Annotated in this window: 58 protein-coding genes, 2 pseudogenes and 2 other annotated features (1 of these 62 running past the window's edge); of the genes and pseudogenes, 19 read left to right on the top strand and 41 right to left on the bottom strand. The window is 34.6% G+C overall.

Going from position 1 to position 57,671, the window contains the following annotated elements; genetic code table 11:
- Positions 1-53: 53 nt before the first annotated feature.
- Positions 54-1,565: a M36 family metallopeptidase gene (locus tag ACW0JX_RS10515; RefSeq protein WP_000482274.1), complete on the bottom strand. Its 1,512-nt coding sequence runs from the start codon at positions 1,563-1,565 to the stop codon at positions 54-56.
- 330 nt (positions 1,566-1,895) lie between these two features.
- Here ACW0JX_RS10515 and ACW0JX_RS10510 point away from each other — a divergent pair, with 330 nt between their 5' ends.
- Together ACW0JX_RS10510 and ACW0JX_RS10505 are read left to right on the top strand one after the other, a co-directional pair.
- On the top strand, positions 1,896-2,480 hold the full coding sequence (locus ACW0JX_RS10510; protein ID WP_459245657.1) for a TetR/AcrR family transcriptional regulator: 585 nt from the start codon (positions 1,896-1,898) through the stop codon (positions 2,478-2,480).
- Between the two features lies 1 nt (position 2,481).
- Positions 2,482-3,567 carry a DUF418 domain-containing protein gene (locus ACW0JX_RS10505; RefSeq protein WP_459245656.1) on the top strand — a complete coding sequence of 362 codons (1,086 nt, stop codon included), beginning with the start codon at positions 2,482-2,484 and terminating at the stop codon, positions 3,565-3,567.
- A gap of 52 nt (positions 3,568-3,619) precedes the next feature.
- Here the strand turns inward: ACW0JX_RS10505 and ileS are convergent, their stop codons facing one another.
- The 9 genes and pseudogenes from ileS to ACW0JX_RS10460 all read right to left on the bottom strand — a co-directional run.
- Positions 3,620-6,721 carry an isoleucine--tRNA ligase gene (gene ileS / locus ACW0JX_RS10500; protein WP_459245655.1) on the bottom strand — a complete coding sequence of 1,034 codons (3,102 nt, stop codon included), beginning with the start codon at positions 6,719-6,721 and terminating at the stop codon, positions 3,620-3,622.
- A gap of 54 nt (positions 6,722-6,775) precedes the next feature.
- Positions 6,776-7,015, bottom strand: a binding site (T-box leader).
- 92 nt (positions 7,016-7,107) lie between these two features.
- On the bottom strand, positions 7,108-11,310 hold the full coding sequence (locus ACW0JX_RS10495; RefSeq protein ID WP_459245654.1) for a tetratricopeptide repeat protein: 4,203 nt from the start codon (positions 11,308-11,310) through the stop codon (positions 7,108-7,110).
- 307 nt (positions 11,311-11,617) lie between these two features.
- A complete protein-coding gene (locus ACW0JX_RS10490) occupies positions 11,618-12,496 on the bottom strand; it encodes a class I SAM-dependent methyltransferase (RefSeq protein WP_142397205.1) in 879 nt (292 codons plus the stop codon).
- Between the two features lie 175 nt (positions 12,497-12,671).
- A complete protein-coding gene (gene argS / locus ACW0JX_RS10485; protein WP_098640547.1) occupies positions 12,672-14,360 on the bottom strand; it encodes an arginine--tRNA ligase in 1,689 nt (562 codons plus the stop codon).
- Between the two features lie 45 nt (positions 14,361-14,405).
- Positions 14,406-14,620, bottom strand: a binding site (T-box leader).
- Between the two features lie 40 nt (positions 14,621-14,660).
- Positions 14,661-15,437 carry a class I SAM-dependent methyltransferase gene (locus tag ACW0JX_RS10480; protein WP_000637461.1) on the bottom strand — a complete coding sequence of 259 codons (777 nt, stop codon included), beginning with the start codon at positions 15,435-15,437 and terminating at the stop codon, positions 14,661-14,663.
- Positions 15,438-15,487: 50 nt separating this feature from the next.
- Positions 15,488-15,922, bottom strand: a complete 435-nt coding sequence (locus ACW0JX_RS10475) for a BrxA/BrxB family bacilliredoxin (RefSeq protein ID WP_000063706.1) — start codon at positions 15,920-15,922, stop codon at positions 15,488-15,490.
- Positions 15,923-16,005: 83 nt separating this feature from the next.
- Positions 16,006-16,389 (bottom strand): thiol-disulfide oxidoreductase DCC family protein, encoded by a 384-nt coding sequence (locus ACW0JX_RS10470; RefSeq protein WP_459245653.1) that lies wholly within the window; start codon positions 16,387-16,389, stop codon positions 16,006-16,008.
- A gap of 3 nt (positions 16,390-16,392) precedes the next feature.
- Positions 16,393-17,520: a conserved virulence factor C family protein gene (locus tag ACW0JX_RS10465; protein ID WP_069355503.1), complete on the bottom strand. Its 1,128-nt coding sequence runs from the start codon at positions 17,518-17,520 to the stop codon at positions 16,393-16,395.
- A gap of 280 nt (positions 17,521-17,800) precedes the next feature.
- Positions 17,801-17,875, bottom strand: a pseudogene (locus tag ACW0JX_RS10460) (transposase); the annotation flags it as partial.
- A 139-nt stretch (positions 17,876-18,014) separates the two neighbouring features.
- Between ACW0JX_RS10460 and ACW0JX_RS10455 the strand changes: the two are divergent.
- Positions 18,015-18,344 carry a hypothetical protein gene (locus ACW0JX_RS10455; RefSeq protein WP_000566285.1) on the top strand — a complete coding sequence of 110 codons (330 nt, stop codon included), beginning with the start codon at positions 18,015-18,017 and terminating at the stop codon, positions 18,342-18,344.
- A gap of 271 nt (positions 18,345-18,615) precedes the next feature.
- Here the strand turns inward: ACW0JX_RS10455 and ACW0JX_RS10450 are convergent, their stop codons facing one another.
- The 5 genes from ACW0JX_RS10450 to ACW0JX_RS10430 form a co-directional block, all read right to left on the bottom strand.
- Entirely contained in the window at positions 18,616-18,951 is a 336-nt protein-coding gene (locus ACW0JX_RS10450; protein ID WP_000982013.1) for a single-stranded DNA-binding protein, read from the bottom strand.
- A gap of 161 nt (positions 18,952-19,112) precedes the next feature.
- Positions 19,113-19,367, bottom strand: coding sequence for a DUF4318 domain-containing protein (locus ACW0JX_RS10445; protein ID WP_000975133.1), 255 nt, complete (start codon positions 19,365-19,367; stop codon positions 19,113-19,115).
- A 105-nt stretch (positions 19,368-19,472) separates the two neighbouring features.
- Positions 19,473-20,204 (bottom strand): Bax inhibitor-1/YccA family protein, encoded by a 732-nt coding sequence (locus ACW0JX_RS10440; protein ID WP_001260655.1) that lies wholly within the window; start codon positions 20,202-20,204, stop codon positions 19,473-19,475.
- A 75-nt stretch (positions 20,205-20,279) separates the two neighbouring features.
- On the bottom strand, positions 20,280-22,175 hold the full coding sequence (locus tag ACW0JX_RS10435) for an ABC-F family ATP-binding cassette domain-containing protein (protein WP_000783191.1): 1,896 nt from the start codon (positions 22,173-22,175) through the stop codon (positions 20,280-20,282).
- Complete coding sequence (locus ACW0JX_RS10430) at positions 22,172-22,819, bottom strand: HD domain-containing protein (protein ID WP_069355499.1); 648 nt, start codon at positions 22,817-22,819, stop codon at positions 22,172-22,174. The genes ACW0JX_RS10435 and ACW0JX_RS10430 overlap by 4 nt, the downstream gene beginning before the upstream one ends.
- A gap of 109 nt (positions 22,820-22,928) precedes the next feature.
- Here ACW0JX_RS10430 and ACW0JX_RS10425 point away from each other — a divergent pair, with 109 nt between their 5' ends.
- Positions 22,929-23,666: a hypothetical protein gene (locus tag ACW0JX_RS10425; RefSeq protein WP_459245652.1), complete on the top strand. Its 738-nt coding sequence runs from the start codon at positions 22,929-22,931 to the stop codon at positions 23,664-23,666.
- A gap of 219 nt (positions 23,667-23,885) precedes the next feature.
- Here ACW0JX_RS10425 and ACW0JX_RS10420 read toward each other — a convergent pair whose 3' ends face one another.
- Positions 23,886-24,161 carry a stage V sporulation protein S gene (locus ACW0JX_RS10420; RefSeq protein WP_000427801.1) on the bottom strand — a complete coding sequence of 92 codons (276 nt, stop codon included), beginning with the start codon at positions 24,159-24,161 and terminating at the stop codon, positions 23,886-23,888.
- 615 nt (positions 24,162-24,776) lie between these two features.
- Between ACW0JX_RS10420 and ACW0JX_RS10415 the strand changes: the two genes are divergently transcribed.
- A complete protein-coding gene (locus ACW0JX_RS10415) occupies positions 24,777-25,325 on the top strand; it encodes a hypothetical protein (protein ID WP_053564648.1) in 549 nt (182 codons plus the stop codon).
- A gap of 155 nt (positions 25,326-25,480) precedes the next feature.
- Here ACW0JX_RS10415 and ACW0JX_RS10410 read toward each other — a convergent pair whose 3' ends face one another.
- On the bottom strand, positions 25,481-27,082 hold the full coding sequence (locus ACW0JX_RS10410; RefSeq protein WP_001238730.1) for an esterase/lipase family protein: 1,602 nt from the start codon (positions 27,080-27,082) through the stop codon (positions 25,481-25,483).
- Positions 27,083-27,635: 553 nt separating this feature from the next.
- On the opposite strand from ACW0JX_RS10410, the gene ACW0JX_RS10405 reads away from it, so the two are divergent.
- Positions 27,636-28,475 carry an arylamine N-acetyltransferase family protein gene (locus ACW0JX_RS10405; RefSeq protein ID WP_053564650.1) on the top strand — a complete coding sequence of 280 codons (840 nt, stop codon included), beginning with the start codon at positions 27,636-27,638 and terminating at the stop codon, positions 28,473-28,475.
- A gap of 96 nt (positions 28,476-28,571) precedes the next feature.
- Here the strand turns inward: ACW0JX_RS10405 and ACW0JX_RS10400 are convergent, their stop codons facing one another.
- Positions 28,572-28,781 carry a hypothetical protein gene (locus tag ACW0JX_RS10400; protein WP_000824206.1) on the bottom strand — a complete coding sequence of 70 codons (210 nt, stop codon included), beginning with the start codon at positions 28,779-28,781 and terminating at the stop codon, positions 28,572-28,574.
- 218 nt (positions 28,782-28,999) lie between these two features.
- Entirely contained in the window at positions 29,000-29,152 is a 153-nt protein-coding gene (gene exsG, locus ACW0JX_RS10395; protein WP_000395679.1) for an exosporium protein ExsG, read from the bottom strand.
- 208 nt (positions 29,153-29,360) lie between these two features.
- On the opposite strand from exsG, the gene ACW0JX_RS10390 reads away from it, so the two are divergent.
- Positions 29,361-30,266: an excalibur calcium-binding domain-containing protein gene (locus ACW0JX_RS10390; RefSeq protein WP_144465441.1), complete on the top strand. Its 906-nt coding sequence runs from the start codon at positions 29,361-29,363 to the stop codon at positions 30,264-30,266.
- Between the two features lie 218 nt (positions 30,267-30,484).
- Here the strand turns inward: ACW0JX_RS10390 and ACW0JX_RS10385 are convergent.
- Positions 30,485-30,906, bottom strand: a pseudogene (locus ACW0JX_RS10385) (SpoIIAA family protein).
- A 226-nt stretch (positions 30,907-31,132) separates the two neighbouring features.
- Here ACW0JX_RS10385 and ACW0JX_RS10380 point away from each other — a divergent pair.
- From ACW0JX_RS10380 to ACW0JX_RS10370, 3 genes are read left to right on the top strand one after another with little or no spacing between them, the layout of a single operon-like run.
- Positions 31,133-32,095 (top strand): AAA family ATPase, encoded by a 963-nt coding sequence (locus ACW0JX_RS10380; RefSeq protein ID WP_144465439.1) that lies wholly within the window; start codon positions 31,133-31,135, stop codon positions 32,093-32,095.
- Positions 32,095-33,309, top strand: a complete 1,215-nt coding sequence (locus ACW0JX_RS10375; protein ID WP_144465438.1) for a DUF58 domain-containing protein — start codon at positions 32,095-32,097, stop codon at positions 33,307-33,309. The genes ACW0JX_RS10380 and ACW0JX_RS10375 overlap by 1 nt, the downstream gene beginning before the upstream one ends.
- Positions 33,306-35,534: a transglutaminase TgpA family protein gene (locus tag ACW0JX_RS10370; RefSeq protein WP_459245651.1), complete on the top strand. Its 2,229-nt coding sequence runs from the start codon at positions 33,306-33,308 to the stop codon at positions 35,532-35,534. The genes ACW0JX_RS10375 and ACW0JX_RS10370 overlap by 4 nt, the downstream gene beginning before the upstream one ends.
- A gap of 83 nt (positions 35,535-35,617) precedes the next feature.
- On the opposite strand, the gene bsaA is transcribed toward ACW0JX_RS10370, so the two are convergent.
- A complete protein-coding gene (gene bsaA, locus ACW0JX_RS10365; protein WP_000219434.1) occupies positions 35,618-36,100 on the bottom strand; it encodes a glutathione peroxidase in 483 nt (160 codons plus the stop codon).
- Positions 36,101-36,324: 224 nt separating this feature from the next.
- Between bsaA and ACW0JX_RS10360 the strand changes: the two genes are divergently transcribed.
- The 3 genes from ACW0JX_RS10360 to ACW0JX_RS10350 all read left to right on the top strand — a co-directional run bounded on the left by ACW0JX_RS10360 (position 36,325) and on the right by ACW0JX_RS10350 (position 38,121).
- Positions 36,325-36,534 (top strand): DUF3925 domain-containing protein, encoded by a 210-nt coding sequence (locus tag ACW0JX_RS10360; protein ID WP_043938462.1) that lies wholly within the window; start codon positions 36,325-36,327, stop codon positions 36,532-36,534.
- Positions 36,535-36,629: 95 nt separating this feature from the next.
- Positions 36,630-37,601, top strand: a complete 972-nt coding sequence (locus ACW0JX_RS10355; RefSeq protein WP_459245650.1) for an MBL fold metallo-hydrolase — start codon at positions 36,630-36,632, stop codon at positions 37,599-37,601.
- An 85-nt stretch (positions 37,602-37,686) separates the two neighbouring features.
- Positions 37,687-38,121 (top strand): hypothetical protein, encoded by a 435-nt coding sequence (locus ACW0JX_RS10350; RefSeq protein ID WP_001174535.1) that lies wholly within the window; start codon positions 37,687-37,689, stop codon positions 38,119-38,121.
- A 57-nt stretch (positions 38,122-38,178) separates the two neighbouring features.
- Here ACW0JX_RS10350 and ACW0JX_RS10345 read toward each other — a convergent pair whose 3' ends face one another.
- Positions 38,179-38,859 carry a DUF3600 domain-containing protein gene (locus ACW0JX_RS10345; protein WP_075717269.1) on the bottom strand — a complete coding sequence of 227 codons (681 nt, stop codon included), beginning with the start codon at positions 38,857-38,859 and terminating at the stop codon, positions 38,179-38,181.
- Entirely contained in the window at positions 38,856-39,434 is a 579-nt protein-coding gene (locus tag ACW0JX_RS10340; protein WP_144465436.1) for a sigma-70 family RNA polymerase sigma factor, read from the bottom strand. The genes ACW0JX_RS10345 and ACW0JX_RS10340 overlap by 4 nt, the downstream gene beginning before the upstream one ends.
- A 208-nt stretch (positions 39,435-39,642) precedes the next feature.
- On the opposite strand from ACW0JX_RS10340, the gene ACW0JX_RS10335 reads away from it, so the two are divergent.
- Together ACW0JX_RS10335 and ACW0JX_RS10330 are read left to right on the top strand one after the other, a co-directional pair.
- A complete protein-coding gene (locus tag ACW0JX_RS10335; RefSeq protein WP_459245649.1) occupies positions 39,643-40,629 on the top strand; it encodes a quinone oxidoreductase family protein in 987 nt (328 codons plus the stop codon).
- A gap of 29 nt (positions 40,630-40,658) precedes the next feature.
- Positions 40,659-41,297, top strand: a complete 639-nt coding sequence (locus ACW0JX_RS10330) for a hypothetical protein (RefSeq protein ID WP_053564665.1) — start codon at positions 40,659-40,661, stop codon at positions 41,295-41,297.
- 44 nt (positions 41,298-41,341) lie between these two features.
- Here ACW0JX_RS10330 and ACW0JX_RS10325 read toward each other — a convergent pair whose 3' ends face one another.
- From ACW0JX_RS10325 to ACW0JX_RS10300, 6 genes are all read right to left on the bottom strand, one after another.
- Positions 41,342-41,725, bottom strand: coding sequence for a VOC family protein (locus tag ACW0JX_RS10325; protein WP_098852613.1), 384 nt, complete (start codon positions 41,723-41,725; stop codon positions 41,342-41,344).
- 56 nt (positions 41,726-41,781) lie between these two features.
- On the bottom strand, positions 41,782-42,591 hold the full coding sequence (locus ACW0JX_RS10320) for a sugar phosphate isomerase/epimerase family protein (RefSeq protein ID WP_069355476.1): 810 nt from the start codon (positions 42,589-42,591) through the stop codon (positions 41,782-41,784).
- A gap of 188 nt (positions 42,592-42,779) precedes the next feature.
- Complete coding sequence (locus tag ACW0JX_RS10315; RefSeq protein WP_000588597.1) at positions 42,780-43,949, bottom strand: DEAD/DEAH box helicase; 1,170 nt, start codon at positions 43,947-43,949, stop codon at positions 42,780-42,782.
- Positions 43,950-43,968: 19 nt separating this feature from the next.
- The gene (locus ACW0JX_RS10310; RefSeq protein ID WP_000460216.1) at positions 43,969-44,496 is read right to left on the bottom strand and encodes a hypothetical protein; all 528 of its coding nucleotides are present in this window, start codon (positions 44,494-44,496) and stop codon (positions 43,969-43,971) included.
- 90 nt (positions 44,497-44,586) lie between these two features.
- Positions 44,587-46,275 (bottom strand): formate--tetrahydrofolate ligase, encoded by a 1,689-nt coding sequence (locus ACW0JX_RS10305; protein ID WP_014482011.1) that lies wholly within the window; start codon positions 46,273-46,275, stop codon positions 44,587-44,589.
- A 94-nt stretch (positions 46,276-46,369) separates the two neighbouring features.
- Entirely contained in the window at positions 46,370-47,050 is a 681-nt protein-coding gene (locus tag ACW0JX_RS10300; protein WP_459245648.1) for a class I SAM-dependent methyltransferase, read from the bottom strand.
- 205 nt (positions 47,051-47,255) lie between these two features.
- On the opposite strand from ACW0JX_RS10300, the gene ACW0JX_RS10295 reads away from it, so the two are divergent.
- Positions 47,256-47,594 carry a hypothetical protein gene (locus ACW0JX_RS10295; RefSeq protein ID WP_001253201.1) on the top strand — a complete coding sequence of 113 codons (339 nt, stop codon included), beginning with the start codon at positions 47,256-47,258 and terminating at the stop codon, positions 47,592-47,594.
- Positions 47,595-47,623: 29 nt separating this feature from the next.
- Here the strand turns inward: ACW0JX_RS10295 and ACW0JX_RS10290 are convergent, their stop codons facing one another.
- From ACW0JX_RS10290 to ytfJ, 4 genes are all read right to left on the bottom strand, one after another.
- Positions 47,624-47,836, bottom strand: coding sequence for a hypothetical protein (locus tag ACW0JX_RS10290; protein ID WP_000798747.1), 213 nt, complete (start codon positions 47,834-47,836; stop codon positions 47,624-47,626).
- Between the two features lie 69 nt (positions 47,837-47,905).
- Positions 47,906-48,226 (bottom strand): hypothetical protein, encoded by a 321-nt coding sequence (locus ACW0JX_RS10285; protein ID WP_000761184.1) that lies wholly within the window; start codon positions 48,224-48,226, stop codon positions 47,906-47,908.
- A 51-nt stretch (positions 48,227-48,277) separates the two neighbouring features.
- Positions 48,278-49,054 (bottom strand): oxalate:formate antiporter, encoded by a 777-nt coding sequence (locus tag ACW0JX_RS10280; RefSeq protein ID WP_459245647.1) that lies wholly within the window; start codon positions 49,052-49,054, stop codon positions 48,278-48,280.
- A gap of 160 nt (positions 49,055-49,214) precedes the next feature.
- On the bottom strand, positions 49,215-49,640 hold the full coding sequence (gene ytfJ, locus ACW0JX_RS10275; protein WP_000349991.1) for a GerW family sporulation protein: 426 nt from the start codon (positions 49,638-49,640) through the stop codon (positions 49,215-49,217).
- Positions 49,641-49,771: 131 nt separating this feature from the next.
- On the opposite strand from ytfJ, the gene ACW0JX_RS10270 reads away from it, so the two are divergent.
- Positions 49,772-50,557, top strand: coding sequence for a GNAT family N-acetyltransferase (locus tag ACW0JX_RS10270; protein ID WP_459245646.1), 786 nt, complete (start codon positions 49,772-49,774; stop codon positions 50,555-50,557).
- Positions 50,558-50,582: 25 nt separating this feature from the next.
- On the opposite strand, the gene ACW0JX_RS10265 is transcribed toward ACW0JX_RS10270, so the two are convergent.
- The 6 genes from ACW0JX_RS10265 to ACW0JX_RS10240 are packed head-to-tail and all read right to left on the bottom strand — an operon-like array spanning position 50,583 to position 53,923.
- Complete coding sequence (locus ACW0JX_RS10265) at positions 50,583-51,464, bottom strand: phosphotransferase family protein (RefSeq protein WP_459245645.1); 882 nt, start codon at positions 51,462-51,464, stop codon at positions 50,583-50,585.
- A 33-nt stretch (positions 51,465-51,497) separates the two neighbouring features.
- Positions 51,498-51,926, bottom strand: a complete 429-nt coding sequence (locus tag ACW0JX_RS10260; RefSeq protein ID WP_459245644.1) for a GNAT family N-acetyltransferase — start codon at positions 51,924-51,926, stop codon at positions 51,498-51,500.
- A 3-nt stretch (positions 51,927-51,929) separates the two neighbouring features.
- Positions 51,930-52,295 carry a cupin gene (locus ACW0JX_RS10255; protein ID WP_459245643.1) on the bottom strand — a complete coding sequence of 122 codons (366 nt, stop codon included), beginning with the start codon at positions 52,293-52,295 and terminating at the stop codon, positions 51,930-51,932.
- 12 nt (positions 52,296-52,307) lie between these two features.
- Entirely contained in the window at positions 52,308-52,793 is a 486-nt protein-coding gene (locus ACW0JX_RS10250; protein ID WP_088114941.1) for a GNAT family N-acetyltransferase, read from the bottom strand.
- A complete protein-coding gene (locus ACW0JX_RS10245; protein WP_459245642.1) occupies positions 52,790-53,350 on the bottom strand; it encodes a 2'-5' RNA ligase family protein in 561 nt (186 codons plus the stop codon). Before ACW0JX_RS10245 ends, ACW0JX_RS10250 begins: the two co-directional genes overlap by 4 nt.
- Before the next feature lie 6 nt (positions 53,351-53,356).
- On the bottom strand, positions 53,357-53,923 hold the full coding sequence (locus ACW0JX_RS10240) for a GNAT family N-acetyltransferase (protein WP_001181853.1): 567 nt from the start codon (positions 53,921-53,923) through the stop codon (positions 53,357-53,359).
- A 134-nt stretch (positions 53,924-54,057) separates the two neighbouring features.
- Here ACW0JX_RS10240 and ACW0JX_RS10235 point away from each other — a divergent pair, with 134 nt between their 5' ends.
- Positions 54,058-54,684 carry a DUF1648 domain-containing protein gene (locus ACW0JX_RS10235; RefSeq protein ID WP_016081920.1) on the top strand — a complete coding sequence of 209 codons (627 nt, stop codon included), beginning with the start codon at positions 54,058-54,060 and terminating at the stop codon, positions 54,682-54,684.
- A gap of 53 nt (positions 54,685-54,737) precedes the next feature.
- On the opposite strand, the gene ACW0JX_RS10230 is transcribed toward ACW0JX_RS10235, so the two are convergent.
- Positions 54,738-55,841: a metallophosphoesterase gene (locus ACW0JX_RS10230; protein ID WP_000721391.1), complete on the bottom strand. Its 1,104-nt coding sequence runs from the start codon at positions 55,839-55,841 to the stop codon at positions 54,738-54,740.
- A 173-nt stretch (positions 55,842-56,014) separates the two neighbouring features.
- Positions 56,015-56,437: a GNAT family N-acetyltransferase gene (locus ACW0JX_RS10225; protein ID WP_001101119.1), complete on the bottom strand. Its 423-nt coding sequence runs from the start codon at positions 56,435-56,437 to the stop codon at positions 56,015-56,017.
- A 129-nt stretch (positions 56,438-56,566) separates the two neighbouring features.
- Here ACW0JX_RS10225 and pdxR point away from each other — a divergent pair, with 129 nt between their 5' ends.
- Positions 56,567-57,671, top strand: the 5' portion of a protein-coding gene (gene pdxR / locus ACW0JX_RS10220) for a MocR-like pyridoxine biosynthesis transcription factor PdxR (protein ID WP_459245641.1). It continues 311 nt past the right edge of the window; 1,105 of the gene's 1,416 nt are visible here — the first part of the coding sequence; its start codon is at positions 56,567-56,569; its stop codon lies beyond the right edge, outside the window.

Genomic DNA, 57,671 nt, shown 5'->3' with positions numbered 1-57,671 from the left:
AGTTCGTAAGCAAATTAAAAAGTCGTGGCTTATAAATGCCACGACTTTTTATATTAATTCGTACTAATGCCTCTCGCTGCCCAAATGCGATCGATATCAGCAGCATGTTGTCCGCCATATAAAAGAGCATCCGCTTGCTTAATCGCTTTCGCTCCATCACTGAATTTAGAGTTTGGTGTTAATGACCAGTGTGATTGTAAAATGATTTTTGTTGCTACATCACGGCCAAAAGCTTGTGCCATTTCGTATTGACCTTGAGCCCAAATTTCACCATCATCATGCACTTCATTCGTTATATCTTTCGGATATACTTTATTCGTATCTAATCGGCGTAAGCATGTTGGATCTGAACTAGAATAAGCTGTCGCATCCCATTCTCCAACACATGCTTTACCATATCCAGTAGTCGATACTGCATCTTCATATGTAGCACCTAAGAAGTCGCCAAATCCTTCTCCCATCGCTCCACCTTCTGCTGAACTACCAAAGCCAGGAACTTGGTTATCTTGAATCGAATGCCCATATTCATGTGCGATAATACCAGCATCTTCTGCATCATCAACACCACCAGTACCGAAAGTTAAAGCTTTTGTTGATGGAGAATAGAATGAGTTATCATCAGTTGTACCATTAACATTCACTTTTATCGAACGGTTATTAATATTTTTAAAACCTAGACTTTGAATGTACCGTTGCAATGTGTCGATATGATAGTACGACATAACATCTTCAAAGCTATCATTTGCGCGTGTATAGTTAAATTGTAAATTCGTAGATTTTGTTTTCGCTTTTGAAGAAATCGTTACATATTCTCCAATTAAAAATCCTGTTCCATCTAAACCTTTTAACGTAACAGTTTTCAGTTGATTCGTTAGAGCTGTTGAATCTGCATCGTTATTATCTTTTAAGCCTACTTTACTACCGCTAGATACGACTGGGTTAGGTAAAAATACTTTTCCTGACCCTTCAGCTTTTCGGTTTATATCAACCTTTTTAATTAACTTTCCATTTTCTGCATCAATAAATGTTTCCCATGCACCAAATGGATTATTAGAATGGACTACAACTTTATATACTGGACGAGCAATTCCTTCTTCAACAATATATCCGAACTCTTTATCTGTAGGAGCCCATAAATTTTGCTCACTTGCTTCTCCAACATACGCCATTGATTTTTGTATTGCATCTTTTTCACTAATTTTTGTCGTTACTTCCTTCACACCTGTAACAGGCTGATAATCAGAAACAGCGAGTACTCCCTTTCCCTCTCCGTTAAGAGTAACTGTAATTTGTTTTGAGAATACAGGCGCACCGTTAACAACTTGTTGGAACCTAACATATGAAGCTACTGACGTTTCTGTTGTAGAAATATATTGCAAGTCTGAAAGGTCTGTTTTCAATCCATACTGCGCAGCATTTTCTTTTAAATATTCAGTTGCTTTTTTCTGTGGCGAATAAGCTTCTAACTTTACTTGCTGTTGTTTTTCCAATGCCGAAACCGTAGAAATCGTCCCCATTACTAACGGTACAGTCATTGCCATTGCCACCATTTTTTTATTAAACATAGAACCACTCCCCCTAATAAAGTAGCTCAACCTTATCCCATTACCACTCGGCAATCATTCCTCGCAAAACGGATGGATAAAAATTGAATCTACGAGTAATTCTCTATAAACACTTCTATTACCTTTTCATTTAGGGTAAGTGAAATTTTCTCAATATTTATGTGTAAAGTGAACACAATACTTTAGAAATATATTTCTAAAGCAATTCCTTAACTCTTAAACTTTTTAAATGACTTTGTAAAAAATAGGCTACTTTTTACCTAACGATAGGTTGAAAAAAATATTAATGAATGATACGATTTATATAACCTTTTTTTAGGAGGCTTTATTATGAGCAAAAGTGCAGAAACACTCTCTTCAATTATGGAAGCAAGCTATCGACTGTTTGCCGGACATGGTATTACCAAAACGACTTATTCAATGATTGCTGAAGAAGTCGGAATTGCTAAACCGTCCATTTATTATTACTTTAAATCTAAAGATGCATTAATCGAATGTATTTTCACAGAATTATGTGCTGCGATGCAGTTTTCTTCCTTCTTCCATACAGAAGAGTTTACGAAAGAAAATTTTATTGAGAAATGCATTGAAATTGGATTCAAAATAATTGATGAACAGCAGAACGATCCTTATTTTAATCGTGTGTTGCAAGAATATGTATTACTATCTTCAAGAAATGATATGTACAAAGATCGATTACTAACTGTGCAAACAGAATATTTACAAGGGTTTGAATCACTCCTTACAAAAGCAAATGAGCTGCAATTGATTGAAAATAAAAATCTAGTTTCAAAAGCTCATATGTTAGCAATAGTGCTTGATAATGTTGGGGATTTTATGATGTTACATGTGGATATAGATTATAGACAAATATGGATGGAAGCTGTAAACAGTATTTTTGAAAGAAGGGATTGAATTGAATACTAAAAAACGAATTATCGGCTTAGACTTTGCTAGGGCCTTGGCGATGTTTGGTATGCTGCTTGTTAATTTTATGGTGATAACAGGTGCAGAAGGAAATGGTCCCCCATTTTTAATAACCTTCATGTCACTTTTTGAAGGTAGAGCTTCTGCCTTGTTTGTTATACTTGCTGGAATTGGCATATCTTTAATGACTAGATCCTCTGTTGCTAGCAATGAAAAAATAAAAATTTCTAATAGCCGAAAGATCATATGGAAACGGGCACTATTCTTATTTATTTTAGGATTACTTTTATACGTAATGGAGTGGACTGGGGATATATTACACTACTATGGTGTTTACCTTTTCGTTGCTACCTTACTCATTACAGTCCGAAAAAAAGCATTACTCTTCTTATCTATTATTATCCTACTCTTGGCACAATCTCTTCAGCTTACTTTCAATGCTTTCGAAGGTTGGGGAGGCCCTACTCCATTTATAAAATATGTAGACTTCTGGACAGTTAACGGTTTTCTTCGCAATTTATTCTTTAATGGTTATCACCCTTTTTTCCCATGGTTTTTATTCTTCTTAATCGGTATGATAATTGGCAGATTAGATCTTCATAATAAAAAGATTAGAGATAGGTTGCTCTTGCTCGGTATTACATTCACCATACTGATAGAACTTTTATCAAAAGGGCTCACGTACTACTTCATTCCACACATTGGCAAAGCAGCTGCTACATTTTTGTTTAATACAGGACCCATTTTACCAAATGTATTGTACATTTTATCTGCAACAGGATCTGCTATTGCTATATTAATACTTTGCCTCTATATCACTGAAAAATATGAAAATAATTGGTTTGTTACTTCCATTATACAAACAGGTCAATTAACATTAACTCATTATGTAAGTCATGTATTTATCGGGATTGGGACATTAATTCTATTCAATAGAATGGAACATCAAACACTACTTTTCGTTTTATTATTTGCTACTGTATTTTTCATTTTCAGTATTTTGTTTAGCGTATTATGGAGAAAGAAATTTTCTAGAGGACCTATCGAATGGATTATGAGGAAATTAGCTAGTTAATTTACCTCCATACGAAAAAGGAAGTTGGAATCATTCCAACTTCCTTTTTTCTTTAATTAGCTGCACTTAATTTAATTCTAAGTTTTGTTTCACCTAAAGAAAGTTCATCGTCTTCGTTCGTTAAGTGACCAAATGTAAATTGTTTTACGAGTAAGTTTTCTTCCAATAAATCTTTATGATTCGTTAACGTTCGTTGTAGTTCTTCTTCTGTATCGAGAATAACATCGACTCGTAAATTAACTGGTAAATTCAACTGTTTACGATATTCTTGAACCGCACGAATGAATTCACGCGCTACTCCTTCTTGTAACAATTCTTCCGTTACATTCGTATCTAACATAACCGTATATTGTCCGTTAGTCGTATTAGAGAATCCTGATTTTGCAACTTTCTCAACTAACACATCTTCAGCAGTTACAACTACTTCTTCTCCTGGTGTTGCTTCGTAAACTGCTCTTTCTGTTGATACAAAGTTTTGTACTTCTTCTTGTGATAATTGTTTTAGCCAACCATTCACTGCATTCACATTTTTACCGAATTTCGGCCCCGCTGTTTTAAAATTAAGCTTCAATTGATATGATGTGTATTTTGTTTCATCGAGTTCAACATGGAACGCTTTTACATTTAACTCATCCATAACGATATCACGATAAGATTCCCAATCCATATCATTCTCGTTATGCTCAAGTAATACAAGTTCTGCTAGCGGCTGTTTTACTTTTAAAGAATGCTGATTACGGTTACTTCTTCCAAGTTCAACAACTTGTAAAACAGCATCCATTTCCGCTTCTAATTTCGGCTGAAGTAGTGATTCATTTACAACTGGATAATCAGCTAAATGAACGCTACTTCCTTCTAAATTAAGATGAATGTCTTCCGCGACAAACGGTGTGAATGGTGCAATTAATTTACTAATTGTTACAAGTACTTCATGAAGTGTCTCATACGCAGCAGCTTTTTCAGCGTTCATACCAGATTCCCAGAAACGATTACGTGAGCGTCTTACATACCAGTTACTCACTTCATCTACAAGTACTGCAATTTCACGAGCTGCATTCGTAAATTGATAATCATCAAGTGCTGTTCTCACTTTTTTCGTTGTACTATGCAATCTTGATAATACCCATTCGTCTAATTTCGTACGCTTTACATCATACGTTTCTTTCGGGTTATACTCATCTAAATTTGCATATAAAACGTAGAAGCTATACACATTGACTAATGTATCTACAAATTTAGATTTCGCTTCCAGTACGGTTCTTTCAGAAAAACGCTTCGCATTCCACGGAGCACTATCAACAAGTAAAGCCCATCTTAGCGCATCTGCACCAAACTTATCTACTAAATCAACTGGATCTAGTGCATTCCCTTTACTTTTAGACATTTTCTGACCTTCTTCATCTAAAACATGCCCTAGTGATAACACTCGTTTATACGGTACTTTTCCTGTATACAGTGCTGAGACTGCTAATAAACTATAAAACCAGCCGCGTGTTTGATCAATTCCTTCTGCAATAACATCAGCTGGAAACTGCTCTTCAAATAACTCTTTATTTTCAAATGGGTAATGATATTGTGCAAATGGCATGGAACCACTATCAAACCAAACATCAATTACTTCTGGTGTACGATTCATTGTGCCTCCGCATTTTTCGCAGCGGACTTGAACTTCATCTACATAAGGCTTATGCAATTCTAAATCTTCCGGTGTTTCTTTCGTACTATGCTTTCTTAATTCGGCAATGCTTTTCGGCGCAAACTGATGATCACAACTTTCACATTCCCACACGTTTAATGGCGTTCCCCAATATCTATTTCGGCTAATATTCCAGTCCACCATATTTTCTAAAAACTTACCAAATCGTCCATGTTTCATATGATCCGGATACCAAGTAACTGAATCATTATTTTGTAAAAATGTATCTTTAATTGCAGTTGTTCGGATTAACCAACTTTCTCCTGCATAATAAAGTAGTGGTGAATCACAACGCCAGCAATGTGGGTAGCTATGTTCATATTTTTCTTTATGATATAGCAAACCTTCTTTCGCTAAATAACGAACAATGTCAACGTCACAATCTTTTACAAATTTACCTTTCAAAAATGGTACCGCTTCTGTATACTCACCTTTTTCATCTACAACGTGCAAGAATGACAATCCTTCACTTTGAACAACTCTATAATCGTCCTCTCCATATGCTGGAGCAATATGAACAAGTCCTGTACCACTATCTGCCGTTACAAAATCTGCTGCGATAACGCGGTAACCATTTGTAACTTCTTTCATCGGAAATGGCGCTGTATAAGATGTGTTTAATAATTCTTCGCCTTTATGAACAGATAATACTTCATAGTTTTCTTTTAATACTTCTTGTACACGTTCTTTCGCAACAATGTATACATGACTTTCTTGTTTTGCTTTAACATATTCCATATTTGGATGTACAGCAAGCGCTACGTTTGCTGGAAGTGTCCAAGGCGTTGTTGTCCAACCTAAGAAATACTCATTTTCACTATCTTTCACTTTAAACTTCACAGTTGCACTTAAATCTTTTACTGTTTTATACCCTTGTGCAACCTCATGTGAGCTCAATGAGGTTTGGCAGCTTGGACAGTATGGTGAAACTCTATGTCCTTTATATAACAATCCTTTTTCATGGATTGTCCCCAAAATATGCCATACACTTTCAATATATGGATTCTTTAAAGTTACATATGGATCATCCATATCTACCCAATAACCAATACTTTCAGTGAATTCACGCCACTGCTTTTCATATGTGAAAACACTCTCTTTACACTTTTGAATAAATGGTTCAATGCCATATTCTTCGATCTCATGTTTACCAGAAATACCAAGTTGCTTCTCAACACCTAGTTCTACAGGTAAACCATGTGTATCCCATCCTGCTTTTCTTACTACTTTATAACCAGCCATCGTTTTATATCTTGCTACTAAATCTTTAATTGCCCGACCAAGTGCATGGCCGACATGTGGTAAACCGTTCGCCGTTGGTGGTCCTTCATAAAACACAAACGATTGTGCGCCTTCTCGATTCTGAATTGATTGTTCAAAAATGCTTTGTTCGTTCCACTGCTTACGAATACGTGTTTCTCTCCCTACAGCTGACTCTTTTACATCTACTTTCTTCATCTACAATCACTCCTTTGAATGTTTTAAAAGCACACAAAAAACCCGCCCCTATGAAGTAGGGACGGGTTTACCCGCGTTACCACCCTAATTCTATTAGCTTTTCACTAATAGCGCTTAGCAACGTACTATCATACGTGTTCTTTGTAACGGTAGACATCCGTCCGGGCTTACTCACTTTCAGCCTCGGCTCCTCGGAGATGATTTTCAAATAACGTCTGCCCACCGGCTTTCAGCAATATACCGGCTCTCTGGAGAACAGTTCACTATTTTACTCTTTCTCGTCTTCAGATTTGTATACTTTATTAAAAGTTATTTTATGCCATTTGACAACTAATTGTCAACTAATTCAAAATATATTCTTATCCTTATCCCCTATTCTTATACAATTACTTTTCAAATTCTCTCAATGCTGCTAAATTTTCATCATCCTCAATAAGTTCAGCAAAGAATCCCGATTCATCCTCACGAAGGACAATTTCAAGCTCTTCCTTCGCCTCTTCATTTCTATTTAACTGTGCTAAATAACAAGCACGATCATATCTTGCTAACAAATCATTTGCATCCATTGTTAATACTTCATTTGCTATTTTTTCTGCCTTTACTGTTTGGCCGGCACCATGATATGAAGACGCTAAAGAAAGGAGAATTGCTGTTTCATTTGGATGATGTATAGAAGCATTTTCTAATACATGAATTGCCTCTTCAAACCTTTCTTGACTTTGATACATTTCTCCTAAAGCAAGAAATGCTCTACTTACGAACGGTGTTTGCTCCGTTAATTGTAAGGTAATCTTTTCTGTTTTTCTTTCTTCCCCTGCTTTAAAGAATACTTGTGCTTGCAGAAGAAGAGTATCATAATCATCTGGTAGTTCTCGAACCATTTGCTTCGTTAATTCCAAAGCATCTCTTAACATATCTTCTTCCTCGCACTCAACGAAAAGATTTACAAGTTGCTTCGCTACTTCATAATCCCATCTATTTTCTAGTGACGTGTGCAAAATCTCTATTGCTTCTCTATTCATCTCTACATTCTCATAAAATAGCGCAAATCGCTGTGCTGCCATACTATTTTTCGGATTTAACTTTAAAGAGATTTCATATAAATCGATTATCATAGTAACCATTGAAATTTCTTTCGCACGATTTTTCATACGATAAAAAGCCCTCGTAATGATAGATCGTTTCGGCTGTTCATGCAGCTGGCGTTCAATCCATATTTCCGTAACCGCAGCTGCAGCATACATGAATGCTGTACTTCTTTCTGCTTTTTTCACCTTTAATGTATGAAGAAAATCTCGTATGTTAGACAATTTTTTATGTTGCTCTACTGCTTTTACATAAACATCAAATATACGTTCATTATCAAAATCTTTTTGTATTACTTTCATTGCAACTTCAATTGCTTTTACATTTCTTTTTTTCACTAATACTTTTGCATAATGATATAGTACTTCTATATGCTCACCATCTAATTGTAGCGCGTATTCAATCTGTGCTTGTTCTTTATCTATTTCATTCATCGCTCCGTACACATATGCAATCGCATCTAAACGCCATATTTCAGGTACTTCGTCCGCTAATTGTTCTAGTTCAATCAGCAATTCTTCCTGAAGGTTCATTTCTACTGAAAGCTGTGCCAAATATTCCATATTAATATGCAACGGCTCTTCTTTCATCGCCTGAACCATATGACTTTGTTCTTTAGAACGGTTTTCTTCTTTTTCGTATATTTCCGCAAGCTGTAAATGTACACCTACGAAATTCCCATCAAGCTCTAAACATGTTTCATACGCTTGTTTTGCTTCCGTCAATTGCCCTAATGCCATAAGTGTTTCACCAATTCGGTAATACGGTAATGCCGTTTCCTTTTGTTCTATCGCCTTATTATATCTTTTCATCGCTTGGCCGTACTGTCCAATAGATTCATATAAAATACCTGCATAACAACCGTACTCACTTACTTCATTACTTTCTTTGTGTAACGTTCTTAAAAACGCTATACCTCGTTGTACAAATTCCGTTCCTTTAATTCGATTCACATATTCATCTAACGCACTTGCTACATTATAATCGCTTTTCTTTATACCATTTTCTAACTTAGATAGCGCTACTTTAAACCCTTCTTCATTTCCACCAAGTTCAAGTTCAGCATCCCATAAAACCATTCCTGCATTCATGAGGAAATCTTGGCTCTTTTCAATTTGCTTCTCAAGACCAAGAATGTATTCTTTTGCTTCCTTGTATTGTTCTCTTGCCATATACACTTGTGTAAGTCCGAAGTGAGAATAAACATCCTCATCGTTTTCTTCTAAAGCACGCTTATACAATACTTCTGCTTCTTCCAAGCTATCATTTTGAAAATGATAGTCCCCTAATTTTACGTAAAGAGGTGCTTTATCATCACAATTCTCAATACCGTTTAATAAAATTTCTTTCGTACTTTCCTCATCCTTCAAATCAGATTCGTATATTTCTGAAAGTTTCGTATAAATGTAAGATGCATTACTATCCAAATGAATCGCTACTTTAAGCCCTTTTATTGCTAAATATAATTTTCCTAGTTGATGTGCACATCTCGCTCGTTCATACCATACATGTGCTTCATATTTATACTCTTTTAACAAGTCATTAAAGATTTCATATGCTTCTTCATATCTTTCTAAATCTATTAATATTAAACCGTGATTCGTTAAAGTGAATCTTTCAGGACTGCGCTCTAACGCAACTTGAGAGTATTGCAATGCTTTTTCAGATTGATCAATATACATATAGGATAAAGCGAGAAAACTCCAAGCAATAGGCTGATCTGCGTCTAATTGTAACGATGAACGAAAGCTTGAAATCGCTTCTATATAACTTTCCTGCTCAAAAGCATATCTTCCATTTATCAAATGATATAATGCACGATTATTTTTCTTCTCAACGCTTGTCAGCATTTGCTCCGCTTTCTCTACTTCCTGAAGACGAATAAAACACTGTGCACCATGCAATTTAACAAAGTCCGAGTTCGGAAACTTTTCCATTAACTTATCGATACAATATAAAATAAATTCTTTATCTACTTCAACATCTAAGTGCTTTATCGTATATAGCCACGTATTTGGATTATCGCTCGTTTCTTTTAAAAATTGTACTAAGTTACTAATTCCCTCTTTGTCATGTTCATCTAAATGATCCGTAAGAGAAAAAATAGATTTAAAATAACGATTTTCTTCCTCACTTAGAAACGCTAGTTGCGCCTTCTTTTCTTTCGGAACAAACGTGATTGCTAAACAGCCTGTATAACGATATTTTTCTTGTAATTTACTATATTCTACAAGAACTGGTTCTATAAAGTTTGGATCTTGAACATAGAAAGCTTGCAATGTATCATCATATCCAGATAGAACTTGTACGTGTGAAGCATGCTCAATATCTATACTTAATAAAACAGGAATTCCTTCATCAATCAGTCTCTTATAATTCTCTTCATTCCCTTTAAAATAACGATATTCATAACCTAATTCTTCTAAATAAGAAACAGTATCTGAAAACTTCGATCCTGTCATATCAAAAATAAACTCTGCTATTTCATCTTGTGTACGTGTCTCTCCCCATATACGCAACATCATCTCTAAACTTGTCGGAACACAATAATTATCCTTTTGTACAATAGGAACTATCGGCAAGTGAACCTTTTTTCCATCCGGATTTTTTTCTAAATTATGATATAACGATTCTTTTAAACTCTTTTCTTCTTTTAATAGCTTTTGTAAATCTGCAAATTTATTCATTTTGTACAGCGCTTCTGCACGTAAATGTACAAAGTAAGTGTTATAAGCATGATATGGCAGCTGAGTATTTATGTTATCTATTACCGCTAACATCTCTTCATATTGCTCTAAATCTAATAAATACTTTACCTTCTCAAAATGAAAATATGGTACTTGTGGGAACTTTACAATCGCATCATTAATTAACTGTATCGCACGTTTTTGTTCTCCTTTATTTGCATACAATTGTGATAATAAATAGGTAGATAACTCTTCACAATCTTCATGCTGTATGCCAGCAATAAATTGTTCTTCCGCTTTCTCCCATTCGCCTGTATGCATATAAACGTAGCCCCATTTATCAAACACTACGCGCGTACTGTACTCCTCTGCTTTTTGCATATACATTAGCGCTTCTTCATTTCTTTTCATTTCTAAAAGACATCGTACTAATGTAAAATATGTTTTCGCTAAAAAATCTGCATCTATTTCTTCTTTACTTAACTCTTCTAAAGAAGATTTTAACAACTGCTCTGCTTCAAGAATTTTCCGCTCATCAATTAACTCATCACAATATAAAGAGAGCGTTCTCATATTTGGGAATTTTTTATAAGCGTAACGAATGAGGAATGAACTGTATTGGTGCATAAGCCCTTCATCAGTAAGGCGAATTAATATATCGAACTCCTTATGCGAAGTAATATTGGCAAGCCAATTCTTCACATAGGATAAAGTATTCGTTTCTTTTATATATGCAATTTCATTATTTATTTCCTGTAATCCATCTACAAATCTCTTGTCTTTTAAACAAGTTTCTAACTGCTTAAAATCTAGCATGCATTCACCTCGAATTTATATTTATACTGCCACTTGCTTAGATTTTACACACCATATAGTATGTATTCAACTAAAATCTCTTATAATGGATGGTATTAATTAATATTATTCAAATTTATAACAAAATATAGTAAAAATGATTGTTTTTCTCCGTATTTTGTTTAATTATATGGAATAACGTAACATGCGGTTTTAATCTTGTAGAAGCTGAAATTAGTACATAAAATTATATCAGCGATAATTCAAATATATCGGCGATTTTCAAATTATATCGACATTAAACGACAATCCTTATATATCATGACTTTTAACATACTATGTCACCAAATGTAATTTTCATATTCGGAGCGTATACTAAAGAAGAATGCACATGAAATATTTTAAAAAATCGTAGTTCAGCTTCATATTGAGCTAGCGCATCATCATATGTTAATCCTTTAGCCATTAAACGTTCTACAAATTGTTGCTTATCACCCGGATCACCTGCAATCCCCTCTTCTTTTAATGATTGATACAAATCGTTTTTATCATTGTGATGCATATTTGAATCTAAAAAGTTCACTTTATCGCTTACTCTACATTCAATATTTTTCACACCTAATTCACTTAAATATATCGGTATTTTCATGCCTATATTGCCATCTTTACCATTTCTTTGCGTATCATTTTCAAATAATTTCTGCAAAACACCTAGCTGAATAAATTCCGATTGTTTCTCCCCATCTAGTAAATAAGAAGCCATATTAGAAATCCAATGTGGTTCAAAACAGATTATTTTTCCGCCCTTTTTAACTGAATGTATCATTTTTTGTAGCATCGTTTTTGGTGAACTCATATGTAATAAGAAGGCATGACAAATTGCTATATCGTATGTATCGTTCAATTCAATTTCTATAGCATCTCCCTCCAGAAATTCTGACTCGTACGGAAGTAAACGAAACAACTCTCTCGCTTCAGCTAATAATGTTTCTCCACTATCAATGCCTGTATACTTTGATCCTTCTGGAAGTAAAGGCATTAATAATAAGCCTAAATAACCATATCCACAACCATAATCAACAATATGTACGGGCTTAGTAATCTTCCAAACCATATTTACTAAAAAGCGGACATAATCGTCGTTGTAATATAAATCTCTTGTGTTTTTTAAATACGTTAGTTTACTGTTCCAATCGTACGTTTCCAAGTTCAACGCCTCCTTTTTATATATGACATTACAATTCTCCATTTAATACGGACATTCCTACACCTGAAACAACTCTATAAAAGTTTAGATTTAATAAAATAAAACTTCTGCTTTCACATTTTCTATGAAAATAAATAGGCATACATATCTACTACGATACGTATACCTATTTGTTTTACATCTCCTCAGGAGCATCCACCCCAAGTAGACGTAATCCTTCTTTTAATACAACTGTCACAGCATACACTAATGCCAGTCTACTGTCTTTCTCTCCGTTCTCTTCTAATATACGAACATTACCGTAATATTTATTGAACGATTGTGCTACATCTAATACATATTTCGAAATAATCGATGGCTCATTTTTATTGAAAGCTGCTTCAATTACTTGTGGGAATTTGTTTAGTAATTTTACGACACTCCAGCTATGATCGTCTTTTAAAGCAAATGTACATGTTTCAAATTCTACACTTTCTTTTCTTAAAATAGAACAAGCACGTGCATGTGTGTACTGTACGTACGGGCCTGTTTCTCCTTCAAATTTCAGCATGTTTTCTAATGAGAATTCAATATTGTGCATACGCTCATTTTTTAAATCGTGGAAGATGATTGCACCAACACCGACTTGCTTTGCTACTACTTCTTTTTGTTTTAAGTTTGGATTTTTCTCTTCAATATTTTGTTTTGCAAGTTCGATTGCTTCTTCGAGTACTTCTTCAAGTAAAATAACTCTTCCTTTACGTGTCGACATTTTCTTACCATCTTTTAAAATGAAGCCAAACGGTACGTGTTCCATACCATCAACCCAAGTATAGCCAAGTTTTTTTAATACGGTGAAAAATTGATTGAAATGTAAGCTTTGTTCTGGACCAACAACATATAGCGCTTTATCAAACCCATAAGTGTTTTGACGATATAAAGCTGCCGTTAAGTCACGCGTTGCATAAATCGTCGCACCATCTGATTTTCTAATTAAGCAAGGCGGCATTCCTTCTTCTTCTAAATTAACGACTAATGCACCTTCTGATTCTTCAAGCAACTCATGTTCTTCTAAAATCCCAATAAAATCTTCCATTAAATTATTATAAAATGCTTCTCCCTGAAAATTAGTAAATTCTACGCCGAGAAGTTCATAAATGCGCGAAAATTCTTTAAGGGACTCATGACGGAACCAATTCCAAAGCTCTACCGCTTCTTCATCACCTTCTTCTAATTTCTTAAACCAAGCACGTCCTTCTTCTTCTAGTTCTTCGTCGTCTTTTACCTCTTCATGGAATTGGACATATAACTTAAATAGCTCACGTATTGGATCTTCTTTAACTACTGCTTCATTTCCCCATTTTTTATAAGCCGTAATTAACTTTCCAAACTGTGTTCCCCAATCTCCTATATAATTAATCCCTACAACTTCATAGCCACATTTTTCAGCGATATGTTTCAGCGAATTTCCTATCATTGTAGAACGTAAATGCCCCATCGAAAAAGGTTTCGCGATATTAGGAGAGGAATAATCAATTACTACTGTTTTTTCACAGCCAAAGTGGTTTTGACCGAACTCTTCTTTCTCCGCTAAAACTGTTTTTAATACTGCATCACTTACAGTTTCACGATTGAAAAATACATTTACATACGGACCAACGGCTTCTACTTTCGTAAAAAACGGATCATTTAATTTCTCAGCAACTTCCTTTGCGATAAGAGCTGGTGCTTTTTTATATTGCTTCGCTAATGAAAAACATGGGAACGCTGCATCTCCAAATTCATCTTGTTTCGGTGTTTCAATTAAATCTAAAATTTGTTTTTGCGTTAATTCATTCGTGAAAATATTAGATAAACTTTCCGCAAACTGCATTTTATAATCCATGATACAACCTCCTTATTTTTTAAAACACAAAAAACTCGTCTCTAAAAAAGAGACGAGTTTTAACCCGTGGTACCACCCTTGTTGTTCGTTACGAACCACTTTCCCGTTTATAACGAGGACAGGGGGCCTCGGCTTTCTCTACTATTCGTTCAAGAAGCATCTCCGAAGTGCGCTTCATCTTTTTCTTCCGTACTAGGCTCACACCATCCCTAGCTCGCTTTCCTTCTAAAAAAGACTACTCTCTTCATCACAGACAGTATATTTAATTAATTATTGCTTATTATACATCTTTTCAAACAATTAGCAAGGGTCAATTACACCAAAGTGAAACTTAGCACTTTTTCTTTTGTATACATGAAAATTGTGTTTTTCAAATCTAGAACTACGAAAATGATCTTTTAAAACAACACGTTTTCTCGCCACTCGTTTTGCCTCCGCAATTGTTTCGTCAGTAATATCATGATACAAAGCGAAGTGTTTTAATCCTTTAATTCCATCGGATTCTATGACAGTTTCTTCAAACATCGGATCAAGGTAAACGACATCATAACTATTGTCTTCACATTGCGCTAAAAATGAAAAATGCTCCGTTTGCTTTACTTGGATTCTTTGCATTGCTTCATCGATTTCAGAAACAGATGAAGACCATGTTTTCAAACCATTTTCCATAATATAAGCCATATATTCATTGCCTTCAAGTCCTGTTACTGTTCCACTTTCACCAACAACATAACTAGCTACAACACTATCTGATGCCATACCAAGCGTACAATCTAACACTCTCATTCCGCTCTCTAATTTAGCAGCTTGTACAAACGGATCGTGCTCTCCACGCATTAACCTTTTCACACGAAACATCGCTGAGTTCGGATGAAAGAAAAATGATTCTTCCGTACCTTTCGGATAAATAGCTAATCGGTTCTTTCCTACGACAAGTACATCTTGTTCATACTGTTCATGCAGCTTATGTACTGGTATGTCATTACGTTTAACGAAAGAAGCATTTAATTCTGCTGCTACCTTGTTTGCATAATCTGTCATTTCTTTGTTCGTTCTTCCTGCTGTTGTTACTATCATTCTTTCACCTCTATATAAAGAAAAGAGGGAGATTTACTCTCCCCCTTCTTTTAGCAATTCTTTTCGAAAGCTTGCTCTAAGTTCGTAATAATTTCGTCCATAGTTGCACCTTCAATTTCATGACGGTGAATGAAGTGAACAACTTCTTTTCCTTTTAATAATGCCATAGATGGTGAAGATGGAGGAATTTCTCCGAAGTATTCACGCATTTTTGCAGTAGCATCTTTATCTTGACCTGCGAATACAGTTACAAGATGATCAGGTTGTTTTTCAGCACGAACAACCGCTTGACCTGCTGATGGACGTGCTAAACCAGCTGCACAACCACAAACAGAGTTTACAACTACTAAAGTTGTACCTGATGTATTTTCCATAAATTCTGTTACAGCTTCTTCTGTAGTTAACTCTTCAAACCCAGAACGCACTAACTCTTGGCGCATTGGGATTACCATTTGGCGCATGTATTCTTCATAAGCATTTGACATCTTGTAATCTCTCCTTCAACTTTCATTCCAAATTCATCATATCACGCTCTATTAATAGGTGCAAAAGAAAGATAACGATGATTTCATTTTTTTGTAGGGATTTCACAAGCCCCACCGCGGCAATGTCCCACTGGAACAAGTTTTCTATTATTAGCGATATAATCGTATACTTTACTTCCAAAACCAAGTACGATGGATAGCTTTATAAAAGGAACGGCAAACCAATAAGATGGAACGGCCTTTGCTAATATATCTATGCTCTGAATGCCGTCATACCACTTATTATTTTTAAAAATATACAGTCTTTGTTCCATCTTACTTTGTAGTTCTTGAGAAAGCTTATATTTCTCAACTACATCTTCATTTCGAAATGAAACAAATTTCATCTTACCCTTTTTATCTAATTTTTTCGTACGTTCTGCAACGGCCGTACACATCGGACACCAACTATCATAGAAAACAATCATACATTATTCCCCTTTACGAGACTCCGTCATTTGTTTCCATACAGAACCTTTTGCTTCTTCTCCGCCTTCAATACGCTCTAATGCTAGACGTGCTTGCATCGCTACTTCAAACTCTGGATCATCTTGCGCTGCTTTTAATGCTGGAATCGCACTTTCATCTCCAAGTTCAAATAAGAACATCGCTGCACGCCAGCGTACTAATTTACTTGGATCTTTCAGAGATTTAATCATAACGAACATCGCTGCCGGATCACCTACATCTGATAAACAATCTCCTGCAGTACGACGAACACTTACAGAGCGATCTAACAACGCTTTATATAATAACGGTAATACTTCATCACCTTTTACCATACCTAAATACGCTGTTGCTAAACGGCGTATTGAAACTTTTTCATCATCTAACGCCATCTTCAACACTGGAATATCTTCTTCAGTAGGATCCATTTGTTCTAATGCTGCAAAACGGTTTTTCCAGTCAGAATCTTTCATCATCTCTTCTGTTACTTTATATGGCTCACGCTTTTGAATCGTTACTTCAACAGCACCTGCTTGATTTAATAATTCTTTAACCGTTTCATTTACACGTTCTTCTGAATAAGCAGCAACAATCTCTTCTACTACTTCTTTCCCGATTTCTTCAAAATTACCGTAACGTGTACTTTGTTCTACCCATTTACGCTCTTTTACAACGTTTGGTGCAGACATTTGTACTTTCATAATTGATTCTTTGAAACGATCTGGTAAGCCAACGCGTTCTTCCGATGTTCCATCTGTTAACTTTACTTGCATTGGAATTGTAAAGAACATTTGAACAAACACTTTCACTTCTCCAAAATGAGACAGTTGTTGTTCTTCACTTTCTTCCACTACTTCTTCGCCAAAAACAGCACGAACTTGTTGTAATAATACTTTCCAGTCATACTTTGCATTTCGCTCGACTGCTAAAAAGTCAGCTACATGATACACACCTTTAATGCCTTCAATTTTCAAAATTTCTTGCACTTGCATTGGTGCTTGTTCTTTATTTTCATTTGTATAATTATTACGCGCTCCTGATGGTAATACTTCATTCAAAATAACTTTCATTGTATTTGGACTTGGCGTCGGTTCAATTGCTTTAATCTTCACGTAAAAAACTCTCCTTTATTGCGTGTTCTTAGCTGTATTGTAACATGTTATCACTCTATACTCCTACTCGGATGCTTAATTTTACTACTTTCTTCCCATTACCATACTATTTCATTCTTTTTACATTTCAAATTAGGAATGAGGTTTTAAAAGCTTTCGTTTCCGATGCTTTTTATTTTTTATCCATTTCTTGAGGTACCGCCAATATTAAAAAAACACACGCTAAGCAAAAAAATATAATAAGCTGTCCATATAGACAGCTTATTTACATATTTTTCGTTCTCGGAAGTTGATCTTGTAGCGCTCTTTCTCGTAATTCACTATGTTTTCCAAAGAAAATAGTGAAAGACAAGGCGATGAATACATTTGCAAAATGACAAAACTGTAAGAATACACGAGTATTTGTAAGAAAGTTCGATGTTTTCCTTTTTCTTTTTTTATTATAGTGAAAAAGAAGAACGAAATATTCTCTTATGTAGGAAAGGAAGATAATAATGATTGATTTATTAAATAAATGGATGTTAGAAAGTACAGGAAATTTCAATATCGTTGTAGGACTTACAGCACTTCTATTTTTGGGTTCAGTAATTGCACTTATTATTATTTACAAAAAAATTGGTAAACCAGATGAAAGAACAACTCCTATTTATTTTAAAATTATTTCTTGTATGTTTACTACTCAAATTCTAATGAATTGCATATTCATTTCTTTAGTTGGTAAAGATATTGAGAATTTCCGTCAAATCTTTATATTATTTGAAGCCTTTGTATTCTTCGTTGGAGCTATTTATTCGTTTAAATTATATAGACAAGAATTTAAATAATTCACTTGCAAGAAACAATAAAAAGGAGGATTCCTTACTCTCAGAAGGAATCCTTTTTTATTTTCTATCACTCAATGCATCTTTTTATACATTCCTATACTGTGATGGGTTTTACGGTTCTCGATTGTTACTGGATTAGCCGAAAAACGTAATAAAATTTTGTATACTCTTTACTTGTTTTCCAAAAAAAAGCTGGCGGTACTCCTTCTTTAAGTTTATTAAAATACTTTCCACAATTTTTTCCGTAGCTATTACTTAAAATCACCTTTTATTACGATGCCCCCTCCCGCCTTCTCTCCAAAAAGGTAATACTCTCAATCACAACTTCAGTTCTATATATTCTCTTGCCTTGTTCATCATCGTAATTACTCGTCTGAATACGCCCTGTAATCCCAACAAGTGATCCCTTCTTACAATATTCAGTTACATTCTCAGCCGATTTTCGCCAAACGACACAATTAATAAAATCGACTTGTTGTTCACCTAAACTATTTCGAAATCCTCTATTCACCGCAATACATATTCTTGCATAAGCAACGCCTTGTTTTGTGTAGTATAATTCTGGCTCCTTTGTCAATCTACCGATTAATACAACTCGATTCATCATAAGTTATACCACCTCACATATTTTTCTTCATTGTAAGGAGAAGTATTTGAATAGTAAAAAGCACAAAATGATATATCCGTAAGTAAAAAGTATTATTTTAGACCTTACAAAACAAAAAAAGAAACCATACATAGTTCAAACATGTATGGTTTCAAAATTTATTACACTTCAGTACAAGATATGTAATATCCTCCGCGAGCCATCTTTATTTCAGCACGGTACATTACATTTTCTAAGTAAAAAGTAATCGGTTTAACTTTACTCTCAAATTTTAGTCTTTCATTGCATTCAGTTGCATATCCTTCAATCGCTGAAGTAATAACTTCAGATGATGGATACGTTAATGCTTCATCTAGTTCTATGAAAAAACTTTTAGAAAATAGTTTTTTCATAATCCCCTTCTTCTCTTTCATCATATTCCATCTCCTTCAATTCAAGTTGATAACATCCATATTATACCATACGTTCAATATATCTTTGAAAATAAAAAAAACCTGCATTTTTCATGCAGGTTTTTTTTATTAGTCATTTTTCGTAAAGTAAGAAACGAAACGAAGAATTTCTAAATATAACCAAACTAATGTAAGCATTAGTCCCATTGCAGTGTACCACTCCATATATTTCGGAGCTTGACTACGTACACCATTTTCGATTAAATCGAAATCTAGTAATAAGTTTAATGCAGCAACTACAATAACAACTGCACTAATAATAATACCGATTGTACCACCTTGGTGAATGTATGGAACAGTTACACCAAACATATTTAGTAGGAATACGACTAAATACATAACCATAATTCCGAGTGTTGCTGCCATAACGCCTGTACGGAATTTATCCGTTACTTTTACTACGCGTGTTGCATATAACACTAACATTGCAAATAGAATTGAGATTGTTAGTAATACAGCATTTAAAACGATAGAATCGCCAAATTTCATTGTATAAACTGCTGAAATACTTCCTAACACAACCCCTTCTACCGCCGCATAGATTGGTGCACCAAAAGGTGAAATACGCGGGAAGAACATAGACGCAAATGCGATGATTGCCGCAACGATTAAAGCACCAATTAATACTGGCATCTTCATCGTCCCCTGCATCATCTGTATGTATGAATAGACAGACGTTGCAAGTAGCAAGATAAGCATAATGAACGTTTTGCCTACTGTTCCGCCAATCGTCATCGCAGAAGCGCTTGCTCCCTCTTTACGGAATGCCTCTTTTTTCAACATTGGATTAGATGTTCTCATTTTTTCCCTCCTAAAATAGGTTCTACCAATAGTGTAAAGTTTTTCTCTTTACTTTTCAATATATGCAGCTTGTTTTTATTTTAATCCTTCAACGATGTCTGATAGTTCACTCCATCTTTCCATCTTTTTTTCTAGCTCTTCTTCTGTTTTCTGCTGTGCTTCAGATAATTCTTGTGCCTTTGTGAAGTCAGATCCAACTTTCGCAAGTTCTTCTCCAATTGACTCAATTTTTTCTTCAAGTTCGGCAATTGTATCTTCAATCGTTTCCCATTCACGCTGCTCATTGTATGAAAGTTTACGTTTACGTTGTTGTTTTGGAGCTTCTTCTACTACTTTTTTCTCTTTTTGAACTTCCGCTTTCTCCATAAGTTCTCTCGTTTTTTCCATTTCTAAATAATCTGTATAACTACCTAGGAACTCACGCACTTCGCCTCCGCCAGTAAAGATGAACAGTTCATCTACTACTTTATCTAAGAAGTAACGGTCATGCGATACAGTTAAAACGACACCTGGGAAATCTTCTAAATAATCTTCTAGTACTGTTAATGTTTGTGTATCTAGATCATTCGTAGGTTCATCAAGTAAAAGTACGTTTGGTTCTCCCATTAAAATACGTAATAAATATAAACGTCTTCTTTCACCACCAGATAGTTTACCAAGCGGTGTACCATGTGAATGAGTCGGGAATAAGAAACGTTCTAACATTTGAGATGCACCAATTACTTTTCCATCTGTTGTATGAATAACTTCTGCAATCTCTTTAATGTATTCAATCATACGCTGATTTAAATTCATTTCTTCATTTTCTTGCGTATAATAAGCAACTTTTACAGTTTGCCCAACTTCAATTTCACCACTATCAGGAGATAACTTACCTGCAAGCATATTTAATAGCGAAGATTTCCCGCTTCCATTCGCTCCAATAATTCCGATGCGATCGCCTGGTTTCACGATATGATTAAAGTTGTTTAATACCGTTTTATCACCAAATTTTTTCGTCACATCTTTTAACTCAAGTACTTTTTTCCCAAGACGGCTACCGCTAAGTGCAATATCAACTGACTGTTTTGCAGCTGGCCCTTCTTGTCCCTTTAGCTCATCAAATCGTTGAATACGTGCCTTTTGCTTTGTTGAACGGGCTTTTGCACCGCGGCGAATCCATGCTAGTTCGCGGCGATATAAGTTTTGACGTTTTGATTCTTGTGCAATTTCTTGTTCTTCACGAAGTGCTTTCGCTTCTAAAAACGTACTGTAATTCCCTTCATAACTATACAGTTTTCCATTATCTAATTCGAAAATACGATTCGTCACACGATCTAAGAAATAACGATCATGGGTTACAAGTAATACTGCGCCATTATATCGAGCTAAATATTCCTCTAACCATTCCACTGTCTCATGATCAAGATGGTTCGTAGGCTCATCTAAAATTAATAGATCCGGTGTTTCAATAAAACATTGCGCCATCGCAATACGTTTTTTCTGTCCACCAGATAAATTTCCAACAGTTGCAGTGAAGTCCGTAATTCCTAATTTCGTTAAAAGAGATTTCGCATTTGCATTTGCTTCCCATGCACTCATTGCATCCATACGTTGCTGCACTGCAAATAATTGTTCCTGTACTTTTTCATTACTTGGATCTTTTTCGATATGTAATAGCGCCTTTTCATACTCACGAAGAAGACGAATTAAAGGAGTATCACCATGGAAGACTTGCTCTAGCACTGTTAGTTGTTCATCAAACTCTGGTTGCTGTGATAAATAACTAATTGTATACCCACGAGAATGAGTCATATCACCTGTATCAGGAATTTCTGCCCCTGCAATAATTTTTAATAACGTAGATTTACCAGTTCCGTTTACACCGATAATTCCGGCACGGTGTCCTTCTGCAATACTAAATGATAATCCATCAAATAACGGTTTTTCTCCATATGATTTTGATAAGTTTTCCACAGTTAACATTTTCATATTTGTGCATTCCACTCTTTCATAAATTGTTCAATAAACTGTTCCATATAACGATGACGAACTTCCGCCTCTTGTTTTGCTGCGTTCGTATTCATTAAATCTTTTAATTTCAAAAGTTTTTCATAAAAATGATTTAAAGATGGATCATTATTTTTTCTATACTCTTCTTTCGTCATTTCTTCACGCGGCGGAATAGTTGGGTCATACATTAATCTCCCTTTTGCCCCGCCATATGCAAATGTACGTGCAATTCCAATTGCACCAAGAGCATCTAAACGATCCGCATCTTGAACAATTTCCCCTTCAAGCGACTCAAGTGTGCCGCCATGACCACCTTTATAAGACATATTGGCGATGATATGAAGAACATGTTTACTTTCCTCTTCTTCCACATGTAACTCTTCTAACCAATCAGAAACTTTTTTCATTCCTTCTTCTTCACTTTCATTTAACTTCTCATCTGCCACATCGTGAAGTAATGCTGCCATTTCAATTATAAAACGATTTCCCCCTTCTTGCTCGGATAAAGAAATCGCCAGTTTATGTACGCGTTCAATATGATACCAATCATGCCCACTCGCATCTTTTTCTAAAATATGTTTTACAAAAGTAATTGTTTTTTGAATCTTTTCTTGTTTTGTCATTTTATCTTCACCCAGTTACTTATTGTAACACGCCCGCATTTTTTCATCACATATTTTCTTGTCCGCCCATACACTGAGTGGTAAGCATCATCATGAAGGAGGAATAAATATGTTCTATAATAATCAACCGCCTTATCCAAGGCAACCATTTTACCCTCAACAACAAGAACAAAGATACACAGAACAATACGAAGAACAAGAGTTACAACAGCGAGAACAACAATATGACGAAAACCCATATGCAACAACGCAAAATCAAGAAACTGAATTTCCACAAAATCCATATGAAACACGTCCAAATTATGAATATCCTCAAAATCCATATGCGGTACCACAAAACCAAGAACAACAATATCAGCAAAATCCATATGCAGCACCACAAAACCAAGAACAACCATATCAACAAAATCCATATGCAGCACCACAAAACCCATACACAACTCAACCACAACAACCGCAATACCAACAACAAATGTATCAACCAAACTACGACGCACGTGTCTCACCACCTAAACCACCAACAATAGATCCAACGCAGCCACAAATTTTACCCCCTGGACCAACATTAGACATTACACAACCACAAATCTTACCACCTGGACCAATTACTGAACCAACACAACAACAAATTCAACAAGTTGTCGGTACACAGTTTTTACCTTTCAAGAAACCCGTACTAGATTTCGTAAAACCATGGGTAGATTACGGTTTAAATGAAGCAAAACATACATCACACGAACACGCATTAACAGAAGTTGCTGCGATTATGTTTTTAGTTGGTAAAGGCTTCAATCCGACGATTGCTCATTATATCGTAGAATCTTGGGAAAAGAATGAGCAGTTTTAAGGGTGTTTATTTTTAAAACATCAAAAATGCCAAATCCCTTATATCACAAAGGATTTGGCATTTTTAAGTATCTAGAACACTCGCTAAGTTTAAGGAGAACTTAACAGACATGCGTCCGGCATAATGCCATGTCCACACCCAAGGATCGGTTACATAAAATAACGTATCTAACATCGGAAGTCTATTGGTCTTTTCCCCTTATAGTAACACTCTCTTCTACTAAGACCTTTTCTTTCTAGGGCCTACAATTAATTTAATCGCTGTTCTTTCTTCATTATTGATAGAAATCTCTTGAAACGCTGGAACAAAAGCTAAGTCAATACCACTTGGAGCGACGAACCCTCTCGCAATCGCAATTGCTTTAATCGCTTGATTTATAGCTCCAGCCCCAATCGCTTGAATTTCCACATTACCACTTGTTCTTAGTACACCCGCTATTGCACCCGCGACTGAATTTGGGCTTGATTTTGAAGATACCTTTAATATATTTTCCATGTAAGTTGCTCCTTCTATTATTTAATCTCTCTTTCGTTACAATTTTAAATATTTTAGCGTATCTTTAATTACTATTCACACCAAAAACAAACGATGCTTCATATGTACATTTATTCTATATTTTCTGACTTCTTCCTGCCCAGCTACACAAATAAAATAAAAAAATAAACTAAATAATCTAATATACATACGATTAAATATCATAACTTCACCAAACGATAACATCCATACAGCAAAAGATAATATTGCTGTTTGTCAGACGAAATTAATATAGTAAAATGAAACTTTACTCAGTGGGGGTTTTGTTCATCCCCCAACTAACTTCTTTGCTTTCACTGAATTTTGAGGTGGGGTCTTACCGCTCGGAAAATAGCGGGATAAACGTTTCCTCGTTACTTTAATCCATTTAGAAATCCCATTCATTTTTCTATCAAATTATGAACCTTATCATCTTCAAAAAGTGTTACAGGTAATACCCCAATACTATATTTCATCATTTGAGCACTTTATATTCCAAATCTATCTCCTTTTATAGTACAAGCATACACGCCAATTGTGATTCATTTTCATAAACTATTATGTGTTTTACATTTATTAAGAATAGGAGGTAATATATTGGGTTCATACTATCATTCTTCAAACTCGTATAAAAAATGCTCATGTAAATCTTCTTCCAGTTCAAATAAAAAATGTTCATGTGACCATTCACATAAACGAAGCTGTCCTGCATACGGAACTTTTTGGCAAACTGAATTTATAACTGTTCCTTTTGGCAACCCTTTTCCATTTAATCACGTTGGACCTTTAGCAGGAGGCGTTTCCTTACTAAACTCTACTACTATACAATTTAGACAAGCTGGTGATTATAGAGTTTCGTTCATTTCCAGTATTAATACTACTTTAAATCCTGTATTTCCACATATCCCAGTCATAACTATATTTTTAAATAACAATCCACTTGCTAATAGTCAAGGTGACTTCGCTATTCAAATGAATACTTCATCAAATAACGAATGTCTTCAACTCGTTGGCGAAACGATTGTTACAGTGCCAGCTAATTCAACTCTTCAACTTAGAAATAATAGTGGCTTTAATCGTCAAAGTATTGTAACTTGTGACAATGGTATAAATTCAGTTGAATTAACAGTTACAAAACTAAGTTAATATTATTTCTTCACATTCAGATGCTATTTCAGCATCTTTTTTTATTGAATAACAGTTTTCTTCGACTTTTATTATCTCTCATCACGCAAAAAAAGTGCAGAATTCTTTCTAACACAAGATTTCTGCACTTTTATATTATGCTTATTTATTCTTTCTTATTTCTCTACATAAACCGACTTAACAATCGTACGATTATATGGTTTTCCTTCTTTATTCATCCCTTTTATATCCATCGTAACGTTATATACTCCCGGTTGTTTTATATCTTTCAAAGCACCTGTAAATGTATTCGTATTAACATTTTGTAATTCATTAAATTCAGAGACTAACTTACCTTCTTTATTAACGACTCTTACTGTTATGGAAAGATCCCCTTTCATTTCAGGTGCCACTGGTGATTTTTTCAGTTTATACTCAGGTTTATTTACTTTAACCTTTGTAGGCATTTGAAGAACAAATGGCGCGTCATTCTTGTAATCGCTTACAACTAAATATGCATCTTTCGACTGCTTCGCCATCATTTTGATTTTCCATTCGCCTACTTCCAATTTATCAAACTTGAATGTTCTAATTGTCGCCCCATTAAAGAAAGATTCGCCTTCACCAGTAGTTATAGCACTATCTTTGTTTGCATAGATTTTTCCTTTTGGAGATACCATTTGTACTTCTACATCAGAAGAAGCAGTTAGTACAGAAACTATTCCTTCAGCCTTTTTATCAACAGAAATACTTTGCTCTATCCACTGATTTTGTGGTAATTCGCCTCCTAAAATATTTTGATTTGAAGTTGTATTTAATTGTTCTAGATTTTCATTTGAACTAGTGCTGGATGCTACTAAAGCTGGTAACCCCACATTTGTCGTACGTAAATATGGTTCAATTCGTGCAAAAACAGCTGATCCTTTTCTTATATTGTCATGATCAAATCTTGAATCTGTAAATAAATGTGTACCGTACGATAGCTTCGCACTCCATTCATTTACTAGTCCATCATTTGAACCGTACGACGATAAATATAACCCGCCCATAGATAATGCAGAAAATGTTGGCCCCCAGCTAGTCCCAGTAGCCGTATAGTAACGGTTTAATTTAGCTGCTGGGTTGTTATCTATTGTTGAACGAAACTTTGCCATTTCACCTATTTGTAACGAATACGTACCATCATCTTTTTGACCTAATATAGAAGCAAGCCACCCTGCCCACCAACTATATGATAAATCTGCCAAATTTGAGCCGTGATGCGGTGTAGCAAGTGTAATAACATTTCCAACAAATCGATTCGCACCATATTCAACTAATGCAGCTTGTGTATCAATACCACCTTTACTATGTGCTACAATATTAACTTTTTTACCGAAATGATTATATATTTCTTCAAGTTTTTGTGCTAACAATTTTCCGTTATCCCACTGACTAGCCGAACCTTTCCCAGCAGCATCATATAATTGTATAAACACTGTTTGATAGCCTGCTTTCAAAGCATAATCATACATATCATTTATATCATGATATACTGTCTTTCCATACCAACTATCTGCATTACCATTTCTTCCTTGTACAAAGAGAATTGGTGGTTTATTCTCATCATAATTAGCAGGTTTTTGGCCTAAAAACCATTCTCCAGGTGTGAATACTTCTGTATCAGGAAACCCCTTTCCAAGCTCTTTTACAACTTCTGCCTGTACATTTGTGCTAATCGTTGGAGCCATGATAAAAAATACAATTAGTAAGACCACAAATCTTCTCATCAGTCGCATATTACTCCCCCTATTTTTTTGAAAGAAGGTGTTCTTTATAATATTTTATATTTTCCCTTCCTTAATAATAGCTAATCTTTTATTTTAAAAAGATGTTAGCCCTATTTTTAGAAGGTTACTAGTTGTATACCCTCTTCCTTAACTCTCGTTATTCTCTTTGTTTCTACCTCTTCCTTTTGATAGAATACGACAAAAAAGTTTCTCAATAATTGTTAACTTCGCTACATCCAGATATTTTTTAAATTATTATTGTTTATATAAAGCATACAAATCTTGAAAAAATTTTAGTGAAAAAACATTTTATTACTAGTTAGTTATTTAAAAATATAATAAAGATATGTACTTTCTTTTCATTAAATACAAACTAATTTCAAAGGAGCTTATATTATAAGACTTTCCTACGATTAAAATTTAAACTGAAATTTCCGAATAGATAGTTATATTTCCAGAAACATATATTATGATAATTTTCGTGCACTTGAATTAACTTTTTAGAAGTACTAACCTATCGGTGAGCAGAAGAAAATTCTGTAAAAAGAAAGGAGAATACTTTATGATGACCAAATTACAAAAAGAGTTTTTTAAACGCTTAAAAATTCCTGCAAAAGAAATAACATTTGATGATTTAGATGAAATTCTCTTAAAAATGGGAATGATTCTCCCCTATGAAAATCTTGATATTATGGCTGGTACTATTAAAAATATCTCAAAAGATAACTTAATAGAAAAGTTACTTATTCAAAAACGAGGTGGACTTTGTTATGAATTAAACTCCTTATTGTATTATTTCTTAATTGATTGTGGGTTTCAAGTATACAAAGTAGCCGGTACTGTTTATGATCTGTACGATAATAAATGGAAACCCGATGATGGTCATGTCATTATCATATTAAGTCATGAGGATAAAGATTATGTTGTGGATGCAGGTTTTGCATCTCATCTCCCTTTACATCCAGTACCTTTTAACGGAGAAGCCATCTCCTCTCAAACAGGAGAATATCGAATTCGTAAGCGAAATACTCGAAAAGGTACGCATATTTTAGAAATGAGAAAAGGAGCTAACGGAGAATCTACAAGTTTCTTACAATCTGAACCTTCAAACGAATGGAAAATAGGCTATGCTTTCACTGTAGATCCAATAGATGAGAAAAAAGTGAATAATATTCAAAAAGTGATTGTAGAGCATAAAGAATCTCCTTTTAATAAAGGAGCTATCACTTGTAAATTAACTACTTATGGTCACATATCATTAACAAATAAAAATTATACAGAAACCTTTAAAGGCACCAAAAATAAACAACCAATAGAATCTAAAGATTATGCTCGCATTCTTCGTGACTCTTTTGGAATAACGCAAGAGAAATATGTAGGAAAAACACTAGAAAGAGGCTAGTTGACTACAAGTATTTCATAATAAAGCAGATTCTATATTTAGAATCTGCTTTATTTTATATTTTGTTATAAATTAATTTAATTTTGTTGTTACCCTTTAATTTTCAATTATATACTCATCATCATATTTATCGTATTGTAGCCCTTCCCCTATCTTTGACTCCGTAACTTGATCTCTTAAAAACGGTGCAGCATCCATTTTGCTAGTTGCAATTTCAATTCCATATTTTTTCGTTAAATGAGCTAACTCTATTAAAAACCACTCTCTTCGCAATGTAACTGGAATATCCAATGTTTTTCTTTTCATATATAATAGCACCTCTTTTATTTTCATAACTTAAAAACATCACTGGATGCACTTATTAAGACTACCTTTCACCGCTAACATCCAATGAAACATTATAGTATATGCATGTCCATTTCAAACGTGCTATCACAAATATGATATTTAAGTTTACATAATTACATTATGTAATAGTAGAAAAGAAAGGCATGTCCCTTCCTCTTCTACTATAGAGATTTAAATTAAGAACATCTTGGTACACCTAAAGCTAAAAATAAACCTGCTACTCCCGCAGTAATCGGTACTTTTAACGTAATAACATCGTCTACCTTCGTTACTAAAAAGTAAGCATTACCTTCTTGTAATATACAAGTTACCAACAATTGAAATTCCATTCAAATCTCCTCCTTTCAATCGATATACTATAATTTATGAAATCTCTTTCAAAAAGTAATAGGAAATATATCTATTTTTCCTTATATACAAAATAAATGTTTGTAGGTCTAGTAAAAATATTAATTTTCTAAATTTATATAATACGTGTAATATCCAATAAGTTCCTATATAATCAATAAAGAAAATCTTACAAATGGAGGTATGAAAATGGAGGTTTTGAGTAATATTGGTGCAGCTTTATTTTTTATTGCTTTTATTCTTTTAATCTTATGTATCATTTCATTCTTTAAGAAAAATGGAAAAGCAAAACAATATGGTCGTCCTACCGTTATTCTTTTTATGATTTCAATTATATTAATAGTGACCGGTACAACAACATCTGAACACCCGGTCATCGAATTTTTTGCTATTTTAAGTTTCATTCTATTTATATTCTTCCTTGTACTTGCAATATTATCTGTTATTAAGAAGACAGGTGTAGCGAAAAAACAATTTATTATTACAGCCGTATTATTTGTCATTTTTGTTGCGCTATCAGGTATTTCAGCTCCTTCTTCTGAAAAAACGACAGCAACTAGTACAAAAGTGGCATCAAACAATGAAGAACAAAAAGATAGTGAACAGAAAAAAGAGCTAGAAAAGAAAGAGGCGGACGAAAAAACTCAAAAGCAAGAAGATGAGAAGCGTCAAGCCGAGGAACAAGCTCGTAAACAAGAAGATGAAAAACGTCAAGCCGAGGAACAAGCTCGTAAGCAAGAAGATGAAAAACGTCAGGCTGAGGAACAAGCTCGTAAACAACAAGAAGAACAGAAACGTCTAGCTGAGGAACAGGCTCGTAAGCAACAAGAAGAACAAAAACGACAAGCTGATGAACAAGCTCGTAAACAACAAGAAGAACAAAAACGTCAGGCTGACGAACAGGCTCGTAAACAACAAGAAGAGCAAAAAGCACAACAAACTCAAACACAACCCGCTTCAGGAAATACTAGTAGTGCATACTACAAAAATTGTGCTGCAGTTAGAGCAGCTGGGAAAGCCCCTTTACATAAAGGGCAACCAGGTTATAGCTCTCATCTTGATCGTGATGGTGATGGAATTGCATGTGAAAAATAGCAATAAAAAAAGAAGCTTCTACTAAGCTTCTTTTTTATTATCTTAAAGTATTTCGACTAATTATTCTTCACTTTTTAGAATCGTACAAGCAATTAGACAAGAAGCTGCGAAGAAAACAATTGTGTTGGAAACTGATAAGCTAATGAATTTTACGATAACCGCAACATTATGGACATATAAAAACAAGTTGATTGAGAGAAACTAGTTTAATAAAGTTTCTATATGGGATATTCATTCAACCAACTTAGCGCTTGTTCATAATCATCAAAAAACTTCACAGATTCTTTTATATTGGCTTGCTGTAAATAATTCATTATCTCCCCCTCTTCAAGGAGAAACGCAATTGCCTTACTGTGATTCAAAATAGTTTCATTGAAGAACTTATCTTTCCATGCTTTTTGAACAGAAAATGATTTGGCGCGTATCCTTTTCTATCCACCAACAATTTGTATTTCCGTCCCTCGGAAATGAATTGCTGACAAACTTGCTCAAAACCATTAAACCATTCATACACATCATCTGTTCTTATCTTTCCAATTAAATGGGTAATAATTAAATCTCCTGAAACTGTTGTGCTGATATTCTGTTTATTCAATTTGGAATCATCTCCCTTAGTTACAATTATGCGTAAAAATCTCATAAAGTAAAACTTTAATCAGTGGGGGTTTTACTAGCTAGGAATAAAACTACAAATCATTATTTACTGTATTGCCCTTAGTTACGGAAACAATTATACTAGATGTAATCGAAATAAATAATCTGAATATTCTCAGAATTTAAGGTAGAAGTTTTACTAGCTACAAATAGAATTAGAAATATGTCCACTAAATAGATTAGAAAACGATAATAACATTAGGAGGATTACGATGCCCCAGCTTGATTCATTACATCCCACTGTAGAAAAAATAATCAATAATATTGAAAAAATAATGGTCGGAAAACGAAAAGAAACGATCTTAGCTTTGACAGCTCTCTTAGCTGACGGTCATGTGCTATTAGAAGATGTTCCTGGTGTCGGGAAAACAATGCTAGTACGTGCTCTTTCTAAATCCATTGATGCTGATTATAAGCGAATTCAATTTACACCTGATTTATTGCCGTCAGATGTAACAGGAGTTTCTATTTATAATCCGAAAGAGCTCCAATTTGAGTTCAAGCCTGGACCAATTATGGGGAATTTTGTACTTGCTGATGAAATTAATCGTACATCTCCAAAGACACAATCTGCTTTACTTGAATGTATGGAAGAAGGCAATATTACAATAGATGGCATTACAAGACCTTTACCAAAACCGTTCTTTGTCATGGCTACACAAAATCCGGTCGAATATGAAGGAACATATTCTCTACCAGAAGCTCAGCTCGATCGTTTCTTATTGAAACTAAAAATGGGATATCCTACACCAGAGGAAGAATTTGAAATTTTAAACCGGATGGAAAAAACAAATCCACTCTCTCAATTACAGACCATTACTACAATAGAAGAATTAATTTATTTACAACAAAGCGTACGGGTAGTAAGTATGGACAAAGCAATTAAGCATTACATTGTAAAGCTTGTTAATCAGACTCGTACGTACAGTTCTATACAGTTAGGTGCAAGTCCACGTGGCTCGATTGCTTTAATGAAAGCTTCACAAGCTTATGCATTTATCCATGGCAGGAATTATGTTATTCCAGACGATGTTAAATTTTTAGCTCCTTACGTTTTAGCACATAGACTCATTTTAAAAATGGAAGCAAAATTTGAAGGAATAACAGGAGAACAAGTTATCGGAAAAATCGTTGCACGAACTACCGTGCCTACTCAAAGGACGATGAACCCTTGATGAAACGAATGCTGCGAGCGCTATATCACGTTATGAAGTTATTGCTACTCCCTTTATGTCTAGTCTTAACATTTGTGTACGCTATGCTTCAAGGAGGGTTTGTCAGTTGGTTTTTGTTTTACAGCATAATTCCCATTGCTCTTTATTCGCTACTACTCCCCTTCTACGCTTTACGGGACGCTGAAGTAAGACGAATAACAAACCAAAATGGATATGTAGTAGGAGAACAATTTGTAAGCACGATTACAATAAAAAGAAAATTTCCTTTTCCCTTACTTTATTTAGTTATAGAAGATGAACTGCCACCACAATTTATAAGTTGTAAACAAACAAAGATGAATAAGGTAGTACTCTTCCCAGGATTGAAACGAAATATTTCGTTTCAATATGTTATTGACACAATCCCTAGAGGCGAGCACACTTTTTCAAGCGTTCGTGTCAAAACTGGCGATTTATTCGGCATGATGGAGAAAGAAGTAACTTTTTCAGTTCCAGATACATTTTTAGTCTATCCCCAATATGTAGATATAGCGTATCGACAATTGGAAAATCATTTCGAACAAGGAGCGCTTTCAGCAAATATAAATTCAGCAAAAGATTCTACAATCTCTGTCGGTGTCAGAGACTATAAACCTGGTGATCGCTTTTCATGGATTGATTGGAAAGCAACTGCACGAACAAACACTATTATGACAAAAGAGTTTGAACAACAGCGCAGCCATAATGTCATGATATTCATAGACAGAACCAAGTCCCCTCTATTCGAATCAGTCGTCACATTTACTGCCTCTATCGTAAGGGCTGTCTTGAAACAAAATTCACCAGCATCATTCGTGTCTATCGGAAAAGAACAAACTATTTTCCCTTTAGACAATGGAGATACGCAGTTACAACAAATCCTTTGTCATTTAGCAAAAGTGCAAGCAGACAGTGTATTCCCGCTCTCCCAGAATGTAGACATGGAACTAAGAAAAATTTATGAGCCCGTCACGGTTATACTCGTGACCAGTAATCTTTCTCCCGATATTCAAAAGGCGGCTGATTGTGCTGCTATAAGAAATAGAAAATGTATGGTTTTTGTCGTGAAAGAAAAAGCGAATCAACTTTCACACCGAGAAATCAGTATAATAGAAACTCTAAAAAAACGACAAATATTTGTAAACACGGTTTATGAAAACCGGTATACAAACGTGTTTTTTGAGGTGAGCAAATGATAACATTACAAACAAAATACAAGTGGGATACGAACAGATTCTTTATGCATGCATGTGTATTTCTTCTTTTACTAGAATGGCTAAGACCTCTTATAGGTATTACAAATGTAGGTAGATTAGATATTTTCGTAACATTTATAGGAATTTGCTTCGCTCTCTCTTTTTTTCAAACGAGGTGGCAGATTCCAATAAAAATTGTCACAGTCCTATTTATCATTCATTCCCTATATTATAAAAATGCTTTTATAAATCCATCTTGGCTAACAGCATTCTTTTCTGATATGTTTCGAAATTCCTCCCTGTTTTTCCAAGGGAATTTACTAGATATTTCTCCAGTTTTTCCGACGGTTTTATTTTTTCTCTCATTTTGGTTTTTGAGTTCTTTTACTTCATTTTGGATTATTCATAAAAAACGTGGGTTTCTATTTCTTGTATTGACTATTATTTATATCGCAACTTTTCATAACTTACATTTATACAATGCAAACTACGCTATTATTCGTACTGTTGTCATCAGCTTTTTTATGCTTAGTCTTCTTCAAGTAGAACGAATAAAAGAACGTGAACACTTACAAAATTATGCTAGGGAAATCTCAAAATTACTTAGACCACTTACAATATTTATTGTATTATTAGCAACCATCGCATACTTTGCTCCAAAATTTGGCTCTCAATGGCCAAACCCAATGGATTTTTTAAAATTCAACACATCTGAAGCAAGTAAAGAAAAAAAAGTTTCTACAATTGGGTATGGTTTAGATGACTCACGATTAGGTGGTCCTTTTAAGGCGGATCCTACAATTGTTTTCACAGCACGAACGCAAAACAAACAATATTGGAGAGTCGAAACGAAAGATTTTTATACCGGAAAAGGCTGGGAGGTTTCTGAAAATCCGAAAAAGGTTTCTTTTAAAAATAAAAACGACGTCGTAAGCTGGTACGAACAAAATACAAAAACAGAAACTACTGAGGCAACAATTACCATGCAAAAAAGTTACCCTCACCTTACCTATCCAGCAGGATTAGTAACAGTTGAAGCTTCTTCTGATGTATCATACAGTGTTGACCCGTTTTCAGAAAAAATTTATACAATGAATGGAGACTCTTCTACTACTTTACATTCGTATAAAGTAACATATGAGATCCCTGAGTTTTCCATAAAAAACTTGAAAGCTGTAAAAACAAATGAAGGTCAAGAAACAAATCCTTATTTTATGACAAAGTACACACAACTTCCCGAGTCATTACCACAGCGCGTAAAAGACTTGGCTATCAATCTTACAAATGATAAAGACAACCGATATGATAAAGTATTAGCTATTGAAAATTACTTCACAGACAACTCTTTTACATACGAATCAACGAATGTCTCATTCCCTGTCAAAAGCCAAGATTATGTAGATCAATTCCTTTTCGATACCAAAAGCGGCTACTGTAATAATTTTTCGACGTCTATGATTGTACTACTTCGTTCTGCCGGGATTCCAGCTCGCTGGGTGAAAGGCTATACAGAAGGAACTCTTGACAATACACTTGCCTCTGCAGAAGGTGAGGATGTTTATACAATCACGAACGATAACGCACACTCTTGGGTCGAAGTATATTTCCCAGAATACGGATGGATTCCATTCGAACCGACAAAAGGATTTACTAATCCCTATAATTTTATAAATAATACGCCTGCTCCTATTTCACAAAATAGCGAAGCAAATAATTCTAATAACGAGCAAATACAACAACGAAATAATGAAGCAAAACTTAAAAGTTTAATTGAAAATACAGAAGAAGCTTCTACTAAAAAGGTCACAAATTCTAAAACTAGTTTTTCTTGGTGGTATGTATTCCTCTCTACGGCACTAATTAGTATTATAGGATACATTCTCTTCACCACTAGAATGAAATGGATGACATTTCTTATTATTCATTTCTATAAATACCGAAAAGATGATGCTGTTTATCAAAAAGCTTACGGTGCACTTTTAAAACAATTTGCGAGAATTGGCATACCACGGGGTGAAAGTCAAACATTCCGAGAATACGCTCTCCATATCGATACACTTTACAACTCGGCCGATATGCAACAACTTACTGCCAGTTATGAGAACGCTATGTATCAACAGGGGCAGGCTACGGTAGAATGGAAGAAATCCGTACACTTATGGGAAGTGCTTATGAAAAAAGCAGCTTCTCCACCTAAATCAGATGGCTTTGATACAGTTATTTAATCTTGAAAATTTGAGTTTAAAGAAAACGTCTCAAAGAACTACATTGTTCTTTGAGACGTTTTTTAATAAAGTGAAACTCCTGCTTATTCCCCAAGCACCTTCTCAATCTCAACCTCTAAATCTACCGGCTTCGTCTGCGGAGCAAAACGCCCTACTACTTTCCCGTCTTTTCCGATTAAAAACTTCGTAAAATTCCATTTCACTGCTTTCATACCAAGTAAACCTGGTGCTTGTTCTGTCATGTATGTATATAGAGGGTGAGCCTTATCACCTTTCACATCAACCTTTGCAAACATCGGGAAGTTTACACCGTAGTTTAATTCACAAAAGCTAGTAATGTCCGCTTCTGTACCTGGTTCTTGTCCCCCGAATTGGTTACAAGGAAATCCAAGTATTTCGAGTCCTTGGTCTTTATATTTATCATATACCTCTTGTAATCCTTTATATTGTGGTGTGAAACCACATTTGCTAGCTACATTGACAATAAGAAGTGCTTTTCCTTCGTAATCTTTTAACGATTTTTCTTCACCTGTAATTGTTTTAGCTGAAAAATCATAAACTGTCATTGTCTTTGCCCCTCTCTTCACTATCATTCTATGTTTATACTATACTACATTCGTGAATATACAGCTCTTATTACGTACTTATAAGTTGTAATGATAGCGCTTTATTTCTGTTCGAAAATTCGACACAAACTACTAGACTTTTATGATGGAAAGTTTTACAATTGAAATGTGAACAAAATGTGACAGTTTATATTCCATTATAAAAGAAAAGGATGGTGTTCATTATGAAAACTGCACAACATGAAACGATTTCAAATCGCGAGTTTTATTTCGTACTATATATGATGTTATTGTTTGTTACTGGCTGGGTAATCGATGTAAATGGTTTATTCTTAAGCTCCTACTTTAATTTAGCAGGAGAGATTATGCTTCCATTAGTAGGCGGGATTGTTGGACTGTTCATTATGTCTATTAATAAACAACAAACGAAATAATAATATTACAAAAAGGCAGAAGACGAGCTTCGTTTTCTGCCTTTTTTCTATTTTAGCGTATAATAAAAACATGCAGTATATAAGGAGTGGTAACTATGAAAAAAGTAGAGCAATTATCTTCTCACCTATATCTTATTGATGATTTCGATTTACAGCATAATGAACGAACAGGTACGTACGTTTTATTAGGTGACGATATTACTTTAATTGAAACTTGTGCAGCCCCTTCTCTTCCGTATATTTTAGACGGCTTACAACAATTACATATTGATTTAAACGATGTTAAAAACATTATCGTTACACATGTGCATTTAGATCACGCTGGCGCAGCTGGTTTAATGATGGAAAAGTGCCCAAATGCTACGTTATATGTGCATTCTCGTGGTGCTCGTCATATGATTGATCCAACAAAACTTATTTTAGGTGCAAAAGCTGTCTACAAAGAAGATTTCGATAAACTCTTTGATCCAATTCTTCCAATTGAAGAAGAACGTGTTCATATTGTACAACATGGTGATACGTTAAAAATTGCAAAAGACCGCACCCTTACATTTTATGATACACCAGGACATGCGAAGCACCATATTAGCATTCACGATTCATTAACAAACGGGATTTTTACTGGCGATACAATTGGAATTTATTATAGAGAACTCGCAGACGTTGATGTAGAGTTATATCTACCATCAACGTCCCCTTCACAATTCCAACCAGATGCGATGATTACTTCTAAAAATCACATTCAAAGTATAAATGTAGATACTATTTATTTCGGTCATTACGGCGCATCCTCTCATATTACAGAAGTATATAATCAACTGGAATATTGGCTACCTATTTTCGTTCATACTGGTAAGGAAGTCTTTGAAAAGTATAATGATTTCGATGAAGCAACTAAAGCTTTACAAACTTTGTTAATGGATAAAATCTCTTCTCATCTTACAAAGTTAAACGTTCCATCAGATCATTCCGTTTATAATATTTTACATTTAGATATAGAAATTAGCGCAATGGGCATTATTGATTATTTCACGAAGCAAGATAAAGCAAACTCCACTATTAACTAACAGTAAAAGAAGAGATATACAACAGTAGTTATTGTATATCTCTTCTTTTTTTGAATATATTTTGAGTAAAGGATGGTGGAATATAATGCAAAAAGTGATGCTATACCTCTGCTTCACATTATTTATCGTCTTATTATTATTTGTAGGAGTAAAAATTCAATTTTATTTAGATACAGATGCACAAGTGAACTTTAACGTTTATCCAAGATTATTCTACTTTACACTCTTCCCTCTTATAGTTGGCATTTTATTACGATTCCTTCAATCTATTAATCGCGAAACGAGTAAACAAAACTGGAGCTTTCAACCGGATAAATTTATTGCTATTACAGTGCCTACACTATTCATTTCCTTTTCCCCAGCACTACTCTTTTCACCACTTGCCGAATACCTACCTTATTTAGTTAATATTATTCTAATAAATACAACTTTTGTTACGATTATTAGTTTAATAGCTGGTTATTCCCTTTTAGATTGTTTTATACAAAAGGACAATGCAACGATGAAAAAATATAATTAAATGCTCTATTTTCTTTTAATAAAGAAAGCTCAAAACTAAAGCTTTGAGCTTTTTTACTTATCTCACCTTTTCATCTACATACTCCATAAACTGCTCCGCTTTAATAAATCTTTCTTTGTACGCCTCAGGTACTTCTTCTATTTTTATTGCACCAGTTGATTTTGTCTTCACTCGTACTATTTCATGTGTCATTAAAGCTTCCATATAGCGATCAAACTCTTCTTGCGTTAATACTTCTTTACTAGATTTATGGCCATTTAATTTATCAAAATACGGATGAAGCTCCATTACTACCTTTTTCAATTCCTCTTTTTTAGCTGGTGATAATTGATCATAATCTATATTACCATTCGAATCTCCGTACGCAAGCTTTGCATTTGTTAATTTTTTTAGTTCTTTTGTAAACTCCTCATATTCCTTCGTGCCCATTTCATCTTTCGCTTCTGATAACTTTGCATTAAAACGCATATACGCTTCTAACGTCATCGCTCCGGCGTGTTTTTTTAAATTCTCAAATGATCCGTATATACCATCCGCCATAATAGATTGATATGTAAAACCGGTCGTAGGGATTAAAAATGCTGCTGCAAGCACTCCGGCGATAAGACGTTTCTTCACCTTATTTCCCCCGCGATTCATTTTGATTTGAACAATTACTTTTTCTTTTAACTCCGGCGGGGCAACAATCCCCTTCGCTTCTTCTCGTATAGATTCTCTAACTCTACAATCTAAACTCATTTCACATTCCCTACCTCTCCTAAAAAGATTTCTTCTACTTGCTCTTTTTGACGTATTTTCTTTAATGCCGCATGAATTCTAGACTTCACTGTACCAATTGGAATATGTAATATTTGTGCTACTTCTTCTTGTGAATATTCGTATAAGTATCTTAAGATAATAACTTGTTTCAATTTATACGGTAATTTATGAATGAGTTCGATTAGTTTTTGGTTTGATATTTTACTTACAACATCGTTAGAAAAATCAATTTGCACTGGCTTTCTTTGCTCTTCTGCTTTTTTCATAATTCGTAGTCGCATCCACCTCTTTCTTCTATAAGAATGAATTTGTTTAATCGCAAGCCCAATTAGCCAAGGGCGAAATGGCTTCTCGCTATCATATTTACGAAGCGATTCATATAGCTGTATGTATACTTCTTGAACGACATCATCTACATCCGTTTTATCTTCAATTAAAAAATGTGCTGTTTTATATACTTCTTGAATCGTTACATCATACAATTCGCTATACGCTTCTTTATTTCCTGATAAAGTTAATCGAATTAAATGTGCGTAATCTATTTCAGCCTTCATATTCCAGCCCTCCTTTGTCTTACACTATATATTGGCAAGTAATTCATATTTCGTTCGATTTTTCCGAAAAAAATTTTTATATAAATTAATATTATGATTCAATGAGTTCATAAGCTTCACTTATAACCACGCATAACTATTATATAATTTTCCAATTTCTGATAAAGATTTAAAATGATTTATATAGTCAAATTTAGGAGGATATATGATGAAAGCTATCGTTGTAACGTCGTTCGGTGGTCCTGAAGTGATGAAATATACAGATTTGGATATACCGGCTATTTCAGAAGATCAAGTTTTAATTCTTGTTGTTGCTACTAGTGTAAATTTCGCTGATATTAAATCACGTTATGGCAAAAAAGGAAATAAAGCACTACCTTTTATTCCAGGTATAGATGCCACTGGTATTGTAGAACGCGTCGGTTCTCATGTGAAAAATATTCAACCTGGACAGCGTGTCATTGCTTTTCCTCAAAATGGATCTTACGCAGAGTACGTTGTTTCAAATGAAAATCTCACTTTCGTTTTACCCCATGAAGTCGACTTTCAAACCGCAGCTGCTTGTCCGATCGTATCTTTCACAAGCTATAATTTACTCGTGAATGTTGCAAGGCTTCAACAAAATGAATCCGTGCTGATTCATGCAGCTGCTGGCGGAATTGGTACTACCGCGATTCAACTTGCAAAACGATTAGGGGCTGGAACAGTTATCGGTACTGTCGGAAGTGAAACGAAAAAAGAAATCGCTTTAGATGCTGGAGCTGATTATGTTATTTGTCATCAAGATGAAGATTTTGTAGAGAAAGTCAATGAGCTGACAAACGGAGAAGGAGTGAATATAATTTTGGACTCTATTTCTGGAACTGTCTCTGAAAGAAGTTTAAACTGCCTAGCTTATTACGGTCGCCTCGTTCATTTCGGTAATGCAAGCGGTAAAATTGGCAATTTCAAAACGAAAGATTTACACGCAAGTTGCCGCTCTATACTAGGCTTTAGCTTTGGCACTACACGGAAAAAACGTCCTGAACTACTCCAAGAAACGGCAAATGAAGTTTTCCGTTATTTGCGTGACGGAAGTTTGCAAATGAAAGCTACAAAATCTTTTCCCCTTCAAGATGCAGGGAAAGCACATGAATGGGTCGAAAGTAGAAAAAGTACAGGGAAAGTAATACTAACTGTTCAGTCTTCTTCCTGAAATGAATACTTGAAACAGAGGTGGCATTCATGGGATCACGAATTATGCATGTTATTATCGCTAACGGTATTGCTGAGAAACTATGTATTCAAGATAAAACTTCTTTCTTACTTGGAGGGGTAGCCCCTGATGCGGTTCATTCAGCAGAAGAAAAAGGAACTTCACACTTTTACGCTGGTACAACGAAGAACTATACGAGAAGAATAGATTATGATTCATTCTTTCATAAATACGAAGCACATATAGATTCCCCCTTTATTTTAGGCTATTATACCCACCTCATTGCCGATGATAATTGGCTAAGTGGCTTTTTTCTACCATGGCTAAAAAATAGAATAGAGAATGACGAAACCATCGCACCCCTGTACTATAACGATTTTAAACTGTTAAATGCAAAGTTGCTTCATCATTACGATCAAGAACAACAGCTCTTCTCTCTTCTCAATCAAGAGGCTCACATTGTGGATATTGAAGAGGTTTCTAAAGAAAACGTTTTAGCTTTTCGAAAGTATCTTTTTGAAGATATGTTGTATCCTGAGCAACATTTGCATGAAGACTTACAGGTGTTTACGTTTAATCAAATTGTCGGTTACATTGAAACCGCTATTGAAAAAGGTGTATTTTTTATTACACAACTCTCTCATGAAAAATCCACTTCAAAGATTTAATCCCCCTCAATATATTTGAGGGGGATTTTCACATAGCAATATTATTATTGATTCTTCTCCATAACCGCAAAATAATTCCCTTCACTATCAGCAAAGTTAAACACTTTACCAGAAGGCATAGTTACCATTTCTCCAACAGTAACATTTTTATTTTTTAAACCTGCATATAATTGATCCAGATTTTCTGAGAAGAACATTAAGGACGGTGTACCAAGATTTAATTCTGGGCTCATTTTCGAAATAACTTCTTTATTATGTAATATAATGCTCGTTTCAACACCGTTAGTTGGAGCAATTTCAATCCATCTCATTCCTTGCTTGTTATCTTCCTCTGCAACTACATGAAACCCTACCTTTTCCGTCCAAAAATTTACTGCCTCATCTTGATTATTTACATATAACATAATTTGTCCTACTTTATGAATCATTTGTATTCCTCCTATTGTTTTTTTACATTCTATGTAGCTTTCTACAGCTGGTATCATTATTCCTTTTGAGTTGGTATGTACTTCTTTGCAAAATTTATCGACTGACTCATCCCATCCAGTTCGTCAAAATAATTGTTTCTTTCAATCATGTTATATCCGTCGAATCCAATTTCATCTAATACTTTGAAGAATATATCGAAATCCACTTCACCATTTCCTACTGCTACTTCTATATACTTACTTGAACTATTACTTTTCACTTCTTTACAATCTTTAATATGAGTTTGTACTATATAATCTTTTAATAGTAATAAACCTTCTAACGGATTTTCATTTACATCACTTATTAAATTTGCTGGGTCAAAGTTAACAGCTAGTCCTTTCGAGTTTGCATTTTCTAAAAATCGTTTTAATACTATTGCTTTTTCAGATCCTGTCTCAATAGCAAAGACTCCCCCAAATTTGAATGCTAATTCTCCTATCTCATAACAAACCCGTATCATTTTATCATAGCACTCACTTTTTTCATCATCTGGAACTTTCCCAATATGAGCTGTTATGATCTTTGCTCCCAGCTCCAAACCTCTGTCAGTAATATATTTAATCTGATTTATTGTACTGTCAACTTCTGTTCCTGTAATTCCATTTTCTCCAAAACTAATTGCTAATGATGGAATCTTTATTCCATTAAAAGATAAGCTTTTCTTTAAAGCAGTCCATTCTACCACTGGAATATTAGCTAAGTTGAAGTTTTTATTCATAGCATATAATTGAATATATTCTAAATCCCATTCCCTTGCTTTTTGTATTCCTTCGTTTACTTCAATATGTTTCGTATTCAAAAACATTCCTAATTTCCTATCCATATATGAACCTTCTTTTTATCATTTCGCATCAGTTTAATATTCGACTTTTTTTATATTACTTCCTTGTACATATGTTGATTAAAAAAGTGATAATAGATACATTTCAATAATCATTAATAAAACTCCTTGTATTATTCAATTGCAAATAAAAAAGACGTAACTACAAATAGTTACGCCTTCCCCATTATTTATCTAGGCTTTTTCTTCCCAGTAAATGCTGGTTTCTTTTTCTTAGGTGCTGGTGGCTTCGATTCTACAAATGTTCCTTTGAACATTTCTTGCTTCGTAAATACGATGCCTAGTTTTTTCGCAAATTGTAGTAATTTGCGCTCTTCTTGTGGAGTTACAAGAGATACGACAGTTCCTTCTTTACCCATACGTCCAGTACGTCCTGAGCGGTGAATGTATTGGTCTACTGTGTCTGGTAATTCTAAGTGAATTACATGTGTTAAATCATCAATATCAATACCGCGTGCTGCAATATCAGTAGCAAGTAGGATTTCTAATTTTCCACCGCGGAAAGCACGCATCGTTGCTTCACGCTCTTGTTTACTTGCTTCTGCATGAAGAGCCGCTGCTTTCATTTTACGGAATTTCAATTTCTGAGTAATTTCATCTAAACGGAATGGATCGTTTAAGAAAGCAACTGCTTTTACATCGCCCATATGCATAATTCTTCTTACGTAATCATTTTTTTCGCGTCGCTCACAAATGATATACGTATGCTCAACTAAGCTTTTTGATTCTGCACGTGTTACACGTACTAATTGTGGTTCAACTGCTAAATCACGTGCCGCATCTTCTGCCGCTTTTGTCATTGTCGCCGAGAAGAATACTAATTGACGATCGCGCATCGTTGATTTAATTACATCTTGCACTGCACCCATCATTTTTTGCTTTACAATTTGATCAAACTCATCAAATACAATTGTTTTTACTTCATGCATTTTTAGCTTTTTCATACGAATTAATTCTAAGATACGGCCTGGTGAACCGACAATTACTCTTGGGTGTTTCTTTAATTTTTCAACTTGGCGCTTAATATCTGCACCACCAATTAAAGATGCACCTGAAATTTCAGTTCCTGCTGTAAATTTTTGAACCTCTTCATGAATTTGCATTACAAGTTCACGCGTTGGAGCTAAAATAACAACTTGTGGCTGTTTTACTTCAGGATTAATTTTATGTAAAAGGGGTAATAAGTACGCTAATGTTTTTCCTGTTCCAGTTGGAGATTCAGCTATAACGTCTTGTCCTTCTAAAATAGTTGGAATCGCTTGTTTTTGAATTTCAGTTAATTCTTTAAAACCAGCCTTCTCCCAAGCTTCTTGTAAAAATGGTTGCATATCTTTTATCATTTGTTTTTCTCCTTTATCTCTATTTTTGAAGAAAATGCTGTATTGTTCGCACCGTTTCTATCATGTGTGAAATAACAGCTATTAAATCATCAACATGGTCTTCTGTAATCGCTTTTTGAAATAGAACCTCTACCTTATTATGATATGAAATCGCTTGCTTATTATATTCGTATGAAACTTTCTGCATAATCATTCTTTCTTTTCCCCATATAGAACGCATTAAAGTTTCAATTTCTTCGCATCCTACTTCTGGTTGTTCTAACGGGAATGAAAATGCTAGCTTCATTTCACAACCTGGTGTAAACTGAGGCACTTCTAGTATTTCACCAGACAAGTTCTTTGCATCCACAGATAATGAAAATGTTGCTTCTACTAATGGTTCGAACGGTTCTGTTAATTGAAATGAGATATGATATATACGACTTAATGAGGCAAGGTCCATCATATCTTTTCGATCTGTTACAAGAATATCTCCATGTAGATCAAAATCATACACAGCACCTTCTACGATTACTTTTAAATTGTCAAAAGCAGTTGGATCAAACATAATTTCCTCCAAAAAACAGGCGCCTTTCGATGGAAAGGCGCCACTTGATGTATATATAGTTTACAGATAAACGAGATGAATTACAACCTTTTAGAATAAACCTACTGCTTTTCCATCTTCATTTACATCCATTTGAAGTGCTGCTGGTTGTTTTGGAAGACCTGGCATTGTTAACATTGTACCTGTTAACGCAACGATAAAGCCTGCACCGATAGATGGTTTTAACTCACGAATTGTAACGATAAAGTCAGATGGACGACCTAATTTTGTTGCATCGTCAGAAAGAGAGTATTGTGTTTTCGCCATACAAACTGGTAGGTTACTCCAACCTTCTCCTTCATATTGAGCTAATTGCTTACGTGCTTTCGGAGCAAATTCAATATCTTTTGCGCCATACACTTTTTGAGCAATTGTACGAATTTTTTCTTCTAATGGTAATTCTAATTCATAAAGTGGTGCGTAGTTGTTTTCACCTTTTTCGATTTCTTTTAGTACTTTTTCAGCAAGGTCAACTCCGCCTTGGCCACCCTTCTCCCAAACTTCTGTTAAGGATACTGCATAGCCACGCTCATTACACCACTCTTGTAAGTATGTAACTTCTGCATCTGTATCTGTAATGAATTTATTAATTGCAATTACGAAAGGCACACCAAAGCTTTGAATTGTTTCAACATGCTTCTGTAAGTTTTCCATACCTTTTGCTAATGCATCTACATTTTCTTCTTTTAATTGATCTTTTGCTACGCCACCATGCATTTTAAGCGCACGAATCGTCGCAACAATAACAACTGCTTCTGGTTTAATGCCAGCTGCACGAGCTTTAATATCTAAAAACTTCTCAGCGCCTAAATCAGCACCAAATCCAGCTTCTGTAATAACATAATCACCTAATTTTGCTGCCATTGTCGTAGCGATAACACTGTTACAACCGTGAGCAATATTCGCAAATGGTCCGCCATGAATAATAGCTGGTGTATTTTCTAATGTTTGTACTAAGTTTGGTTTTAATGCGTCTTTTAATAATAGCGTTAACGCACCTTCTACACCTAAATCTTTAACCGTTACAGGTTGATTTGCAAAGTTATAAGCAACTACGATGCGAGATAGACGCGCTTTTAAGTCTTGAATATCTGTTGCAAGGCAGAATACGGCCATAATTTCAGATGCGACTGTAATGTCAAAACCGTCTTCACGTGGTACACCTTGTACAGGTCCACCAAGACCAATTACTACGTTACGAAGGGCACGATCATTTAAGTCAACACAGCGTTTCCAAACAATTTTACGCGTATCAATTCCAAGTGTGTTTCCTTGTTGGATATGATTATCAATAAACGCTGCTAATGCGTTATTGGCAGTTGTGATCGCATGGATATCTCCAGTAAAGTGAAGGTTAATGTCTTCCATTGGTACGACTTGTGAAAAACCGCCACCTGCTGCTCCACCTTTTAATCCCATCGTCGGTCCAAGAGATGGTTCACGAAGTGCAATTACTGTTTTCTTACCAATTTTGTTAAAAGCTTGACCTAAACCAACTGTTACTGTTGATTTACCTTCTCCAGCTGGAGTTGGGTTAATTGCTGTTACTAAAACAACTTTACCGTCTTTCTCATCTTGTAAGCGCTTAAAAATATCAAGAGATAACTTACCTTTATAATGCCCGTATGGCTCTAATTCATCTTCTAAAATATTTAAATCAGCTGCAATTTCTTGAATCTTCTTCATACTCGCTTCTTGTGCGATTTCAATATCGGATTTCACTGTTGTAGTAGTTGTCATATACCCTAGTCCCCCTTTAATTGGTTCTGATGATATTGTATCAGTTTTTTGTATTTTCTGCACTTATTTACCTCCTAAAAATTCTTTCATTTCTTTATACGTTTTTTAACATAAATACCCATAAGAATGTTAACGATTGTTGTAACTCTGTAGGTAGTTGACCTAACATCTTCTCATTTACTCCGCGCTTATATACGCCGATGCCATCTATAACTTTAAAACCTTGTTCTTTCGCTAACTGTTCAAATTCCCAAGGCATCATCGTATTACAAACAACGTCTTTTCCATACAAGCGAGGATAACTGTTCTCTCGTGGCTTTGCTGTCGGTCCTAAAATTGCAATACATGCATATCCATCTTTCTTTAACACACGCTTTATTTCATTTAACGCTCGTAATGGCTCTTCCGTCCATTCTAAAGAATTAATTGCCATAATTGATTCAAATTGCTCATTTTCAAATGGTAATGCAGAAAGATCTCCTTTTATAAAAGATAAATTCGGTCCTTCTCCGCGCTCCTTACCTTTTTGAATCATCACTTCCGATAAATCTACTCCCACTGCTTTATAGCCTGCGCTACTTAATTTATATGTACCGTACCCATCACCACAACCAACATCGAGCACTTGTGCTTCTTTCTTCACGTATTGTTCAAAAAACGGAATAATTGTACTCCTACTCCCGCTATCCCACATCTCTTGACTATTTTGATTCCAAAACTCTGCGCTACTATCCCATTTCTTCTCTGCTGATTCATGCCAATTAAATGTTGTCATACATTCCCCTACCTTCACGCTTTATCACTCATTTCATTCTACATCATTTTCCAAAATTCCTGTTTTATCTTCATAAGGAGATATACATGCTAATGAAGGAATCTTTATTCTCCAATTTTTGCTTTACTTGGGTTTAACTCATACTCATGTTCTTCTCTTTATGAAAGATACTATAGGTACACCCAATTGAAAGAGAGGGATGTACATGCGAAGAAAGAGAAATCATCATTTTAAAAGTGGTGAAAAAAACGAAGAGTATGCAGCTGAAATATCACCAGCTGGCATTCCAATTAGACATAAGCGTAAAGAAATTGCAAATGAGATAGAAGGTACAAATACCGGTGCAATGGTAGGCTATGTCGCTTTATTTCTTTCGTTATTCTCCATTGCTTTTTATCCAGTTACGCTCGGCTCCCTAGCAATTTTAGTTGGCCTATTAGCTGTCAATTTCGGAGCAAGAACGCTTGGATATACAGCAATTGGTTTTGGTAGTTTTTCTGTTTTATTTACTTTACTTTATCCGCTTGCTTTGTCAGCGTTTTAAAAAAACACACCAAGTTATACTTGGTGTGTTCATTCATGATACAACATAATATGACCGCATCCACAACAATGTTTCGCTGTAATTTCTTGAAACACTGGATAATTTTCTTCATCCCTATGCTCAATAAATACTTTTTCAAACCGATACATGTTTGGTGCATATGCCCAATCTTGTTTCGTACGTGCATATAATGTTGAGGAAAAAAACTCCTCACCACCGCAAACGATACATGTGTTCTTCATCGCTATCCCTCCTATGCTTGTCTTACTTCATCTATATGAACATAAGCATAAAAAAAAGACCTTCTATTACTAGAAAGTCTTCTCTGAAACAAAAAGAAATGTACCAAACATTCCTACTCCGCTATATTCTTTTGAAACACCAGCTTCTGTTTTAAATGTTTGCTTTACAGTCATAAAGAATACACCATTTCGTGCATCTGTACTTTCAAATTGTAGTTTTTCTTTTTTACCATCTACATTTTGCGTGCATTCAAAACTACTCTCATTACAATTCAACGCATACTTATCCTCTACATACACTTTAAAATCTGATTCTTTCGGACAAGTTATAAGTAATATTGCCACGAGAATAATACTTACAATACCCACAATTGTATAATATTTCTTCATTTGTACTCCTTTCAAATGACAAGAAAACTTGACTTCATGCGCCAAGTTTTCTTAGTCAACAACCCATTGCCACTCTTGTTCTTTCTTATCAAAAATGAGCCAACCTGTTTCTGTTGCTTCCTCTTTCAATTCATCGATATTATCTAGCACCTCATCCGTACTTTCATACGAACCAACTACATATACCGGAATTTCAAGACCTCTTCTTGACTCAATCTTCCCTGCTAGATCTATGTAAAGACCATCTTCCATTAGTGGAAGAAGTCCCATAATCAATTCTTTTGAAATTGCTGGGAAAATTTTTGATTTTTGGAAGAAAGAAAAACGTTTCTTACCGAAAGCACCGAGTTTATAAGGAATGACTTTACTTAACATTCCTACAAAATCGGCAATTCTACGATAATACACTTTGTTGTACCATCCGTCATCATGTGAAAAATAAACAAATCTATTTTTCAACAGCGGAAAGAATGTTCTTGCAAGTGGTTCTTTTTTGTGAGCCAAATATAATAATTCTGCAATTTCTTTCGGCTCTAATTCATCTAAATCGCTTGCATCATCAAAATCTACCCAACAAAATTCATCAAATTCATCAATCTCTGCTTGAATTAACTTATGTATATTTTCTTCCTCAACATATTCAAATAAAGTATGATAATGAAAATCCGTCCATTCAAAGTTGTGCTTCAAAAGCAACACTTGATGAAGCGGTGAAGGGATGTTACTCGCAAACTCTTTAAACGTAATTCCTGATGTAATAAAACAATGACCTCGACGATTACCATTAATATATATCATATTCTTTACTTGGTCAGATCCTCCAGACAAAGCACCTAGCCACCTTCGTTTTATATGTTTCAATTCTATAGCATATTTTAACATGAAAAATTTTAGAAACATAGAAAAAACTTCAAAAACTATTTACAATTTCATGTGTTTTATTACATAGTGATTACAAGAAAAAACGCCTGCTCATAAGCAGGCGTTTTTAAAGGATTTCATCAGGGTTTTGAGGATGATGATTTCCCTCTTTCTTTTCTTCTTTTTGGAACATCGATTGAATTTTATCAATTGTTTGTGGAGCTAATTCAATCATTTTTTCTGCTAAATGTGTCGCATTTTGTAAATGAAGAATATTTACTCCATCTTTATTCACCACAAGAAATGCTACTGGTGTAATCGAAACACCACCCGCGCTACCGCCACCAAATGCAGGGTTACCGTTCGCTCTTTGTCCATCATTCGTTTGGAAATCAGAACCTCCTGCTCCAAAACCGAACGCTACTTTAGAAACCGTTAACACCACACCACCGTCAGCCGTTTGAACAGGCTCTCCAACAATCGTATTTACATCAACCATTTCTTTTAAATTTTCCATTGCTGCTTTCATTAACCCTTGAATTGGATGATCCACCGTTCATAACCTCCTTTGTCATATCTTTCCTAGTTTTTCCGAAAGTTTGTGAACTAAACATAAAATTTTATATTGATTTCAAAAAACTTAAGTTGTAATATTTAGAAAAATAAAAAAGAGGTCGATTCGTTATGATGCGAAAATTAACAAAGAAAGATCATGAACAAGTATTCGCTTACCTAAAAGAAGAAGCAGCCCTTAACTTGTTTATTATTGGAGATATTGAAGCTTTCGGTTATGACACAGATTTTCAAGAATTATGGGGAGTATTTAAAGAGAATGGAACATTAAAATCAATTTTGCTCCGCTTTCATGAGGCATTTATACCCTATAGTAAAGAAGAATTTGTTACCACTGATTATGAGGCACTTCTTTCCGCATATAAGCCGCTTAAACTCTCTGGTAAGTCAACTATTGTAGAAAAGTTTGAAACTGCTCCAAGTCTACAATTAGGCGTCAAAAATGAAATGTATTTTTGTGAATGTCTAAATGACAACAACTTACCTAGCACACCAATTCATGAAACAATTAAACTTGCCACACTAGATGATGTAGAGCGAATTATGCAATTGCGAGGTAACATTGCTGAATTTCCAGTTGCTAATGAATCAGAGAAAATATTAAGACAAGCTCTCAAAACAAATACAGGACGCACATATTATATTGAAAAAGACGGTGCTATTATTGCATCCGCCTCTACTTCCGCTGAAAATTCATTATCCGCTATGGTAGTTGGTGTATGTACACACCCAAATTATCGCGGAAATGGATATGCTTCACTCATATTGCAAAAAATGATTCAAGACTTTACGAAAGAAGGCCGAGCACTTTGTTTATTTTATAACAATCCAGCTGCTGGACGTATTTACAAACGATTAGGGTTTAAAGATATTGGGATGTGGACGATGTATCGATAATTAAAAGCCGATTTAAAATCGGCTTTTATACATACTGTGCTATTCCAGCTTCAAAGGCTTTCTTATCATTATTTAGTACACCAAATAATGCTTCTTGAAGAGCAAATGTACTTTTGTAAAAATACATTCGTTCCCTTACTGCTTCTAAATTAGGATAATGTGCTTCAAATAGTTGTAAAAACTCTCCTCCATAACTAGCTAATATACCTGCAAAATCATAAGCAGGATCTCCAATGCTCGCACCACCAAAATCTATGACCCCTGAAATATCCTTTTTTGTTGCACTATATAAGATGTTTGTCATGCCAAAATCCCCATGAACAAGACTCGATGTAAAATTAAAATGGCTCTCTTCATTTAAATACGTTTCAAAAGATAATGAAACTTCTCTTTTTGCCTCTTCTCTCATGTATAGATAAACATAATCTTTTAATTGACTATATAAACTATTTGTTTCTGCATATATATCAGCACTATCATTTTGCATAATACCTTCAAATGTGGATAACGGAATTTCATGCAATTCTTTTAAAAATCCCGCCAATGTGCACGCAAGTTTCTGTAATTGCTTTTCATCATTTATTCCCGTAAAAGTATTTTTCCAAAACGGTTCCCCTTCAATCATTTCATATCCTGCAAATACTTTTCCTAGCACTTCCTCTTGCAATCTTTGATAACTTGGATCAGGAATTTGGATCGTAATAAATGGTCGTATTTTCTCCAGTAACTTTGTTTCTACTCGAAGTTTTTGAATACCTTTTTCATATTTCGGAAAACGAAATACTATATTATCATTTATAATTAAAACATCATTATTTTGGCCAATTTCATTTACATGTGCCGATTTTATTTGTAGTTCAGGATACACACTTTGTAAATACGCTACATACTCATTTTCTTTTCTCATGCTTTCGCGCTTCCCTCATTCAGACTATTATACTCACTTCAAAGTCATAATTACCTGTCTTTCAACAAACCCAAACTCTTCGTACATCTCTTTTGCAAAGTTCCCAGTAAATACATTCAACCTAATTTCTGAATATTTCTCCTTCAATTCCTTAATACCAGCTTCCATCAGTTCTCTCGATAATCCTTTCCCGCGATATTCTGGGAAAACGTACAATTCATATATAAATCCAAGTTTTTCACAAGAAAAATAGTCTGTATTTTCCCCTATTAATATCCATCCCATTACTTTATTTGCTTCTTTAACGATTAAATAATATGCTCCTTTTTCTACAATCGGCTTTGTAATTTCAATCGCTTTCTCGGTACTTAATTGACAATTCCCTCTCGTCCCTTCAAAAAGCGATTGCGCCGCATATTTTAATATTTCATTGGTATCTTCTTGATTCGCCTTAATTATCATTTTTCACAACTCCCCTTGAATAATAGGCATTACTATCCCTTGTTCAAGATTCTCCGCTTCCATAACAATTGCCGTTAATCCTTGTTCTGTACTTGTTTCATGGAGCTCTCCCTTCTCCCAAAACACAGCTTGTCCCGCCTCTACCTTTATCTTTTTTTTATTTGCCCCACATACATATCCTGCTCCGTCCACAATAAGAAGCAGTTGAGATACAACTGCTTCATGATTACCGATGATTCCATTCTCGTGTAAATGCATAGCACCGATATGTACATTTCCTTGATGGTTTACTATTTTCGACATGATGAAATTAGATTGAAATACTGATAGGTGCTTTCCTACTTTTTCACTAAAATCAAAAATTTTCATTACTAGTCCTCCTTATACGTATAAAACCATCCTTACTGTCTGCATCATATGTCCTTCAAAGTCTTCTTCAAATTGCTCTAATTCAGCAAAACCTTTCGCTTCATAAAAGCGTTTTCCTTTTTCATTTGCTGCTTCTACATGTATGTACAATTTCCGTATCCCATTTAATGCCTTAATCCCTCTTTGTAATAAAGCACTTCCGATCCCTTTTCCTTGCTGATCTGGCAACAAATAAATTGCCCCTAATTCTGCTTCGTTTTGTAGTCTAACAGGTGAAAAGTTCGCAAATCCTATTACTTCACCCTCTTCTTCCGCAACGAATAAATGTGTATTTTTAAGGCGATATTTCATTTTTTCATCAGAATATGCCTCGTCTAAAAAACTATCTTGAATCTCTCTCGGAATAATGCCTTCATATGTATCATGCCAAGCTATTTTCGCTACTGATTGTACAGCACGAATATCCTCTTGCTTCATTTCTCTAATTACATATGTCATCTCGATGTCTCCATTCTCTTTAAATTATATTCTGCTAATATACTAGAAGAAATGGCAGAACCATTTTCATAATTCACCTTAATTAATTTTAATTTCTCAATTGAAGCTGTTGCAAAATCAAATTTTTCATAAATATATTCCATTACACTTAAAAACTGCTTTGTATGTAATCTATTTGCAATCGTACAATGCGGAACCCATTTTCCCGGTACGTAATATGAATTTGGATTGTCATGAAAATTTTTAAAATAATCATGGTAAGAATGATGAAGTTTTAAAAATTCATCGGTAACAGTCGGTGCTAGAAAGACCGTTCCATTAGTAGGAAAAATTCCAACAGAAGGAAAAGTTACTGCGTCCATATTTTCTTGAATAGCTACAAACTCCCCTAGTTTCTCCGTATACAAATGAACATCTAACTCATTATAATCCGCAATCGTTATATGAGGTTCTACTCCGGCTAATTGATTTGTTCCAATTACATTTGTTAATTCATTTTGCAGTTCTGTAATTTTATTAGTAAACACACGATCAAATGTAGCAATGATAGGGTACAATCTTTCTCACCCCTTCGTTACACATAGCGCTTCCCATTCTTCACGAATCATGCCCATTCGAATAGAATCATAGTATGTGCCGTTATAATAACGACACTTTCGCATTCTACCTTCTAAGCTCATTCCTATTTTCTCTGCTACTTTCATCATTCGTTCATTGCCAGACCAAGTCGTGATTCCTACTCTACCAATCTCCATTTTTTCAAATAGCAAATCTCTATATAATGTCAATACTTCCGTACCGTAACCACCATTCCAGTATGTTGGGTCATAAATCACAAGCCCCATCTCTAACCAACGCGACGGTTTATATTCCCAATAAAACCCGACTGTCCCAATGATTTGACCGTTATTTTCTATAATTAAATTTGACAGTGGTTCTTCTTTTAAACGAGTTTGCATCTTCTCTTTATAGGAAGAGTATTCTTGCATTGAGAACGGGAAATATGGCGCATCCCATTTCTTCCATTCTGGGCTTTCTTCTTTAAATATGATATTCCATAATGTTTTTATATCTGATTCTTCTATTGTACGAATTGTAACTTTCTTCCCCTTTAATACAACGTTTTGCATAATTCCCTCCTGCATTTCTCTTTATTTCATATATAATTATAATATTTTTTCAGAAAAATCAAAACTAATATCATATATTATAGTATAATTTTGTTATTAGATACCAATTATTGATTTAGAAAGCTGGTGATTCAGTGAATAATCGATTTAGTATTGCTTTATTTCTCACTATTATTACGACAAATATTATTCTATATTTCTTCTTACCATCAAATATTGTTACGAAATGGGACTTCAATGGAACGCCTACATCAACAATGGATAAAAGCACTTTTGTAATCGTAAATATAATTATATGTTCCTTCTTATTCTTTGTATTTTTAGCTTTATCTAAAGCAGCGAGTAACCAGAAATTTCTCCATTGGATCGGCAACACAATGTTACTATTCTTATTTTTTGTCGATATTGTCATTGCCCTCATCGCTCTTGGCTTTTCACTTCCCCTTGATCATTTCATATTTTTAGCATTAGGGCTTTTATTTATATTAATAGGTTATTTCAGTTCCAAAATTGATACGACTAAATCAACCGTTTCATTAGAATGGAATGATAAGTACCTCGAAAAAAGAGCTTCAAATATTAGTAGTATTTCAATGATGATAGCAGGTATTTTTTTTTCGATACTTCCGTTTATCGTTTCTGCTCCGTATAGAGGTTATGGTATACTAGCGATTATTTTAGGAATGACGCTTATCATTCTACCGAGTACGATTTATTTACTTATTAAAGACAGCAGGCAGTCCACTAATTTAAAAGGTTAATTGAAGTACGAAGGCGCAAAATAGGCAATAAAAAATAGGAGGTTACATCCCTCCTATTTCAGCTCAAGCAAAATGCCTTTCTCTATCCACCCCTCTACACCATCTTTTTTAATTAAATCATATCCTGAACAACTACCATCAATGAGAGAAACGATATCTCCTTTTCTAACGCTTATTTGCGCACAAGAAATATCAGTTTTCACTGTATATTCACCTGACTCAAGTTGTTTCATGTATTCATTTTTTACAGTGAGTAATTTATTTGTTTCCTTTTGCTTACATATTGTGTAATCTTGCATCTTCTCGATAGGCTCTATGTAATAATACGGATATGTCACTCCGCCCTGCATTTCTGAATTCGCATTAAAATCCGCTATTACTTCGTACCCTGGAAAATAGTCTACATATGTATAAGAAAACGTATCGCCCGTTTGTTTCCTCTGAATGATAAATGCATTTAATTGTCCTGCTTCTTTAATTGCATTTCCTCCATCTATTGCAATAATTTTTTTCTCCTCATCAATAACTGGATTGTTAGACGGTGCTTCTTCAGAATAGTTCACGACAGGCCAATGACCAACTATTACATACTTATTTGCTTTATGTGATTTATTAAAAAACTCTGGCATTGCTATCGCATTTTTGCGCTCTGTTTCTTTCCAATCTACTCTATCTTCTAGCCCGGCATGCACAAAAATATAATCTTCTGTTTCAATCGCTGTCGGTAACTCCGTTAGCCAATGTATTTCTTGTGAAAATTCACTTTGCAATGCTTCTCTCACTTCACGAATTGAAGTGCCTTCATGAACTGAAAAATCCAATTGCTCTAGCCATTCATTAAAAATCGAATGCTTTCTCGTACATAAATAATTAATAAGACGAGGATTTTCATTTAGAAGAGCATCAACTAAAACTTCACAATTTCCTTCAACAACGTGAACCTTTGAATTGTTCTTTACAAGATTCATAACATAGTTTACTACGCCTACGCTATCTCGTCCTTTCTCGCAAAGATCTCCATTAATAATTAAATAATCTTCATCTTTAAAGTTAACTTTATGTAGTGCTTCTTTTAAAAGATTTAATTCTCCATGAATATCAGATATGACGATAACTCTAGCATCATTAGGGATTGATAGTTTCTTTATTTTCTTCAAGTATAAGCGCTCCAATCATTCTCTTTATTAAATTAAAATAATTCGACAAAATACACTATATAACCTTTTCAAATACATATACCATAACTTACAACCTATTTACGGTTTAATAATAACTTAAAAAATAAGAAGAAGCTGTTCCCAACTTTTGCGGGACAACTTCTTCTTATTTTTTATAATTCTTTATGAAAAGAATAACTCACTTTATCATACCCTTCTCTTTCATAAAAACGATGCGCATCAATTCTTGCAAATGCTGATGTGAGGACGATAGATTCACATCCGTTTTCCTTTCCCCAGTTCTCTATATACGAAAGTAATACATTTCCATGTCCTTTTGAACGATGTGCGTCTGCCGTTACAAGGTCATATACGAAAACGTGCTTCTTATTATAAAAGTTCGTACAAATCGCTACACCTGCAAGGCTAACAACTTCATCCTCCTCATTACGCAGCGAAAATAGTTTATAATTTTCTTCTTTCATATTTCGAAATAAAGAGCTTGTTTCCTCTTTTGAAAGTTTCGTTCTTAATTGCTGTAAAACAGGTAATACTTCATGTAATTGCTCTTCTGTTACTACTTCTTTAACATTCATTTTTAACTCTCCTCTAACTATTTATTTAATTTTCTAAATGTTGTATCATTATTATAGAAAGTAACTGCCCTTTACTCAAGTGACAGTTTAAGTATTTTTTATAAGGCCAGTTTTAAAGGAGAGTTTTATATGGATTTTACTATCCCATTGCAATTACAAAGTAACACACCTATTTACTTGCAAATTTACGACTATATAAAAGCTGAAATTATACAAGGGAGTATTTCTGTTGGTACACGTCTACCCTCACACAGAAATTTAGCATCACAACTTAATATTAGCCGCATCACTGTTGAATCAGCTTATCAACAATTATTAGCTGAAGGTTATGTAGAAAGTAAACCGAAACGTGGTATTTTTGTAGCAAATTTCGATATTGACGTTATCCCAAACAAAAAACGAAATGCAGCAATGAAGACGAGCAATTTAATAGACGAAAAATTCGAATATGATTGTAGCCAAGGGCTTATTGATCAAAATACATTTCCGATTACAAATTGGAAACGAGCATTACAAGAATCCATTCTTAAATACGAAAATGCACTATTTGCCAAAGAAGACCCTCAAGGTGAATTCGCTCTTCGAGAGCATATATCAACATATTTATATCATTCTCGCGGTGTACATTCTTCACCTGATCAAATTGTGATCGGTGCCGGAACGCAGCCACTTCTCTGGCTACTACTTCAACTGCTTGGCCCTACAAAAGAATACGGCATTGAAAACCCTGGATTTCACCGTATACACGCAATCATTAAAAGCTGTGATAGACAAATTCATCCCATACCATTGGATGAAAAAGGTATTGATATTTCTAGCTTATATAACACAAATGCCAATGTCGCATACGTTACACCATCACACCAATTTCCACTCGGGATTATTATGCCTTTATCTAGAAGAACAGAATTGTTAAAGTGGGCTAATGATTGCAGCGGATACATTATTGAAGATGACTATGACGGTGAGTTTCGCTACGCTGGTAAGCCGATTCCTTCTTTGCAAAGTCTTGATTCAAATGAACGCGTTATTTATATGGGGACTTTCTCAAAATCTTTTTTACCTTCTTTACGAATGGGATATGTTGTTTTACCACCACATCTTTTAAAAACATATCAAGAACTGCATGGAATTTTTAAACAAACAGTCGCTACAATACAACAACTTGCTTTTGCTAACTTTATACAAAGCGGGAATTGGGAACGTCATCTTAACCGGAGTCGTACACTATATA

This window comes from Bacillus sp. C-3-6, assembly GCF_054509685.1.
This window is presented reverse-complemented; position numbering and strand designations above follow the sequence as displayed.

What these genes read in the sequence shown, in the direction of transcription:
- ACW0JX_RS10515 (WP_000482274.1), bottom strand. Translation starts at nt 1,565, where the DNA reads ATGTTTAATAAAAAAATGGTGGCAATGGCAATGACTGTACCGTTAGTA.
- ACW0JX_RS10510 (WP_459245657.1), top strand. Translation starts at nt 1,896, where the DNA reads ATGAGCAAAAGTGCAGAAACACTCTCTTCAATTATGGAAGCAAGCTAT.
- ileS (WP_459245655.1), bottom strand. Translation starts at nt 6,721, where the DNA reads ATGAAGAAAGTAGATGTAAAAGAGTCAGCTGTAGGGAGAGAAACACGT.
- ACW0JX_RS10495 (WP_459245654.1), bottom strand. Translation starts at nt 11,310, where the DNA reads ATGCTAGATTTTAAGCAGTTAGAAACTTGTTTAAAAGACAAGAGATTT.
- argS (WP_098640547.1), bottom strand. Translation starts at nt 14,360, where the DNA reads ATGGATTATAAAATGCAGTTTGCGGAAAGTTTATCTAATATTTTCACG.
- ACW0JX_RS10480 (WP_000637461.1), bottom strand. Translation starts at nt 15,437, where the DNA reads ATGATAGTAACAACAGCAGGAAGAACGAACAAAGAAATGACAGATTAT.
- ACW0JX_RS10475 (WP_000063706.1), bottom strand. Translation starts at nt 15,922, where the DNA reads ATGTCAAATGCTTATGAAGAATACATGCGCCAAATGGTAATCCCAATG.
- ACW0JX_RS10470 (WP_459245653.1), bottom strand. Translation starts at nt 16,389, where the DNA reads ATGATTGTTTTCTATGATAGTTGGTGTCCGATGTGTACGGCCGTTGCA.
- ACW0JX_RS10455 (WP_000566285.1), top strand. Translation starts at nt 18,015, where the DNA reads ATGATTGATTTATTAAATAAATGGATGTTAGAAAGTACAGGAAATTTC.
- ACW0JX_RS10450 (WP_000982013.1), bottom strand. Translation starts at nt 18,951, where the DNA reads ATGATGAATCGAGTTGTATTAATCGGTAGATTGACAAAGGAGCCAGAA.
- ACW0JX_RS10445 (WP_000975133.1), bottom strand. Translation starts at nt 19,367, where the DNA reads ATGATGAAAGAGAAGAAGGGGATTATGAAAAAACTATTTTCTAAAAGT.
- ACW0JX_RS10440 (WP_001260655.1), bottom strand. Translation starts at nt 20,204, where the DNA reads ATGAGAACATCTAATCCAATGTTGAAAAAAGAGGCATTCCGTAAAGAG.
- ACW0JX_RS10435 (WP_000783191.1), bottom strand. Translation starts at nt 22,175, where the DNA reads ATGAAAATGTTAACTGTGGAAAACTTATCAAAATCATATGGAGAAAAA.
- ACW0JX_RS10430 (WP_069355499.1), bottom strand. Translation starts at nt 22,819, where the DNA reads ATGACAAAACAAGAAAAGATTCAAAAAACAATTACTTTTGTAAAACAT.
- ACW0JX_RS10425 (WP_459245652.1), top strand. Translation starts at nt 22,929, where the DNA reads ATGTTCTATAATAATCAACCGCCTTATCCAAGGCAACCATTTTACCCT.
- ACW0JX_RS10420 (WP_000427801.1), bottom strand. Translation starts at nt 24,161, where the DNA reads ATGGAAAATATATTAAAGGTATCTTCAAAATCAAGCCCAAATTCAGTC.
- ACW0JX_RS10410 (WP_001238730.1), bottom strand. Translation starts at nt 27,082, where the DNA reads ATGCGACTGATGAGAAGATTTGTGGTCTTACTAATTGTATTTTTTATC.
- ACW0JX_RS10405 (WP_053564650.1), top strand. Translation starts at nt 27,636, where the DNA reads ATGATGACCAAATTACAAAAAGAGTTTTTTAAACGCTTAAAAATTCCT.
- ACW0JX_RS10400 (WP_000824206.1), bottom strand. Translation starts at nt 28,781, where the DNA reads ATGAAAAGAAAAACATTGGATATTCCAGTTACATTGCGAAGAGAGTGG.
- exsG (WP_000395679.1), bottom strand. Translation starts at nt 29,152, where the DNA reads ATGGAATTTCAATTGTTGGTAACTTGTATATTACAAGAAGGTAATGCT.
- ACW0JX_RS10390 (WP_144465441.1), top strand. Translation starts at nt 29,361, where the DNA reads ATGGAGGTTTTGAGTAATATTGGTGCAGCTTTATTTTTTATTGCTTTT.
- ACW0JX_RS10380 (WP_144465439.1), top strand. Translation starts at nt 31,133, where the DNA reads ATGCCCCAGCTTGATTCATTACATCCCACTGTAGAAAAAATAATCAAT.
- ACW0JX_RS10375 (WP_144465438.1), top strand. Translation starts at nt 32,095, where the DNA reads ATGAAACGAATGCTGCGAGCGCTATATCACGTTATGAAGTTATTGCTA.
- ACW0JX_RS10370 (WP_459245651.1), top strand. Translation starts at nt 33,306, where the DNA reads ATGATAACATTACAAACAAAATACAAGTGGGATACGAACAGATTCTTT.
- bsaA (WP_000219434.1), bottom strand. Translation starts at nt 36,100, where the DNA reads ATGACAGTTTATGATTTTTCAGCTAAAACAATTACAGGTGAAGAAAAA.
- ACW0JX_RS10360 (WP_043938462.1), top strand. Translation starts at nt 36,325, where the DNA reads ATGAAAACTGCACAACATGAAACGATTTCAAATCGCGAGTTTTATTTC.
- ACW0JX_RS10355 (WP_459245650.1), top strand. Translation starts at nt 36,630, where the DNA reads ATGAAAAAAGTAGAGCAATTATCTTCTCACCTATATCTTATTGATGAT.
- ACW0JX_RS10350 (WP_001174535.1), top strand. Translation starts at nt 37,687, where the DNA reads ATGCAAAAAGTGATGCTATACCTCTGCTTCACATTATTTATCGTCTTA.
- ACW0JX_RS10345 (WP_075717269.1), bottom strand. Translation starts at nt 38,859, where the DNA reads ATGAGTTTAGATTGTAGAGTTAGAGAATCTATACGAGAAGAAGCGAAG.
- ACW0JX_RS10340 (WP_144465436.1), bottom strand. Translation starts at nt 39,434, where the DNA reads ATGAAGGCTGAAATAGATTACGCACATTTAATTCGATTAACTTTATCA.
- ACW0JX_RS10335 (WP_459245649.1), top strand. Translation starts at nt 39,643, where the DNA reads ATGAAAGCTATCGTTGTAACGTCGTTCGGTGGTCCTGAAGTGATGAAA.
- ACW0JX_RS10330 (WP_053564665.1), top strand. Translation starts at nt 40,659, where the DNA reads ATGGGATCACGAATTATGCATGTTATTATCGCTAACGGTATTGCTGAG.
- ACW0JX_RS10325 (WP_098852613.1), bottom strand. Translation starts at nt 41,725, where the DNA reads ATGATTCATAAAGTAGGACAAATTATGTTATATGTAAATAATCAAGAT.
- ACW0JX_RS10320 (WP_069355476.1), bottom strand. Translation starts at nt 42,591, where the DNA reads ATGGATAGGAAATTAGGAATGTTTTTGAATACGAAACATATTGAAGTA.
- ACW0JX_RS10315 (WP_000588597.1), bottom strand. Translation starts at nt 43,949, where the DNA reads ATGATAAAAGATATGCAACCATTTTTACAAGAAGCTTGGGAGAAGGCT.
- ACW0JX_RS10310 (WP_000460216.1), bottom strand. Translation starts at nt 44,496, where the DNA reads ATGTTTGATCCAACTGCTTTTGACAATTTAAAAGTAATCGTAGAAGGT.
- ACW0JX_RS10305 (WP_014482011.1), bottom strand. Translation starts at nt 46,275, where the DNA reads ATGACAACTACTACAACAGTGAAATCCGATATTGAAATCGCACAAGAA.
- ACW0JX_RS10300 (WP_459245648.1), bottom strand. Translation starts at nt 47,050, where the DNA reads ATGACAACATTTAATTGGCATGAATCAGCAGAGAAGAAATGGGATAGT.
- ACW0JX_RS10295 (WP_001253201.1), top strand. Translation starts at nt 47,256, where the DNA reads ATGCGAAGAAAGAGAAATCATCATTTTAAAAGTGGTGAAAAAAACGAA.
- ACW0JX_RS10290 (WP_000798747.1), bottom strand. Translation starts at nt 47,836, where the DNA reads ATGAAGAACACATGTATCGTTTGCGGTGGTGAGGAGTTTTTTTCCTCA.
- ACW0JX_RS10285 (WP_000761184.1), bottom strand. Translation starts at nt 48,226, where the DNA reads ATGAAGAAATATTATACAATTGTGGGTATTGTAAGTATTATTCTCGTG.
- ACW0JX_RS10270 (WP_459245646.1), top strand. Translation starts at nt 49,772, where the DNA reads ATGATGCGAAAATTAACAAAGAAAGATCATGAACAAGTATTCGCTTAC.
- ACW0JX_RS10265 (WP_459245645.1), bottom strand. Translation starts at nt 51,464, where the DNA reads ATGAGAAAAGAAAATGAGTATGTAGCGTATTTACAAAGTGTGTATCCT.
- ACW0JX_RS10260 (WP_459245644.1), bottom strand. Translation starts at nt 51,926, where the DNA reads ATGATAATTAAGGCGAATCAAGAAGATACCAATGAAATATTAAAATAT.
- ACW0JX_RS10255 (WP_459245643.1), bottom strand. Translation starts at nt 52,295, where the DNA reads ATGAAAATTTTTGATTTTAGTGAAAAAGTAGGAAAGCACCTATCAGTA.
- ACW0JX_RS10250 (WP_088114941.1), bottom strand. Translation starts at nt 52,793, where the DNA reads ATGACATATGTAATTAGAGAAATGAAGCAAGAGGATATTCGTGCTGTA.
- ACW0JX_RS10240 (WP_001181853.1), bottom strand. Translation starts at nt 53,923, where the DNA reads ATGCAAAACGTTGTATTAAAGGGGAAGAAAGTTACAATTCGTACAATA.
- ACW0JX_RS10225 (WP_001101119.1), bottom strand. Translation starts at nt 56,437, where the DNA reads ATGAATGTTAAAGAAGTAGTAACAGAAGAGCAATTACATGAAGTATTA.